Here is a 55212-nt window from a genome sequence, read left to right as displayed (position 1 = left end):
GCCGCCGAGCGGCTGCGCCGGGACGGCGGACTGAACCGGGCGGTGGGCAACGGTGCCATCGTCTTTTCGGTCTGCGCGGGCTACCAGATCCTGGGCACCGAGTTCATCAACGACCTCGGCCACCCCGAGCCTGGCCTGGGCATCCTCGACGTGCGCAGTGTCCGCAACGAGGGCGCCCGGCACGTCGGCGACATCATGGGCGACATCGACGAGCGGCTCGGCCTGCCGCCGCTGACCGGCTTCGAGAACCACCAGGGCAACACGGTCATCGGCCCCGGCGCCCGCCCGTTCGCCCGGCTCCGCTTCGGCAGCGGCAACGGCACCGGCGACGGCACCGAGGGCGCCTGGTGCGACACGGTCTTCGGCACCTACGCGCACGGCCCGGTGATGGCCCGCAACCCGCAGATCGCCGACATGCTGCTGAAGTTGGCGCTCGACGTGCACGCGCTGCCGCCGGTCGACGAGCAGTGGTACGAGGCGCTGCGCGCCGAGCGGATCGCCGCCGCCACCGAGGCGTCGGCCTGAACCGCCCCGCGGAGCCTGGGATTCCGTCATCCGGACGAAACCGGCACGACGGACCGATGTTCTCCCCGTACGGATAGGCTGTCGGGGTCCTTCCGGACGACGGGGTCCGGTCGCCGGTTGACTTGCAGGTGCAGGAGTAGCGAGAGCAATGCGTATTGGTGTGCTGACCAGCGGCGGCGACTGCCCCGGACTGAACGCCGTCATCCGGTCCGTGGTGCACCGCGCCGTGGCCGACCACGGTGACGAGGTCATCGGCTTCCACGACGGGTGGAAGGGTCTTCTGGAGTGCGACTACCGCAAGCTGGACCTGGACGCGGTCGGTGGCATCCTCGCCCGCGGCGGCACCATCCTCGGCTCGTCACGGGTGCAGCCCGCGCATCTGCGCGACGGTGTCGAGCGGGCCAAGGGCCATGTCAAGGACCTCGGCCTGGACGCGATCATCCCGATCGGCGGCGAGGGCACGCTCAAGGCGGCCCGACTGCTGTCGGACGCGGGACTGCCGATCGTGGGCGTGCCGAAGACCATCGACAACGACATCTCCTCGACCGATGTCACGTTCGGCTTCGACACCGCGGTGATGGTGGCGACCGAGGCGCTGGACCGGCTGAAGACCACCGCCGAGTCCCACCAGCGGGTGCTGATCGTCGAGGTGATGGGCCGCCACACCGGCTGGATCGCGCTGCACTCGGGCATGGCGGCCGGTGCGCACGCGATCGTGGTGCCGGAGCGGCCGTTCGACATCGAGGAGCTGACCGAGGTGGTCGGCAAGCGGTTCGCGGCGGGCAAGAAGTTCGCGATCGTGGTGGTCTCCGAGGGCGCCAAGCCGCGTGAGGGCTCGATGCCGTTCGAGACCGGTGGCACCGACATCTACGGGCACGAGCGGTTCGCCGGTGTGGCCCGGCAGTTGTCGGTCGAGCTGGAGCAGCGGCTCGGCAAGGAGGCCCGCCCCGTGATCCTCGGCCATGTGCAGCGCGGCGGTACGCCGACCGCCTACGACCGGGTGCTGGCCACCCGGTTCGGCTGGCACGCGGTGGAGGCGGCGCACAACGGCGACTTCGGGATGATGACGGCGCTGCGCGGCACCGACATCACGCTGGTGCCGCTGGCCGAGGCCGTCGACCACCTCAAGACCGTTCCGGCCGAGCGGTACGTGGAAGCCGAGTGCGTTCTGTGAGACCGCGACACGGATGAGCGTTCAACGAGCCGCCCCGGCCCGAAGCCTCGGGCGGGGGCGGCTCTAGTCTGGTGCGGGCGCACCGGTCGAAACGGTTGCAAAGGGGCGCCCTGGGCGAGGCGCGACAGGAGAGTTGCGGATGGATCACAGCGGGCACGGCATGTCGGGCATGCACGGCATGCACATGAACATGGATATGCCGCCGTTCACCTGGCAGCGGGGCCTGCAGTTCAGCGGGGACCCGTTCTTCCTGATCGGCTGCCTGCTGGCGCTCGGCCTGTACGTGTGGGGCGTGGTCCGGCTGCGCAGACGCGGCGACGAGTGGCCGGTGGTGCGCACGGTGGCGTTCACGGCGGGAGTGCTGACCGTGGGCGTGACGATGTGCACCAAGCTGAACGACTACGGCATGGTCATGTTCAGCGTGCACATGGTGCAGCACATGATCATCAGCATGCTCTCCCCCATCCTGCTGCTGCTCGGCGCGCCGGTGACGCTTACGCTGCGCGCGCTGCCCACCGCGGGCCGCGGTCGCAGGGGGCCGCGCGAGCTGCTGGTGACCCTGCTGCACAGCCGCTACATGCGGGTCATCACACATCCGGCGTTCACCATCCCGCTGTTCATCGCCAGCCTGTACGCGCTGTACTTCACCCCGCTGTTTGACTTCCTGATGGGCAGCAAGGTCGGGCACATCGCGATGATGGTGCACTTCCTGGCGGTGGGCCTGGTCTTCTTCTGGCCGATCATGGGCGTCGACCCGGGACCGCACCGGCCGGGATACGTGATGCGCATCCTGGAGCTGTTCATGGGGATGCCGTTCCACGCGTTCTTCGGTATCGCGCTGATGATGGCCAGCCAGCCGATGATCAAGACCTTCGAGCATCCCCCCGCCTCGCTCGGTGTGGACCCGCTCTCCGACATGCACTCGGGCGGTGCGATCGCCTGGGCGTTCAGTGAGATCCCGTCGGTCATCGTGCTGATCGCGCTGGTCATGCAGTGGTACCTCGCCGAGCAGCGGCAGTCCCGGCGCAAGGACCGGGCGGCGGACCGGGACGGGGACCAGGAGCTGGTGGCGTACAACGCCTATCTGGCCTCGCTCCAGGGACGTGGTCGCTGAGAGCGCGTCCGCTTTACGTCGTCGTCGCCCCGTAGCGGTGGGGACCGCCGCGGGGCGACGATGGTCTTGTGGAGGTGGCTGGGGCGATGCCGGGATCCGCGAAGGCGATGACGGTGTGCACGTTGGTGGTCCTGGTGCTGGTCACCGCGTACACCGTGGCGCTGGGCAGCAACGGGTGGTTGTGGTTCGGCTGGGTGGTGCTGGGGCTGCTGACCGCGGGCACCGCACTGACCCGGCGGACCTGAGGAGGCGTCCGCAGTGTTCTATTACGTGCTGAAGTACGTGGTGCTCGGGCCGCTGCTGAAGCTGCTGTTCCGGCCGCGTATCGAAGGGTTGGAGAACATTCCGCAGGAGGGTCCGGCGATCATCGCGGGCAACCACCTCTCCTTCTCCGACCACTTCCTGATGCCCGCGGTGCTGCCGCGCCGGATCACCTTCCTCGCCAAACAGGAGTACTTCACCGGCCCCGGTCTGAAGGGCGCGCTGATCGCCTCGTTCTTCCGCAGCGCGGGCCAGATCCCGGTGGACCGCACCGGCGGCAAGGCGGCGCGCCCGGCGGTGGAGGAGGCGCTCGCGGTGCTGGAGCGCGGTGAGCTCATGGGCGTCTACCCCGAGGGCACCCGCTCGCACGACGGACGGCTCTACAAGGGGCGCACCGGCGTTGCGGTGATGGCGCTCAAGGCGCATGCACCGGTGGTGCCGTGCGCGATGATCGGCACCTTCGAGATCCAGCCGCCGGGACGGCTGGTGCCGAGGATCCGCCGGGTGACGATACGGTTCGGCAGGCCGCTGGACTTCTCCCGGTTCGAGGGGATGGAGCACGACCGGTACGTGCTGCGCTCGATCGTCGACGAGATCATGTACGCGATCATGGAACTGTCCGGCCAGGAGTACGTGGACCGCTACGCCCCTGATGTGAAGGCCGAGTTGGCGCACAGCGGTTCCCACCATCTGCGCAAGCCCGCGTAATCCGCGTTCGGCGAACAGCGGTTGATGCGGCCGCCGATCCGCGTACCGTCCCTGCCATGACCGCAGACGTGTTCGTGATCGGGGCCATGGGGCAGATCGGCCGGACCGCCGTCCGGGTGCTCGCCGAGGACGGCTGGCGGGTGCGCGCCGCCTCGCTGCACGGCCAGCGCGACGAGACCTGGCCGGACGATGTGGAGCCGCTGGCGCTCGACCGGACGGACACCGAGGCGCTGACGGCGGCGCTGGGCGACGGGTGCGACGTGCTCGTCGACTGCGTGGCCTACGGAACACGCGACGCGGCACAGCTCATCGGGATCGCGGACCGGATCGGCTCGGCGGTCGTCATCTCCAGCGCGGCGGTGTACGAGGACGAGCGCGGCCGCGGCTTCGACACCCAGGAGGAACCGGACGGCTTCCCGCGCTATCCGGTGCCGGTGCCGGAGACGCAGCGCACGGTGGCGCCCGGCGAGCGAAGCTACGCGACGCGCAAGGCCGCGCTGGAGGGCCGACTACTGGCGGCGGGCGGCCAGTTGCCGACGACGCTGCTGCGCGCGGGCGCGGTCCACGGCCGGTACAACCGGCTCCCGCGCGAGCTGTACTTCATCCAACGGGCCCTGGACCACCGGCCGGTGCGTGTGCTGGCGTACCGCGGCGAGAGCCGTTTCCACACCGTCCACACCTCCAACATCGCCGAGTTGGTGCGACTGGCCGCCAGCAGACCCGGTTCGCGGGTGCTGAACGCGGGCGACCCGCACCCGCCGACCGTGGCCGAGATCGGCTCGGCGGTCGACGCGGTGCTGGGCACCGTCTGCGAGACGGTCCTCATGGACGGTCCGGCCACATCTCAGAACGTGGGCGGCACACCGTGGTCGACGCCGTATCCCATGGTGCTCGACATGTCCGCGGCCGAACGGGAGTTGGGCTACCGCCCGGTGACCACGTACCTGGACTCGCTCCCGTCCACGGTCGAGTGGACGGTGCGCGCGCTGGGCGACGGGGACTGGCGCACGGTCTTCCCGCGACTGGCCGGCAGCTACCCGCAGTTGTTCGACTACGCGGCGGAGGACCGCTGGCTGGCCGCCCTACGCCCCTGACTTCCAGGCGTCGCGGAAGTCGCGCCAGTACTGCTTGAAGCCGCCGCGCACGACCCGCAGATGCCCGAGGACCGATCGGCCGTTGATCCGGATGACCGGCCCCTCCTCGTCCTGCGCCCCCTTGCCGCCGGGCAGCGAGCGCTTGCCGAACAGGGCGGTACCGGTGTCGTAGACCCGGGCGTTGTCCGGTACCAGGACCTCGATCTTGCCGCAGAACGAACGGGCGTCGATGACCACCTCGCGCCGGGTGAAGACGGCGTGCCGCAGGTCGATCACCGCGGCGCCGAAGGTGGAGCGGACCTCGGTGCGCGGCGGTACCGGCCACTGGCCGCCACGGCGGATCTTGCTGAACACCGCCTTGACCGGCGCGGCGTCCAGGTGTGCCGCGGGCGCCGGTTCGGTGGCGGGCTCGGGCAGGTCCCGGGTGATCGGCGCGAGTTCGCCGACGGTACGGGAGGCGTACACCGCCTCAAGGCGCTCGGCGTGCTCCTCGGGCGCCAGGCGTCCGGTGGCCAGCGCGTCCGCGAGGATGGCGGCCACCCGGTCGCGCTCCTCATCGGAGGCGCGCAGGTCGGGCGCGGCACCGGAGGACTTGGCCAGCCTGGCGGGTTGCGGTGCGGGTACGGGGGCTGACGCGGACATCAGGACATCCTTTTCCACGGCGTGCGCGGACCATGACGACACTCACGTTATATCGCGATAGCCGAGCCTGGCAATACGGCTGTCACGTCCCCCGCCGCACCGTGCCCCGGGCCGCGGTCCGACCGATCGCGGTCAACAGCACGGTGCCGCGCTCCTGCTCCAGGAACGCGGCACCGTGACTGACCGGCGTCACTTGCCGTTCGGCACCGGCGCGGCGTGCGGGCCGCAGACCACGTCGTGACCGTCGAGCCGACCGTCCACGAAGTAGGCGGTCACCCGGTCGTTGACGCACGGGTTCACCAGGCCCGTCACACCGTGCGAGCCCGCGGCCCGCTCGGTGATCAGCTCCGAGCCGCGCAGCCTGCGGTGCAGTTCCACCGCACCCGCGTACGGGGTCGCCGCGTCACGTGTGCTCTGCACGATCAGCACGTTGGGCAGCCCCTGGTGCGAGCGGACGTCGACCGGGGTGTGCTGCGGCTGCGTCCAGGTGGCGCACGGCAGGTTCATCCACGCGTTGTCCCACGTCATGAACGGGTACCTGGCGTTCAGCGCGGTGTTGTCCCGGTCCCAGCGCTCCCAACTGGTGGGCCAGTGGGCGTCGTTGCACTCCACGGCGGTGTAGACGGCGTTGGAGTTCTCCGCCGTCGCCGCGTTCGAGTAGTCCGGACCCGCCGCCTTGATCAGCGGCTTGGCGTCACCAGCGGCATACTTGCTCCACGCGTCGGCGATGATCGGCCAGGACTGGTCGAAGTACGGGGCGTTCTGGAAGAAGGCGATCAGTTCGGCGGGGCCGACCACACCGCCGATCGGCCGGCGCTTGGCGGTGGCGCGCAGCCCCAGCCACTGCTGCTGGACCTTGGCCCGGGTGCCGCCCAGGTGGTACACGCTGTCGTACCGGGCGACCCAGCTCTCGAAGTCCTTCCACCGCCCCTCGAAGGCCACATCCTGGTTCAGGTTGTTCTGGTACCAGATGTCCTTCTGGTCGGGGTTGACGACGCTGTCCACCAGGAGCCGGCGCACATGGGTCGGGAACAGCGTGGCGTAGACCGCGCCCAGGTACGTGCCGTAGGAAACGCCAAGGTAGTTGAGCTTCTTCTCACCGAGCGCGGCACGGATGACATCCATGTCGCGGGCGGTGTCGGGCGTCGTCATATAACGCAGCAGCGCCCCGCTGCGCTGCGCGCACCCGTCCGCGTACTCCTTGGCGAGCTTGCGCTGCGCCCGCTTGTCCGCAGCGTCACCGGGGACCGGGTCGGCCTTGGGGGCCTTGACGAACGCGCGCGGGTCCTCGCAGCTGATCGGCGCGGAGTGGCCGACTCCGCGCGGGTCGAAGCCCACGAAGTCATACGCCTGGGCCATCTTGGTCCACAGCGGGTTCTTGCTGGTCACCCGGGTGGGGAACTTCATGCCGGAGCCACCCGGTCCGCCCGGGTTGTACAGCAGCGAGCCCTGCCGCCGCGCCGGGGTCCCGGTGCTGCGGACCCGGTCCACCGCGAGCCTGATGGACGGTCCGTCGGGCCTGGCGTAGTCGATCGGAACCGTCACGTACCCGCACTGGATGGGCGACTTCAAACCCCAGGCTGTCGGGCAGTCGGTCCAGTGGACACCAGCCTTCGCGGCCCGCGCGGCCGCGACGCCCACCCCGCGCGCCTCGGCACTCACACCCTGGGCGGCACCGCCCGCCGTCCGGTCTCCGGCGGTGGCCACGGGGGCCGCCGCGATGGTGCCCGCGAGCAGGGCGCCGGTGGCGCCGAGCACGGCAATGCGTTTCAAGGAATTTCCCCTCTCTGCTTCGGTGCCACGGTCAGCGGCAACGATCAAGCAGCTCCACGGGGATCTTCGCGTCCGTTCAGAGCATCCGCACAGATATTCCCGAGATTTCTTTACCATTTTGTAACGGCTGACCTGCGGGTTGGGCCACCGCCACCACCATGCACCGCCGCCTGGCGTAGCGGAAGCGTGCCCGGCATCGCGGAGGCCGCTTAGCCCGCCGGGGGCGCCGCCGCTCGCTGCCCCGCGTTCAGCAGCCGCCGCACCGTCAGGGCGTCCCGGCCCAACGCGGTCACCAGAACGGCCGGTCCGGCAAGCGGGGTGAGCACCGCCTCTCCCTCGGCCGGGTCCGACGCCAGCGCCACCACCCCCGGGGCGTGCTCCTCGAACCACGGGTCAGCGATGAGGAGTTGACCCATCGCCCGGTACCGGTCGAGCACCGCGGGCCCCGACCAACCGGGCACCCCGGGTCCAAGGGCCACCTCCTGGTCGAGCAGCGCCCGGCCGCCCCGCCGGACGGTCAGCCTGCTCACCAGCCGCCCCGGCCGCTCCCCCGCCCGGCCCAGCACCAACTCCTCTCGCAGTACCAGCCGGGCGCCCTCGGCAAGCTCCACCCTGGTGGTCATCGCCAGATCGCTCCCGGCCGCCGCGATCAACGGCTCCGGCAACCAGCGCAGCTCCGCGCCCTCGTCCACCGCCAGCCGCACGTCGTACCGGGCGCGCGCCCCGTCCCGCCCCGGCAGCGACACCGTGGCCGCCGCCGAGCCCACCGCCAGCCGCGCGCCGGGCAGCACCCGCGCGTCCAGCCGGAGATGGTCGCCGCCCAGCGGCGCGCTCATCGCCCCGACCACCGTGACCTGGGCGGTATCCGCCCGGGCGGCCCGGGTGCGGCGCGGCACCAGCGGCCCCTCGCCGTGCAGCACCGGCAGCGCCGTGCCGCCGCGGCCGTCCGGTGCGGCCACGATCCGCGCGGCGGCACGTACCCCGCAGGACGCCGCCGGGGCTGGTGCGACGGCGGTCATGCCGCCGCGGTCCAGCAGGCGAGCCGCTCGCGGACCCAGGCGACGACCGGGGCGATTCCGTCCGGTTCGGTCAACGCGGTGAAGGTGACCGGCAGTTCGCCGCGCTGCGCCCTGGCGTCCCGTGCCATCACCTCCAGATCGGCGCCGACCAGTGGGGCCAGGTCGGTCTTGTTGACCACGAGCAGATCGGCGGTGGAGACCCCCGGGCCGCCCTTGCGCGGGATCTTGTCACCGCCCGCCACGTCGATCACGAAGATCTGCGCGTCCACCAGCCCCTTGGAGAAGGTGGCGGTGAGGTTGTCGCCGCCGGACTCGACCAGCACCAGGTCCAACGGGCCGACGCTCTCCTCCAAGTCCTCCACGGCTTCGAGGTTGGCGGAGATGTCGTCCCTGATGGCGGTGTGCGGGCAGGCCCCGGTCTCCACCGCGCTGATCCGCTCAGCCGGCAGAACCGCGTTGCGCAGCAGGAACTCGGCGTCCTCCCGGGTGTAGATGTCGTTGGTGACCACCGCGATGGACAACTCCTCCCGCAATTGGCGGCAGATCGCGGCCACGGTCGCCGTCTTCCCGGAACCGACCGGTCCGCCCAGCCCGATCCGCAGCGCCCGGCGGGTGCCGTCGGGGCGGGTGGTGGGCGCGCTCGACGGCGTGGGCGCGCGGCGCTGCCTTGACGGGGCGGCGGCATACCGCTGGGGGTAGGTCTCGGGGTGGTCCAGGTGCATGGTCGGCTCCGGGCGGTCGGGGACGGGGGTCGGCTAGGAGGCGAAGAGGCGCACGGGCCAGGCGGCGTGCGCTTCCGCCGCGATCTCCAGCAGCGGCGCGGAGGCGGCCGGTAGCGCGTCGAGGTCGTCGAGCGCCGACTCGGCTGCCGCCACGGCCAGTTCGGCTACCCGGTCCAGTTCGGGGGCGAGCCGGGCGAGTACCGCGGTGGCGTCGAATGGATCGAGGCTGAGCAGCCGGACCGCCGCCGTCGCCGGTCCGCTGACCGCCTCGTAGGCCGCCGCATGCGCCGCGTCCAGCGGCCCGAGCCCGGCCGCGGCGGCGGCGAGGCCGAGGACCACCGGCTGGTGGGCGCCGCGCGGCCGGGCCGCCGCCAACGCGTCCAGCGCGGGCGAGGGCCAGCAGGCGCGCGCCGCCCGCATCATCTGGCGGCCGAGCTTGCGGGCGGTCATCCGCAGCGCGGGCGAGGGGGTGCGGGCATCGGCCGCCTCGTCCAGCAGCAGCGGATTCGCCCCGGCCGCCGCGGCGGCGGCCAGTGCCGCGGCCACCAGTCCGGCGGTGCCCAACCGCCCCCGGCAGAACGCCTCCAGGGACGCCGGGTCCGACACCCGTCCGGCCGCGATCGCCGCCTCGGCGCCTCCGGAGTGGGCGTGTCCGCCCGCCGGGAAGCGACCGTCGGCGAGGACCAGCAGCGCCGCGCGGGTGGCCGTGGTGGTCGTCATGCCGTGACCTCGCGCCTCAGAACAGGAAGTAGCGCTGGGTCATGGGCAGTTGGGCGGCCGGAGCGGGATCGATGACCTCGCCGTCGATGCGCACCGTGAAGGAGTCGGGGTCGACCTCCACCCGGGGCAGCGCGTCGTTCTCCCGCATGTCCGCCTTGGTGACGGGACGCGTGCTGCGGATGGCGGTGAACCTCTTGCCGAGCTCCAGCCGGTCGGCGAGTCCCGCGTCCAGCGCCGAGGAGGTCGCGAAGTTGACCGAGTTGCCGCCGGGCGCTCGGCCGGTGGCGCCGAACATCGGCCGCGGCAGCAGCGGTTGCGGGGTCGGGATGGAGGCGTTGGCGTCGCCCATCTGCGCGTACGCGATCTGGCCGCCCTTGATCACCAGTTGCGGTCGCACGCCGAAGAACGCGGGCTCCCACAGCACCAGATCGGCGAGCTTGCCCTCCTCGACCGAGCCGATCTCACCGTCGAGCCCCTGGGCGACGGCCGGGTTGATGGTGTACTTGGCGACATAGCGGCGAGCCCGGTGGTTGTCCGCCCGGCCGTCGCCCGGCAGCGCGCCCCGGCGCTCCTTCATCACATGAGCGGTCTGCCATGTGCGCAGCACGACCTCGCCGATCCGGCCCATCGCCTGGGAGTCCGAGGAGATGATGGATATCGCACCGAGGTCGTGCAGTACATCCTCGGCGGCGATGGTGGACGGCCGGATACGGGACTCGGCGAAGGCGAGGTCCTCGGGCACCGCCGGGTTGAGGTGGTGGCAGACCATCAGCATGTCGAGGTGTTCCTCAACGGTGTTGACGGTGTGCGGGCGGGTCGGATTGGTCGAGGAGGGCAGCACGTTCGGCCGGGAGACCACCGTGATGATGTCCGGTGCGTGTCCACCGCCCGCACCCTCGGTGTGGTAGGCGTGGATACCGCGCCCGGCGATGGCGGCCAGGGTGTCCTCCACGAACCCGGCCTCGTTCAGGGTGTCGGTGTGGATGGCGAGTTGGGCGCCGCTCGCCTCGCAGACCGTCAGGCACGCGTCGATGACCGCGGGGGTGGCGCCCCAGTCCTCGTGCACCTTGAAGCCCACCACTCCGGCGCGCAGTTGGTCGTGCATCGACTCGGTGCTGACCGTGTTGCCCTTGCCCAGCAGGCCGATGTTGACCGGCGAGCCGTCCAGCGCCTGGAACATCCGCTCAAGGTGCCAGGCGCCGGGGGTGATGGTGGTGGCCTTGCTGCCCTCGGCGGGGCCGGTGCCGCCGCCGACCAGGGTGGTCACTCCGGAGGACAGCGCCTCGTCGACCAACTGCGGGCAGATGAAGTGCACATGGGCGTCGATGGCGCCCGCGGTGATGATCCTGCCGTTGCCCGCGATGATCTCGGTCTCTGGTCCGATGACCAGTCCCGGATGAACACCGTCCATGGTGTCCGGATTACCGGCCTTACCGATGGCCGATATCCGTCCGTCGCGGATACCGATATCGGCCTTGATGATCCCCCAGTGGTCGAGGATCACCGCACCGGTGATCACGGTGTCCGGCGCGCCCTGCGCCCTGGTGACCCTGGACTGCCCCATCGACTCGCGGATCACCTTGCCGCCGCCGAAGACCGCCTCGTCCCCGCAGTTGCCGGGTCCGCCGGACAGGTCGCGTTCGATCTCGATCAGCAGGCTGGTGTCGGCGAGCCGGATGCGGTCGCCGGTGGTGGGGCCGAACAGATCGGCGTATGCGGCACGGGCCAGCCGGACCGGCTGGTGCACGGACTCAGTCATCCAGCGCCCCCGCCGTCTGCCCGCGCAGCCCGGCGACGATCCGGGCGCCCGCGATGGGCACCAGATCGACCTCGACCGGAATGCCAGGCTCGAAGCGCACGGCGGTGCCCGCGGCGACTCCCAGGCGCAGTCCGTGTGCGGCGGCCCGGTCAAAGCGCAGTGCGGGATTGGCCTCGGCGAAGTGGTAATGCGAGCCGACTTGTACCGGTCGGTCGCCGGTGTTGAGCACGGTGAGCCGGGTGACCGGCCTGCCCTCGTTGAGGGTCACCGGTTCGTCGGCGAGGAGCAGCTCTCCGGGGATCATCAAGTGACGTGTCCTGTCAGCCTGTTCAGACGATCGGGTCGTGCACGGTGACCAGCTTGGTGCCGTCCGGGAAGGTGGCCTCGACCTGTACCGAGTGCAGCATCTCGGGGATGCCGTCCATCACCTCGTCCCGGGTGAGCACCTTGCGGCCGGAGGCCATCAGTTCGGCCACCGTGTTGCCGTCCCTGGCGCCTTCCAGGACGTGCGAGGTGATCAGCGCGACGGCCTCGGGGTGGTTCAGCTTCAGCCCTCGTGCCCGTCGCCGCTCCGCCACATCGGCGGCGACATGGATCAGCAAGCGCTCCTGCTCATGCGGAGTCAGTTGCATGCACACCTCACAGTTGACCTGGTGACCGGCCCGGGCACATGGCGCGAGCACCTCTGGCAGAGCGGCGCCGCCGGCACTGCAACTCCCGGAAAGCCGCGCTTGACCTGCCGGTTCCCAGGATTTTGCAGGGCGGTTACGACCCGGGTTCGGCGCTGTTTCCGCCGCGTTAAGGACGCCGCGCTACCGGCTCCGGGGCGGTCAGGTGGTGTGAGGGCGGTGCGTCGTGGGGTCGGTGTGCTGGGCGGCGATGCCGAAGCGGCGGCGTTCGCCGGTGGCGGACGCACCGGGGACCGGGGTGGAGACGGTGCTGATCACCCGCTCCTGGTTCGGCTCCTCGCCCTCTTCGAGTCGTCGCAGGTCAGCGGCGGACACCAGGGCGACCAGCGGCTTTCCGTGCCGGGTCACCACGACCCGTTCACCGCCGTAGACCACGCGGTTGATCAGTTCCGCGAGTTCGGCTCGGGCTTGTGTCACCGGGACTTCGTGCGCCATGCTCCCATCATAACGGGATGTACGTCCTGTACATTTTTTACAGATGGACCGCCCCTGCCCCTCGAAGGGAAGCGGTTCTCAGCGGCGCCCTTATGGAGGTATGCCCTTATGGAGGCATGGAGCATGGTCCGGCCGACCGCCCGATATGTTCTTCCGGAGTTCACCGAACGCACCGCACAGGGCCTGCGCACGATGGACCCGTACTCCAAGCTGCTCTCCGAGCGGGTGGTCTTCCTCGGCGCGCCCATCGACGACACCTCGGCCAACGACGTGATGGCGCAGCTGCTGCAGCTGGAACACGCCGCGCCGGAACAGGACATCCAGCTCTACATCAACTCGCCCGGCGGATCGTTCACCGCCATGTCCGCCCTCTACGACACCATGCGGTACATCTCCTGCGACATCCAGACGGTCTGCCTGGGCCAGGCGGGCTCCGCCGCGGCCGTACTGCTGGCCGCGGGCACCCCGGGCAAGCGGCTCGCCCTGCCCGGGGCACGGGTACTGCTGGAGCAGCCGGGCATTCCGGAGCCGGTGCGCGGCCAGCCGTCGGATCTGGAGATCCAGGCCAACGAGGTAGGCCGACAACGGGAGTTGACCGAGAAGCTGCTCTGCGAGCACACCGGCCAGCCGCTGGGCCGGGTACGGGACGACCTGGAGCGCGCCACGGTGCTGGACGGCCCGAGCGCCGTGGCGTACGGCCTGGTGGACCACCTCACCCAGGACCGCAAGTCGGCCCTGCCGCTGCGGGAGCGGTGAGCGCCGGTGCTCCCCGAACTACCGCGACTGCCCGCACTCACCCGGGCGGAGGGCGCACTGGTGGACCGCTATCTGGAGACGGTCGACCTGCTGGGCCGCATCAACCCTGCCCGCTGCACCGACACATACTCCGCGCTGCGCGCCGCTCAGGCGCTGGTCAACACGGCGAAAGCACTGCGCGAGGCGCTGGAGCTGATGTACGAGCGCGGTGAGCTGGAGGTGCACGGCGCCGCCCTGGTGCGAGCGCTACGGGTACTGGACGGCGAACGGCGCTGCCGGTTGCCCGCGATTCCCGTCCGACCACTCTGACGGGCTATCGCCGACCATCGTCCTGAAAAGGTCGACAGCGGCCTGGTTTCGGCCTCCTCAGATCTACAGAGAACCCGAACGGAGCATTTCCTGGTCGGATTTGATCTAGTTCATGGGTAATGATCCCTGCGACGACAAGCCCCCGCCACAGCGACGGGGCGGTCCGGGCGGACGCCGAGTCCTGCCGCCGCCTGGATGCCGAGTCGACACCACAACGGCAGGAGCGGAGGACCCAAGCAGTACGGGGTCGTTCCGACAAGGTGACGGCCCCTTGGGGTGAAGCCGCCGCGGCGGCCGGGCAACTTCGCCAGCCCGAACCCGACAGGCCACCCTTCGTAGGCGGACGACGAAGAAGGGGTGCCTCATGAGTGCGCCGACAATTCCGTCCGTTCTGCTCTCCCGCGTCGCGGCGACCGTGGCACTGGCCACCGCCGCGCTGACCGCAACCATCGTGGCCCCGGGGCTCACCCAACAGGCGAGCGCCAACCCGGTATCCATCAGAGCCCTGAAGATCGCCGCATCCAAGCAGGGCTCCCCGTACCGGTGGGGTGCCACGGGTCCGTACAGCTTCGACTGCTCGGGCCTGACCTCCTACGCCTTCCGCAAGGCGGGCCGGATACTGCCGAGAACCGCGGCGGCCCAGTACCACCGGACCCGCCACATCTCCGCCAGCGCCCGCCGCCCGGGCGACCTGGTCTTCTTCCACCACGGAGGCTACGTCTACCACGTCGGTGTCTACGCGGGGCACAACCGCATCTGGCACGCCCCAAGGACCGGCACCCGAGTGCGCCTGGAAAGGATCTGGACCCGCCACGTCTGGTACGGCCGGGTGCGCTGAGCCGCTGGCCCGGGGACCGCGGCGGTCACCACCCGCCGCGGTGCCCCGGGCCAGCGGTCTCCTCCCACGACGCCAACCGGCCATGGCGTCGTGGTCGTAGCGGGCGGCGAGTCTCCAAGGCGTACCGTCACCGGGTGGGTTCGCACTCCTGGTCCCGTAACTCGCCCCGGTCGCCGGACAGTACGCGCCAGGGCAGCGCGATCCAGACGGTCTTGCCGCCCTCCGGCCGTGGCGCGACGGTCATCCGGCCGCCGGACTCCGCGGTGAGATAGCGGATGATGGACATCCCCCGTCCGTTGTCCTGCTGCACCGCCGCCGGAAGCCGCTGCGGCCAGCGCGGATGGCTGTCACTGACGCCGATCCGCAGCCGCTCCTCACGGTCGAGCAGCAGATCGACGGTGAACGTCGGCGACTGGCCGAGGGTGTGCTGTACGGCGTTGGTCGCCAGCTCCGAGACGATCAGCCGCACCGTGTCGGAGGCGGGCGCGGTGTCCGGCAGCCCCCACTCGTCGAGGATCCCGGTGACGTATCTACGCGCCACCGTCACCGAGGCTGGATCGCTCGGCAGGGTGACGGATGCTTCCTGTTGGTCTGCCATGGCGACGCTGTCCCTCTTCCGCCGGCTCGGACTCCGATCGCGGACTGCCCGTGCCGCTACCGACCGTGGATATGTCAGTGGCACGACTACGGACAGTTGCTTTTCACAGAGTGCGATCCATGCTGCCGCCGACCCGGTTGCTCCGCCAAGCGCTGCTTTGCTCTGTCCCTCAAAACAGTGAACTCTGCTGGGTATGACCGCAGTCGAGGGTCACGGGCGCACTCAGCGCGAGCCCTCGGGAGCAGTGCGGATGATCACCTCGCAGGCTTCCGTGATCTCACTCTCCGTCATATCCGCACGGGCGGAGAGCCGTAGCCGCGAGATCCCGTCCGGCACCGACGGCGGACGGAAGCAGCCGACCGCGATCCCCGCCGCCCGGCAGTCCGCGGCCCACCGCACCGCGGCCTGCGGCTGCGGCGCCCGTACCGACAGCACACAGGCGTCCGGCGCGGCCGAGTCGAGCCCGGCGGCGGTCAACCGCCGGTGCAACTCCCGGGCGACGGCGCGGGCGCGCGCCGCCCGGCCCGGCTCCCCGCGCAGCAGGCGCAGCGCGGCCAGCGCTCCGGCCGCCGAGGCGGGGGCGAGCCCGGTGTCGAAGATGAACGTCCGTGCGGAGTTGACCAGATGCTCGATGACCCGCGCCGGGCCGAGCACCGCGCCCCCCTGGCTGCCCAACGACTTGGACAACGTCACCGTGCACACCACACCGGGCGCGCCGGACAGCCCCGCCGCGGCCAACGCGCCCCGGCCGCCGTCGCCCAGCACCCCGAGTCCGTGCGCGTCGTCGACCAGCAGCGCGGCGCCCGACTCGGCGCAGACGGCGGCCAGTTGGGACAGCGGTGCGGCGTCGCCGTCGACCGAGAAGACCGAGTCGGTGACGGCCAGCGCGAAACCCCCGTGCCCGTCGAGCGCCTTGTGGAACGCCCCCGGATCGCGGTGCGGTACGACGACGGTCTCGGCGCGGGCCAGACGGCAGCCGTCGATCAGCGAGGCGTGGTTGGCGGCGTCGGAGACGATCAGCGATCCCGGTGCGGACAGCGCGGTGACCGCGGCGAGGTTGGCGGCGTAGCCGGTGGCGAAGACCAGGGCCGCCTCGAAGCCGCAGAACGCGGCGAGCTCCGCCTCCAGTTCGGCGTGCAGCTCGGTGGTTCCGGTCACCAGCCGCGACCCGGTCGAGCCCGCGCCCCACCGCACCGCGGCCCGCGCGGCGGCATCCGTGACCTCGGGGTGCCGGGCCAGCCCCAGGTAGTCGTTGCTGGCCAGGTCGAGCAACCGCGACTCGGCGGGGCGGGGGCGCAGCGTTCGGACCAGCCCGGCGCGGCGGCGGTCCTCGGCGCGGGCGTCGATCCAGTCGAACGGATCACGGGGCATGTTCGTCCAGTCGTCCAGGTGCTCGGGCGGGCGTACCGGGCCGCACCCGGTTCGCCCTGCAACCTAGCGGGTGAACCGTGCGGACCGGGGTGTGGTGATACACACATGTCGATCGGTGGGTGTTGTGTGGTTTGCCATTGGCCGTTGGTGGCCCGCTGGGCGAGGATCATCGCCATGGACCTGCTGAACACGCTGGTGGACAAGGGGCTGCGGCGAGAACTGCCGACCCGCGAGGAGGCGCTGGCCGTACTGGCCACCTCCGACGATGAACTGCTCGACGTGGTGGCCGCGGCCGGAAAGGTCCGCCGCCACTGGTTCGGACGCCGGGTGAAGCTGAACTACCTGGTCAACCTGAAGTCCGGGCTGTGCCCCGAGGACTGCTCGTACTGCTCCCAGCGGCTCGGCTCCAAGGCCGAGATCCTCAAGTACACCTGGCTGAAGCCGGGCGAGGCCGCGGACGCCGCGGGCGCCGGGATCGCGGGCGGCGCCAAGCGGGTCTGCCTGGTGGCCAGCGGCCGCGGTCCGACCGACCGGGACGTGGAGCGGGTCTCCAAGACCATCGAGGCCATCAAGAACGAGCACGAGGGCGTGGAGGTGTGCGCCTGCCTCGGGCTGCTGTCCGACGGCCAGGCCGAGCGGCTGCGGGCGGCCGGAGCGGACGCCTACAACCACAACCTCAACACCTCAGAGGCGACCTACGGCGACATCTGCACCACGCACGACTTCTCCGACCGGGTGGACACCGTCCGGCAGGCACAGCAGGCGGGCCTGTCGGCGTGCTCCGGACTGATCGCCGGAATGGGTGAGTCGGACACCGATCTGGTGGACGTGGTTTTCGCGCTGCGCGAAATGGACCCGGACTCCGTACCGGTGAACTTCCTCATCCCGTTCGAGGGCACTCCGCTCGGGGAGAATTGGTCGCTGACCCCGCAGCGGTGCCTGCGCATCCTGGCGATGGTCCGGTTCGTCTGCCCGGACGTGGAGGTACGGCTGGCGGGCGGCCGGGAGATCCATCTGCGCACGCTCCAGCCGCTGGCGCTGCACCTGGTCAACTCCATCTTCCTGGGCGACTACCTGACCAGTGAGGGGCAGGCGGGCCAGGCCGACCTCGAGATGATCGCGGACGCGGGCTTCGAGGTGGAGGGTGCGCAGACCACCACGCTGCCCGAGCACCGGCGCGCCGGCGCGGCCTGCGGCTCGGCCTCCGGCGCGGGGTGCGGATCGGCTTCCGACGCGGGGTGCGGATCGGCTTCCGGCGCGCACGAGGGGTGCGGTGCGCACGAGAGCGCCTGCGGGCCGTGCGGCGTTGAGCCGGAGCCGGTGGCGGCGCCCGCCGCGGCCGCCCGTACCGATCTGGTCGCGGTGCGCCGCCGTGGCGCGGGCACGGACCTGCCGCCCAATGCCTGAGCCGCTCTCCGTGCGTGAACTGCTGGCCCTCGACCGGGAGCACGTCTGGCACCCGTACGGCCCGATGCCCGGCCGCGCGGAACCGCTCCTGGTCGAGTCGGCCAGCGGTGTACGGCTGCGGGTCAGCGATCCGGCGGGCGGTACCGCCGAGTTGGTGGACGGGATGTCCTCGTGGTGGTCGGCCATCCACGGCTACAACCACCCGGTGCTCAACGAGGCGGTGCGCGGCCAACTGGACCGGATGAGCCATGTGATGTTCGGCGGGCTCACCCATGAGCCCGCCGTCCGGCTGGCCGCCCGGCTGGTGGAGCTCACCCCTGAGCCGTTGCGCCATGTCTTTCTGGCCGACTCCGGTTCGGTGTCGGTCGAGGTCGCGGTCAAGATGTGCCTGCAGTACTGGCGGTCGCGCGGACGGCCGGGCAAGCGGCGGCTGTTGACCTGGCGGGGCGGCTATCACGGGGACACCTGGCAGCCGATGTCGGTGTGCGACCCGGACGGTGGCATGCACCACCTGTGGTCCGGAGTGCTCGCCCGGCAGGTCTTCGCCGACCCGCCACCCGGCGGCTTCGACGATCCGGCTGACCCGCGGTACGCCGCGCACCTGCGGGAGTTGATCGCGCGGCACGCCGACGAGTTGGCCGCGGTGATCGTGGAACCCGTGGTACAGGGGGCTGGTGGGATGCGCTTCCACTCTCCCGGCTATCTGCGGGTGCTGCGCGAGGCGTGCGACGAGCACGACGTGCTGCTGGTGCTGGACGAGATCGCCACCGGCTTCGGCCGCACGGGCACGCTGTTCGCGGCCGATCACGCGGGGATCGCGCCCGATGTGATGTGCCTGGGCAAGGCGCTGACCGGCGGCTATCTGACGATGGCCGCGACACTGTGCACCGCACGGGTCGCCGAGGGCATCTCACGCGGTGAGGTACCGGTGCTGGCCCACGGCCCCACGTTCATGGGCAACCCGTTGGCGGCGGCCGTCGCCAACGCCTCCATCGACCTGCTGCTCAGCCAGGACTGGGCGTTGGAGGTCAAGCGGATCGAGACGGGCCTGCGCGAGGGCCTGGCGGGCGCCGCGGCGGTCGCGGGGGTACGGGACGTCCGCGTGCTCGGCGCGATCGGTGTGGTCCAACTCGACCACGAGGTGGACATCGCGGCGGCGACCCGGGCCGCGGTCGGCGACGGCGTGTGGCTGCGGCCGTTCCGCGACCTGGTGTACACGATGCCGCCGTACGTCACCGGGGACGAGGACGTGGCACGGATCTGCGCGGCGGTAATAGCCGCGGCGCGGGAGGGTTGAGTAAGCGACATGGGTACGGTGATCGTCGTCACGGGGACTGGCACGGAGATCGGCAAGACGGTGGTGACCGCCGCCGTGGCCGCCACCGCCGTGGCGCTCGGCCGCACCGTCGCCGTGCTGAAGCCGGCGCAGACCGGTGTGACGGCGGACGAGACGGGTGACGCCGCGGAGGTGGCGCGGCTGGCCGGAGATGTGACGACCGCCGAACTCGCCCGCTACCCCGAGCCATTGGCGCCCGGCACCGCGGCCCGGCGCGCCGGACTGCCCACGGTGGACCCCCAGCAGGTCGCGGACGCCGCCCGGAAGTTGGCCCTCGACCATGACCTGGTCCTGGTGGAGGGCGCGGGCGGGCTGCTGGTGCGCTTCGACGAGCACGGCACGACGCTGGCGGACGCCGCCGGACTGCTGGGCGCCCAGGTGCTGTTGGTCGTCGCGGCCGGTCTCGGCACCCTGAACATGACCGAGCTGACCGCCAGGGAGCTGCGGCACCGCGGGCTGGACTGCCTCGGTGTGGTGGTGGGCAGCTGGCCGCGCGAGCCGGATCTGGCGGCCCGGTGCAACCTCGCCGATCTGCCCCAGGTGGCGGACGCCCCGTTGCTGGGGGCGGTGCCGCAGGGTGCGGGAGCGCTGCCGCCCGCCGACTTCCGCCGGGCGGCGGCCGGTTGGCTGGCGCCCGCCCTCGGTGGGCACTGGGACGCGCACGCGTTCAGCACTCGCGCGGGGGCCTGACCGGCGGCACACTGGTGGCGTCGGCCCCGCGCGAGGAGAGGCGAACGCCATGAGCGCACTGACGCGGGCTCCGCGGGACGCGGTTCACCACCCGGTGTTCGCCCGGTTCTACGAGTGGTGGGCGCCGATCGCCGAAGAACGGCTGGAGTTGGTCCGACACCGCCGGGAGTTGCTGGCCGGGCTCTCCGGGCGGGTCATCGAGATCGGCGCCGGGTCGGGGCTGAACTTCCGGCACTATCCGGCGGCGGTCTGCGAGGTGGTGGCGATCGAGCCGGAGCGACGGCTGCGCCGGGCGGCGGCCGACGTTGCCTCGCGGATGGAGGTGCCGGTGGACGTCGTTCCTGGTGCGGCCGAGGCACTGCCGGTCAAGAGCGAGGCGTTCGACGCGGCGGTGGCCTGTCTGGTGCTGTGCTCGGTGCGCGATCAGCGGCGCGCCCTGGCGGAGTTGAGACGGGTGGTGAAGCCGGGCGGCGAACTGCGGCTGTTGGAGCACGTACGGGCCACCGGCGGCGGCTTGGCGGCGGCGCAGTGGGCGGTGGACCACACGTTCTGGCCGCTGCTGTTCGGCGGCTGCCACACGAGCCGCGACACGCTGGCGGAGGTGGCCGCCGCGGGCTTCGAACTCGGCACGGTACGCACTCTGAAGGTGCCGGACGGCCCAATTCCGTTCCCCAGCACACCACATGTGCTGTGCGCCGCGCGCCGCGCCTGAGCGGGCGCCTGTCCAGTGGGTGCCGGTCGGGTTGCGGGGTGGTGGCAGGTTCGGCCCCGCTGGTCCGCCGCGGTTCGGTAGCGCCCCAAAGGGGCGCGGGAACTGCGCGACCAGCCGCAAAGGCGCCGCAGACGATCGGCGGCACATCGCCCGCACCCCCCGCGGAGCGCTCAGTGCTCCGCGCCCCCGGTCCAGCCCCGCAGTTCGTCGGTGATGCGCTCCAGGTCCGCCGTGCCGTCCTTCACCAGCCGCGCCAGATCTCGCACTTGCTCCGGCGAGGTGACCACCTTCATGCCGCAGGCGACCAGATACGCATAGGCCACAGCGCAGGCGAACATCACGTTGGAGCGCTCCAGCGCCGGTACGTGCACCAGCAACTGCAGGAGCGCGGCCGCGCGTTGCCGTGGATCGGGGTAGACGGGCGTGCCGAATATCTCCGCCTGGTGGCGGGCGACCGCGGCGAGCAGCGCTCCCCAGTCGGTGACCTGTGGATCACCTGGAGTGTTCCGCTCGGCGACCATCAACAACCAGGCCAGATCGATGCGCAGGGTCACGCCGGGGTACGCCCCGAGCCGGAACCGCCGTTCAGCGCTTCGTCGGCGGGCAGGGCGTTGGTCCGCCTGCCTTCGCGTTCCCGTCCGAACTCCTCGGCGAACACCGCTTCGTACTGCTTCATGAAGTCGGCGGCGGCCTCCACGAACGTCCGGCCGTTCTCCGCCTGGTCGGCACGGACCAGTTCCTCGATGTAGCGGTTCACGCTGATACCGCGCTGCGACGCACGGTTCCTGGCGGTTTCCGCGGTGCTCTCGTCGACCCGCACGTTCAGCTGCGTCTTGGCCATACCCCTAAAGCTAGCGCCCATCAGCTAGCAGCGGCAAGAGTCGCCATGCCGACCAGTAGCCGCGTGTACCGGTCGTCGGCGCCACGGGCGACCCGTGGCACCGCCATGATCACGGCGGTCACCTCACACCAGCGCGATACCCGGTCCGCGGCGAGCCCCGGCACCAGGTCGGCGAGCCGCTGTACGCGCTCCTGGACCGCGGCCGGTGTGGTGGCACCGGACAGCGCCCAGTCGATGGCGTCGAAGTCGGAATCGCCGACCGCCGGGCGGGGGTCGATCGCCACCAGGCCCCGCTTCGGTCCGGCGTCGAGGACGTTGCCCGGGTGCAGATCGCCGTGCACCACCGCGCTCCACTCGCCCTCCGCCAGCCGGAGAGCGGCGCGTCGGCAACGCTCGACCAGCTCCGGGCCTACGGCAGGCCGCGGTGTCGCGCCCAGCCGTCTGCGGGTGAGGTCGAAGAGGAAGTCGACCCGCTCCGCCAGTGTGGGCAGTGCGCTGCTGGGCCCGGGGCGGTGTCCGCGTATCTGCGTCAACAGCCCTGCCACGTCGGCCAGTCGGGCCTCCGCCTCGTCGCGTAGCGTGGGCGCGGGACTGCCGTCGGGCCGTTCGACCGCCGCGAGCAGCAGCGCCCCCTCGTGCGGTGCCGCGGCGAGCAGCGCTGGAGTGCGGCCGCCGCCCTGCCAGAGCCGCAGCGCCTCCGCCTCCTGTGCGGCGACCGCCGGATCCGGGGTGAGCTTGAGGTACGTCCGGCCACCGCCCGGCAAGCCGCAGACGATCACGCGTGAGGTGCCACCGCCCAACTGCCGCACCGGCCGCAGCTCCCAACGCTCCGCCAGCCGCGCCACCCTCCGGGGCAGCCCGTCACACCACGCCCCGGCACCCGGCCCGAACCGCACCACCAACGCCTCACGCGCCGCGCGCGGCACCACCATGTCCATGATCCCCCTCCTCATACCCGCCCCCTGCCCTATCTGTGTACCGCAGGGCACTGACAACGGCCGCCCGACAGGGAGTTGGGCCGACCACGAGGTGAAATCCGCTGGCCCAACCAGTACGGCGCTGCTTGGCTGCGAGCATGACCGATCTTCAACGCCCCGGTGTGCGGGGCGGCGTACGCATACGCACCGCGACACCCGCGGATGTCCACGGGCTGCTCGCCTTCTGGCGGCTCGCGGCGGAGGGCGCGAGCATCAGCGACGACGCGGCCGGAGTCGCCCGGCTCATCGAGCGCGACGCGGACGCGGTGCTGCTCGCTGAGCGCGATGGCGCGCTCGTCGGCACGGTGATCGCCGGATTCGACGGCTGGCGGTGCCATCTGTACCGACTCGCCGTACACCCGCGGGCCCGGCGGCACGGCATCGCCAGCGCCCTGCTCGAAGCGGCGGAGCGCCGCTTCACCGCGCTCGGCGGGCGGCGTGCGGACGCCATGGTGCTGGACCGCAACGAGCGCGCGCACCAGGCCTGGCGGGCCGCGGGCTACCGGCCGGAACCCCAGTGGAGCCGCTGGACCAAGCCACTCACCCCATAACTCCACTTTGCCGTTCCTTTACCCTTGAGGCCCGCCTGCCGCTGGGACGTTCGACCGCGCCAGCGGCCTGACCGAAAGGTGTGAGCGCCCCCATGGGCGAGCCTGGCAGCCGTCGCATTGACCCTCCCCCGCAGGAGCGACACCGTGCGCGTCGCGCGGCACGGGCCGATCATGGAACAGAGGTGTGGCGATGACCGAGGTACTCCTGCTGTTCGTGGCCCTGGCGCTGGTGCTGGCCTGCGGCGTCTTCGTGGCCGCGGAGTTCTCGCTGACCACCGTCGAGCGCCGGGAGTTGGACCTGGCCGCGGAACGGGGCGAGCGGGGCGCCGACAGCGCGCGCAAGGCCGCCCGCGCGTTGACGTTCCAGCTCTCCGGGGCGCAGCTGGGCATCACGGTCACCGGCCTGGTCATCGGCATGATCGCGGAGCCGTCCATCGCCAGGCTGCTGGCCAGGCCGCTGAGGGCGGTGGGTCTCGGCTCCGCGGCGGACTCCGTGGCACTCGTGCTGGGTACCGCGCTGTCCAGCGTCGTGCTGATGGTGGTCGGCGAGCTGATCCCCAAGAACTGGGCGATCTCCCGTCCGCTCCGGGTGGCCAAGGCCGTCGCCACCCCGCAGCGCGCCTTCAGCGCCATGTTCCGGCCACTGATCAGCCATCTGAACAGCACGGCGAACCGTGTTCTGCGACGCCTCGGCATCGAGCCGGCGCAGGAACTGGTCTCCACCCGCAGCCGCCAGGAACTGGAGGCGCTCGCCAAGCACTCGGCCAAACAGGGCGCCCTGGAGGCGGACACCGCCGAACTGTTCGTCCGCACGCTCGGTCTGCCCGACCTGACCGCGGAGAACGTGATGACGCCCCGGGTACAGGTCACCGCGCTCGACGCCCGCGCCAACGCGGCGGACGTCGCCAACGCCACCCGCGCCACCGGTCTGTCCCGCTTCCCGGTCTACCGGGACAGCCTGGACTCAGTGGTGGGCGTGGTGCACATCAAGGACGCGCTGGCGATCCCGGCCGGACAGCGCGACCGGCACCCGGTGACCGCGCTGATGAAGGAGCCGCTGCTGGTCCCCGAGTCGCTCCCGGTGGACCGACTGCTGGACCGGCTCTCCGGCGAGCGCAGCATGGCCGTGGTCATCGACGAGTACGGCGGCACCGCCGGTGTGGCGACCCTGGAGGACATCGTCGAAGAGGTGGTGGGCGAGGTCCGCGACGAACACGATCCGCACGAGCCACCCGATCTGGTCGTGGTCGGTGAGGACGCCTCAGGGCATCCGCTGTACGACGCCGACGGCGCCACCCGCACCGACCAGGTCCAGCAGATCGGACTCGACGTGCAGGAAGGCCCGTACGAGACCCTCGCGGGCCTGGTCGCGCAACGGCTGGGACGGATCCCGCGCACGGGCGACACCATCGAGGAGTCCGGTTGGCTGCTTGAGGTCACCGCGGCGGCCGGGCACCGCGCCGCCCGGCTGCGGTTGACCGCGCCCGCGGCCGACACCGACGAGGGCACCGGCGGGAGCGCGGAGGCCGCGCGATGATCGTGCTCCAACTGCTGCTCGGTGCGCTGACGTTGGTGGCGAACGCGTTCTTCGTCGGCGCCGAGTTCGCGCTCGTGTCGGTGCGCCGCAGCCAGATCGACCCGCTCGCCGAGAGCGGCGACCGCCGGGCGCGCGGCGTGCTGTGGGGTCTTGAGCATCTCGCCGCGCTGATGGCCACGGCCCAACTCGGCATCACCGTCTGCACCCTGGTGCTGGGCGCGGTCGCCGAACCGGCCTTCGCCCACCTGTTGGAGCCCGCCTTCCACGCGGCGCGGGTGTCGACGAGCCTGGTGCACCCGGCCTCGTTCGTGATCGCACTGGCCGCCGCGACGTATCTGCACATGCTGCTCGGGGAGATGGTCCCGAAGAACGTCGCGCTCGCGGACCCGGCCCGCGCGGCACTGGCCCTCGGTCCCCCACTGGTCGCCCTCACCCACGCGCTGCGCCCGGTGATCCTCGGCGTCAACGCCCTGGCCAACGCCGGTCTGCGGCTGCTGCGGGTGGAGCCCAGGAACGAGGTGGCGGCGGCGTTCTCCGACGCGGAGCTGGCGCGCATGGTCACCGACGCCGGTCAGGCCGGGTTGCTGGACCAACGCGCGGCCGAGCGTCTCCAGGACGCTCTGGAACTGGGCCGTCGACCGGTGGGTGAGGTGGTGCTCCCGGCCGAGCGGGTGGTCCACGCGCCGCTGGGCACCACCCCGGAGGACCTGGAGCGGCTCGCCGCCGCCACCGGCTTCTCCCGCTTCCCGGTCGTGGACGCCTCCGGCCGGGTGCTCGGCTATCTGCACGTCAAGGACGCGCTGGACGCCGAGCCCCGGGATGCCGCGTTCCCGGTGTCCGCGCTGCGGCCGATCACCCGGGTGCGGGCCAACACGCCGTTGGACGACGCGCTCACCGCGATGCGCGGCCGCCGGGCGCATCTGGCGGCGGTGGTGGACGACGCCGGACGCACCGTCGGCCTGGTGACGATGGAGGACGTGCTGCGGGAACTGGTCGGGCAGGCGCCACAGGACCTGCGGACCGCGCCGGAGGCGTAGCCGCCGGGCGCGTCGCGGCCGCATACCGGACGTGGCGTGGCCTTCGGGCTGCCACCAGCCCGGCGGGGCCGCGAATCTCCACCCATGCGTCCACCCTCGGGTGGAGCCGCTCCACCCGCCCCGGGTGCGATCGTGAATACGAAGGTCCCGTCGCGGGGGCGGGGTCCTGGAGTGGTCGGGAGGTGCCGTCATGCATCACGCCGTGAACGCAGCGCTCACCATCACCATCTGGGTGTGGGTGGCGGCCGAGGCGGTGCTCCAGATACGGCAGCGGCAGCGCAGCGAGGCCACCGAGCGGACGGAGTGGCTCAGCCTGCTGCTCTTTCCGGTGCTGATCACGGGTGGCGTCGCGTTGGCGGGGCCGATCCGGCACGCGGTGCCCGCGCTGTCGTACAGTCCGCACGCCCTGACGGTGCGGACCGCGATCCTGGCGGTGGCCTGGATCGGGATAGCGATCAGGTTGTGGGCGATCGTCGCCCTCGGCCGCTTCTTCCGCGGCACGGTGCACATCCAGCACGACCACCGCGTCGTCACCACCGGCCCTTACCGCTTCGTGCGGCACCCGGCGTACAGCGGCATGCTGCTGGCGGCGCTGGACCTGGCCCTGCTGATGGGCAACGCGGCGTCCTGGCTGGTGTTCACCGCCTGCTGTCTGATCGCCCTGGGCTATCGGATACGGGTGGAGGAGCGGATGCTGCTCGAGGCGCTCGGCGATGAGTACCGGTCGTACGCCGCCCGGACCCGCAGGCTCATACCCGGCGCCTGGTGACACCCCGATGGCTCCCGGCGGCGACCGGATAGGATCGCCCGCGCCATGGAGATCGATGTCCGGTTCACCAGTTTCGCCGCCGTGGGTGACTCGTTCACCGAGGGCATGTCCGACGGCCTTCCGGATGGCAGCAATCGCGGCTGGGCCGATCTGCTGGCGGCCAGGCTCGCCGCCCGCTCGCCCGGCTTCCGCTACGCCAACCTGGCGGTGCGCGGAAAGCTCATCGGGCAGATCGTGACGGAGCAGACCCGGATCGCCGCGGCAATGGGCGCTGATCTGGTGACGCTGGTCGGCGGGCTCAACGATGTGCTGCGGCCCAAGTGCGATGTCGAAGCGGTGTGCGCGCGGCTTGAGGAAGCGGTGGTCACCCTCGCCCCGACCTGCCGGCAACTGGTGCTGATGCGCAGCCCGGCCAGGCGTGGACCGGTGATGGAGCGGATGCGGCCGCGCATGGAACAGCTCTTCGACTTCATCGACGAGCTGGCGGTTCGGCATGATGCCTTGGTGGTGGACTTGTTCTCCTCGGAGGCGCTGGGCGACTCCCGGATGTGGGCGGATGACCGGCTGCACCTGAACGCCGAGGGCCATCGGCGGGTGGCCGAGGCGGTGTGGCAGGCGCTCGGCCATGAGCCGGAGTCCGACTGGAACGCCCCGCTGCCCGCGCATCTGCCGCCGGGCTGGCTGGCGCGCCGCACAGCGGATATCCGGTTCGCCCGTGAGCATCTGGTCCCGTGGATCGGCAGGCGGTTGGCCAACCGTTCCTCGGGCGACGGCCGCCCCGCCAAGCGCCCCGAACTACTGCCGTACGAGGGCTGACGGCGGCGCGAGCGCACCGGGGCCGCGCCAACGGAGCGGGGACTGTAGCAATCTACGAACCGGACCACGGCGCTGGCCTGCGTAAACCGCCAGTAGACTCTGGTCACGTGACCGTTAAGCCGCGCATCCCGAACGTCCTGGCCAACCGCTATGCCTCCGCGGAGCTGGCCACCTTGTGGTCCCCGCAGCAGAAGGTGATCCTTGAGCGCCGACTGTGGCTCGCCGTGCTCCGGGCTCAGCGTGACCTCGGGATCGAGGTGCCGGAGCAGGCGCTGGCGGACTACGAACGCGTGCTGGAGCAGGTCGACCTGGACTCCATCGCCGAGCGGGAGAAGGTCACCCGGCACGATGTGAAGGCACGCATCGAGGAGTTCAACGCCCTCGCCGGCCATGAGCATGTGCACAAGGGGATGACCTCGCGCGATCTGACGGAGAACGTCGAGCAGTTGCAGATCCGGCTGTCGCTGGAGCTGGTGCGCGACCGTACCGTCGCCGTGCTCGCCCGGCTGGGCAGGTTGGCCGCCGAGCACGCCGAGTTGGTGATGGCTGGCCGCTCGCACAATGTCGCGGCGCAGACCACCACGCTCGGCAAGCGCTTCGCGACCGCCGCCGATGAGCTGCTGGTCGCCTTCGGCCGGGTCGAGGAGTTGCTGGGCCGCTACCCGCTGCGCGGTATCAAGGGTCCGGTCGGCACAGCCCAGGACATGCTCGACCTGCTCGGCGGCGACGCGGCAAAGCTCGCCGAGCTGGAGTCCCGCATCGCCGAGCACCTGGGCTTCGCGCGGGCCTTCACCTCGGTGGGCCAGGTCTACCCGCGCTCGCTGGACTACGAGGTGGTCTCCACACTGGTGCAGCTGGCCGCGGCGCCGTCCTCGCTCGCCAAGACGATCCGGCTGATGGCCGGGCACGAGCTGGTGACCGAGGGCTTCAAGCCGGGCCAGGTCGGCTCCTCGGCGATGCCCCACAAGATGAACACGCGTTCCTGCGAGCGGGTCAACGGGCTCGCGGTGATCCTTCGCGGCCATGCGTCGATGACCGCGGAGCTGGCGGGCGACCAGTGGAACGAGGGCGATGTGTCCTGCTCCGTGGTGCGGCGGGTCGCGCTGCCGGACGCGTTCTTCGCCTTCGACGGCCTGCTGGAGACGTTCCTCACGGTGCTGGACGAGTTCGGTGCCTTCCCGGCGGTCATCGCCCGCGAGCTGGACCGCTATCTGCCGTTCCTGGCCACCACCAAGGTGCTGATGGCCGCGGTACGCGCCGGGGTGGGCCGGGAGGTCGCCCATGAGGCGATCAAGGAGCATGCGGTGGCGACCGCCCTCGCGATGCGCGAGAAGGGCGCCGAGCGCAACGAACTGCTGGACCGGCTGGCCGCCGACGAGCGAATTCCGCTGGATCGGGCGGGACTTGAGGCGCTGATGGCCGACCGGCTGTCGTTCACCGGTGCCGCCGCCGATCAGGTCGCCGCGGTGGTACGGCGCGTCGAGGAGGTCACCGAGCGGTACCCGCGGGCCGCCTCGTACACCCCCGGAGCGATCCTCTGACCCCCGAGGAGCTGGCGGCTGCCCGCGACCGCACCGTGCCGGATGTGGTCGCGGACGGCCTGCGCGTACTGTTCTGCGGCATTAATCCCGGTTTGCTGACGGCGCACACCGGCCATCACTTCGCCCGCCCCGGCAACCGGTTCTGGCCCGCGCTGCACGCCTCCGGATTCACCCCGCGCCAACTCGCCCCCGCCGAGCAGCACAAGCTGCTCGACTACGGCCTCGGCATCACCAATGTGGCGCCCCGCGCTACGGCGAAGGCCGATGAGCTGAGCGAGGAGGAACTGCGCGAGGGCGGCCGGGCGCTCGTCGCCAAGGTGCGGCGCTACCAGCCGCGCTGGCTGGCCGTGGCGGGCATCACCGCGTACCGCACCGCCTTCGGCGAGCGTACGGCGAGGATCGGCCCGCAGGAGCGCGTCATCGGCGGCACCCGGATATGGGCGCTGCCCAACCCGAGCGGTCTGAACGCCCATTGGACGCCGCACACGATGGCCGAGGAGTTCGCACGGCTGCGGGCCGCGGCGGCCGAAGGCTGAAGATCGCGCGAGCCTCCGGCGCACACGTTCCGGTCAAGGCCGGATCAGTGCTGGTACGGACCAAGTTGGTGTTGTTCGCCGCATTGAGTCAAGCCGGGTACGATCCCGCAAACGCGTACTACCACCAGGATTCCGGCCCGGCGGACATCCAGCCGGGCGGACCGGGGCGCGAGCGCGCTCGTGGTGGGGCCATGCGTACAGTCAGGGAGGCGGACGTTGGGGCGGCTGACCGGCGGGGACCCCTCCCTGCTGCGCAGAATCAATTCAGCGGTGGTGCTCCACACACTGCGCGGTGAACGATCCCGCACCCTGACCGAACTCGTTCACGCCACCGGTCTGTCCAGGCCGACGGTCGAGGGAGTGATCGAGGGTCTGACGCAGTCCGGCCTGGTCGTGGAGGCGCCCGCCGATCCCGCCGACGCCCGTAAGCAGGGGCGCCCGGCGCGCCGGTTCCGGTTCCATGCCGAGGCGGGGCATCTGCTGGGCATCGAGATCGGGGTGCACCAGGTGCGGGTGGTGCTCGCGGACCTCAGCGGCCGGATGCTGGACTGGCTCGGGCATGATCTCGATGAGCTGGTCCCCGCCGAGGAGCGGCTGGAGCGGGTGCGCGGCGCGGTCGCCGAACTGCTGCGGGCCACCGGGGTGGCGCGCAGCACGCTGTGGGCGGTGGGCGTGGGCAGTCCGGGCATCGTGGAATCCGACGGCACCGTCCGGCTGGGCACGGCCATGCCCGGTTGGACCGGGCTGCCGTTGGGCGACCGGTTGCGCCGCTCGTTCCGCTGCCCGGTACTGGTGGAGAACGACGCCAACGCGGCCGCCGTCGCCGAGCACTGGACGGGCGCGGCGCGGGGCAGCGACGACATCGTCTTCGTGATGGCCGGGCTCAGCCCGGGCGCCGGTTCGCTCATCGGCGGACGGCTGCACCGCGGTTTCGGCGGCGCGGCCGGTGAGATCGGCGCCCTGCACCTGCTGGGCCGGGAGGCGAGCCCGGAGCGGCTGCTGTCCACCACGGGCACGCCGCTGGACCCGCTGGACGAGCCCGCGGTGACCCGGGTGTTCGCACTGGCCCGGGAGGGCGACCCCCTGGCGCGTGAGGCGGTGGACCGCTTCTTGCGGCGGCTGGTGCACGATGTGGCGGCGCTGGTCCTCGCGCTCGACCCCGAACTCGTCGTCCTGGGCGGTTGGGCGGCCGGCCTCGACGGCGTACTGGAGCCGCTGCGCGAGGAGTTGGCGCGTTACTGCCTGCGCCCGCCGAAGGTGGCGCTGTCCGCACTGGGCGAGGAGGCGGTGGCCACCGGTGCGCTGCGGCTCGCACTCGACCACGTCGAGGAGCAGTTGTTCGCCGTGGACCAGGCCGCCTCGGCGCGCCGGTGACGCGATACCGGTAAGAACGCGGGGCGGCCTGACAGGCGATCAGGAAGCGTGCCGCTGCTCCGAGTTGCCGTTGGGCCCGTGGTGGGTGATCTGCATGGCTCCGGCGTCACCGAAGGTCAGTCGGCAGGTGTCGGCCCGGTACGTCGCGACGGAGGCCGCGGCGACCCGACCGGAGGCGAAGTAGCGGGTGGTGACGAGCAGTACCGGGGCGCCGGGCAGCCGCTCCAACTGCTTGGCGTCCTCCGCGCGGGCCGAGCCGAGCTCCACGGCGCGGTCCTCGCCCTCCAGCTCCAGCCGGTGCAGCTCACGCAGGACGGCCTGGGCGTGCGCCCCGGGGCTGAGCAGTTCCGGCAGCCCCGGCACGGAAGCCGGGGGTATGTAGAGCAACTCGGTGGCGACCGGCTGAGCGTGCGTCATCCGCACCCGCCGAATGGTGTGCACCGCACGGTCATCCCGCGCCGACTCCCCGAACAGCCGCGCCACGTTGGCCGGAGCGGGGGCCTCCGCGCAACCGATGGCCCGCCAGGCGTCATTGCCCTCGCCGGGCCAACTGCCCTGTGCGGGGCCGACGGAGACACCGATGCGCGGCGGGGCGACGGTGGTGCCGACGCCACGGCGCCGCTGCAGCCGCCCCTCCAGCTCCAGTTGCTCCAGGGCCTGGCGGAGGGTGGCCCGGGCGACCCCGAAGCGCGCCGCCAACTCCCGCTCGTTCGGCAGCACTTCACCGACGGCGAACTCGGAGTCGAGCGCGTCGCCCAGAACGGTCTTCAGGTGCCAGTACTTCGGCTCTTGCGGCGCCTCTAGCTGCGTGGTCCCCACCCTGTCCTCCGCATCCGGCGTGTGTCGGCATGTGCGCTACGGGCTTGCGCGCCCCGGATGTTGGCCACCCTGGGGTTTTTCTCACCCTTATTTATTAAGGGTTCTTTCAGTACTCTCACCGCGACCATAGGACCGGCACTCCCCTTGGTCAAGACCAATCCTCGCTTCCCTACCCGCTGTACGCGTCGCACTACGCGCAGCGTTCACGTCAAGTTCGCACACCCCGATCCCCGCCCACCTATCAGGAAAATTCGGGCGGATTACTACCATCCACCGGTGCGCTAGCGTTCTGGATCAACGGCGGACACGTTCGCCGCACAAAGGCGCGACAGGAAGCGGGAGCGATGAGTCCAGTCACGGTGGTCACCGGCGGCAGCCGGGGGATCGGAGCGGCCGTCGTCCTGCGTCTGGCCAGCCAGGGCCACCATGTCGGCATCGGATACGAGCGCGCGGCCAACGCCGCACTGGACGTCGCCGAACGCGTTCGCGACATCGGCGGCGAATGCGTCGTGGTCCAGGTCGACACCAGCGTCGAGGAGCAGGTGGACGCGCTGTTCGACACGGTCAAGGAGCGCCTCGGGCCGATCACCGGACTGGTCAACAACGCTGGTATCACCGGCCCGTTGGGCCGGTTCACCGACACCCCGGTCGAGGTGATGCGCCGGGTGGTGGACGTCAATGTGCTGGGCGCGATGATATGCGCCCGGCGCGCCGCGGCGGAGATGTCCACCCGGCACGGCGGGGGCGGTGGAGCCATCGTCAACATCTCCTCCGGCGGCGCGACGCTGGGCAGCCCGGGTGAGTACGTGCACTACGCGGCGAGCAAGGCGGCGGTCGACACGCTCACCATCGGCCTCGCCAAGGAACTGGCCCTGGACGGGGTGCGGGTCAACTCCGTGCAACCCGGCATGACGGTGACCGACATCCACGCGGCGATGGGTGACCCCGACCGGCCCTGGCGCAACCCGGAGCGGGTGCCGATGGGCCGACCCGGCGAGCCCGACGAGATCGCGGCAGCCGTCCAGTGGCTGCTTTCACCGGACGCCTCGTACACCACCGGCGCCGTCCTACGCGTGGCGGGCGGCCTGTAATCGCCGCAACCCGAACGGGCGAAGGCGTTCCGGAACGATCCCCGCCCGCTCCGGACGGTGGAACAGCGCGTGCCGTTCCCCCCTTCGGCACGGCCGTCCGCGCGGAAGCGCCGCACGCGGCCCACAATGACCCTGCGCACCGCCGCCACCACGGCACTCCACGCGCGCCACGAGAGCTGGAGGGGTCGGGATCGCGGCGGCAGCCGGGCGCGGCCCAACGCCGGGGAGTGGAGGACTGGTTGGCCTCAACACTTTTGTGACTGGCAAGACTCTTGCCGTGACCACCTGTCGACCGGACAGTGTTACCCAAGGGTTACCACTGAGTAGGGACCGGAGCGACGCATGACCATCACCACGGCTACGACCTCCTTCGTCCATGTCGCCCCGGCCGGGCGGCCGACGGTGACAGCGGCGTACGAGCGGCACGGCACCGGTGAACCGCTCGTCCTGCTGCACGGCATCGGGCACCACCGCCAGGCCTGGGACCCGGTCGCCGACGCGCTGTCCGCCCATCGCGAGGTCATCGCCGTCGACCTGCCCGGGTTCGGCGAGTCACCCGCCCAGCCGCCGTCCATCCCGTACTCGCTGGAGAGCGCGGTCGAGGTGTTCGCCGCCATGTTCAGCGAACTGGGCGTCGACCGGCCGCATGTCGTCGGCAACTCCCTGGGGGGCCTGATCGCCCTGCACCTCGCACGCGCCGGCCAGGTGCGCAGCGTGACCGCGCTGTCCCCCGCCGGGTTCTGGACCGAACCCGAACGCCTCTACGCGTTCACGGTGCTCAGCACCATGCGGCGCGGCGCGCGCCTGCTGCCGCCCACCACGGTCGAGTTGCTCTCACGCAGCGCCGCCGGACGGGCGGCGCTGACCGGCAGCATCTACCACCGCCCCGGACGGCGGTCACCCGAGGCGGTGGTCGCGGAGACCAGGGCCATGCGCGAGGCGCCCGGTTTCGAGGCCACCTTGTCGGCGGGCCGCAAGGGCGTGCTGTTCGAGGGCGGGATCCCCGAGGACATCCCGGTGACGATCGGCTGGGGCACCCGCGACCATGTGCTGGTGCGGCGCCAGGGCCCACGGGTCAAGCGGGTGGTTCCGCACGCCCGGCTGGTGCGGCTGCCGGGATGCGGCCATGTGCCGATGAACGACGACCCGCAGCTGGTCGCCCGGGTGATCCTGGACGGCAGCCGCTGATCCACCGCTTTCCCGGCCCACCATCCACCCCCAGCCCGATTGTCGGTACCCCGGTCTAGTGTGGGAACCACGAAGGCAAAGGGGGTGGAGCGGTGGGCGGGTTCACATACGACGAGGTGGGGGCGACACGGCGGATCCGTGAACTGCCGCCGCCCGGGTACCACTTCTTCCGCGTCCGCACCCGGATCGGTGACGGTCCGTCGGCGCTGGCCGCCGCCGGTGCGGCGGTGCTCGACTGGCGCATGCACCGGGCGATGGGGGTGCGGATCGACGCCACCGCCACGCGGGCCGCGCCAGGGGTGCGGGTCGTGGTGGGTCTCGGCATCGGGCGTTGGCGAATACACGCGCCCTGCGAGGTGGTGTGGACGGTGCGCGAGCCGCACCGGATCGGCTTCGCCTACGGCACGCTCGCGGGCCACCCGGAGTGCGGCGAGGAGTCGTTCACAGTCGAACGGGCGGCCGACGGGGCGGCCTGGCTGAGCGTCACCGCGTTCAGCCGTGCGGCGAGCTGGTACCTGCGCGCCGCAGGACCGCTGGGGCGTGCGCTGCAACGCGTCTACGCGCGGTGGTGCGGAGTGACGCTGCGTCGTTTGACCCGCGCCGCCATGACCGGAGCCGGGGCAGGCGAGGCCGACCCCGCCAACGCCTCCTCAGTAAACCGGATGGATGGCAGCAAAGAGGGCAACTAACCCCACATCAGCCCTCCTTTACCCATCCGACACGAAGCGTTCGTGATCACGCAACAAGCGTTCGACAGGGTGGGTGCCATGCATCAGTCGTCACATTCACAAGCTGTATCCCATCGCGGCCGCCGCCACTGGCGACGCGAGGCGGTGGAACTCGCCGCGGTCTTCGTCGCCGTGGCCGCCGCCGACCTCGCCGCGAACCTGGTGGCGCACGGTCCCGGCGGTCCCGCACTGCTCACGGGCTCGGCCGTACTGCTGCTGGCCGTCACCGGGTTCCACACATGGTGGTCACGCCGCCACGGCCACTCACCCCCAGGACCGCCGGGGCCGGACACCGCGACGGCCGGTGCGGCCCCGGTGACCGGTGAGCGCGTCCTGTGGCGGCTGCGCACCACGGTGCGCGACACACCGGGCAGCCTCGCCGCACTGTGCGGTGCGCTCGCCGCCGAAGGCGTGGACATCCTCACACTGCAGACCCATCCGCTCTCCGACGGCACCGTCGACGAGTTCCTGGTCCGCGCGCCGATCACCGTGCAGTCGCAGGAGCTGGCCCGTACGGTGTCCACGGCGGGCGGCCGGGACACCTGGCTGGAGCGGGCCGACACCCACGACCTGGTGGACACCCCCACCCGGGTCCTGACCCTGGCCACTCGCACCGCACTGGACAGCGCCGAACTCCCGCTGGCGCTACGCCAGTTGCTGGGCCGCTGCCGGATAAGGTCGCTGCCCGCCGGGGACGTCGCACAGCCGCCCGCGGACGGTGCGTTGGAGGAGTTCACGCTGCGGCTACGGGACCCCTCAGGCGGCACGATCGTCATCGAGCGGCCGTATCTGCCGTTCACCCCGACGGAGTTCGCCCGAGCCCGGGCGCTGGTCGAACTGGACGCCCAGTTGGGCACCCGGGTCCCGCACCGGCGCGATGTGCTGACCCTGCCCGAGGGCAACGAGATCACCGTACGACGCGCGAGTCCCGCCGACCTCCCGGCCGCCCGGGCGATGCACGACCGCTGCTCGCCCACCACACTCAGCCGCCGCTACCACGGCCCGACCGGCGACGCCACCCGCTATCTGGGCCATCTGCTCAGCCCGCGCCACGGCCGCACCCTCGCCGTCGAGACGGCGTCCGGCAGGCTGGTCGCCCTCGGCCATCTGCTCTGGGACGGTGACGAGACCGAGGTCGCGCTGCTGGTGGAGGACGAGTGGCAGGGGCGTGGCATCGGCGCCGAACTCCTGCGGCGGCTGGTCGCACTCGCCCGGGAGACGGGGTGCGGTGGGGTGTACGCGGTCACCAAGTCGGCGAACACCCCCATGGTGGCGGCGATGCGCGGGCTCGGCCTGCCACTGGACTACCTCGTGGAGGACGCCACCCTGGTCATCACCGCCACCTTCAACCGCGACGCCGAGGACGCACCCCTCATACACCAGCAGCCCCGACCACGGTAGGGCGCAACGGAGTTGTGACCCGCGGCAGCCGGGAGGCCGCCGCGCGACCGGCCTGGCCCACCGCGGCCGGAGGACGGCGCGCGGCGGCGTCGGAGCCACCGTTCCGCTGAGCGCGAGCGCAAAGTGATCGACGCGGGACCGGCTCCCGTACCAGGATGGCCGCATGTCCGATACATCTGACGCTGCCAAGAGCCGACCCGACCGGCGGCTCCCGCGGGCGATCGCCGACGCCTACGTAGACGCCCTGGCCGAACTCGACCCGCTCACCGGCCTCTACCTCGGCCTGAACCCAGGCGACGACCGGCTGCCCGACTTCTCACCGGCAGGCTTCGACGCCCTTGCCGACCTGTCCCGGCGCACCCTCGCCGAACTGGACGCCGCCGAGGCGGCGGGCGGCTGCCAGGACGAGGCCGAGCGCCGCTGCGCCCGGCTGCTGCGCGAACGGCTCACCGCCGGGCTCGCCGTGCACGACGCGGGGGAACGGCTGCGGTGGATCAGCAACCTCAGCTCACCCGTGCACGCGGTGCGGGAGGGGTTCACGCTCATGCCCACCGAGACCGAGGCGGACTGGACCTCGGTCGCCGGGCGGCTGCGCAACGTCCCCGAGGCGCTCAGCGGTTACCGCGCCTCTCTGGAAGAGGGCCTGCGGCAGGGCCTGCCCGGTGGGCCGCGCCAAGTGGAGACCGTTGTCGAGCAGTTGACCGAGTGGGCCGGTGACGAGCGCAGCTGGTTCGCCGACCTCGTCGCCACCGGCCCGCAGGCGCTGCGCACCGAACTCGACGCGTCCGCCGCCAAGGCCACCGCCGCCGTCGCCGAGCTGCGCGACTGGCTGCGTGACACCTACGCGCCCGCCATACGGGACACTCCGGACCCCGTGGGCCGCGACCGCTACGCGCTGTGGGTGCGCGAGTGGACCGGCGCCGACCTCGACCTGGACGAGGCGTACGCCTGGGGCTGGCAGGAGTTCCACCGCATCCACGACGAGATGCGCGCCGAGGCGGAGAAGGTGCTGCCCGGCTCCACACCCCGCGAGGCGCTGGCGCATCTGGAGACGGCGGGCGAGGCCGTCGAGGGCGTCGAAGCGGTGCGCGAGTGGCTGCAGGGGCTGATGGACGAAGCGATCGCCGCGCTCGACGGCACGCACTTCGACCTCGCCGAGCCGGTCCGCAAGGTGGAGGCGATGATCGCCCCGCCGGGCAGCGCCGCGGCACCGTACTACACCAGCCCCGCGCTGGACTTCTCGCGTCCGGGCCGGACCTGGCTGCCGACCCTGGGCCGGGAGCGCTTCCCGGTCTACGACCTGGTCAGCACCTGGTACCACGAGGGTGTCCCCGGCCACCATCTGCAACTGGCCCAGTGGGTGCACGTGGCTCCCCAACTGTCCCGCTACCAGGCATCGGTGGGCCTGGTGAGCGCCAACGTCGAGGGCTGGGCACTGTATGCCGAGCGCCTGATGGACGAGTTGGGCTTCCTCACCGACCCGGGCCGCCGACTGGGCTATCTGGACGCGCAGATGATGCGCGCGGTGCGGGTGATCATCGACATCGGCATGCACCTGGAGCTGCCGATCCCGGCGGACTCGGCCCGGCGGATCGGCTGGTCGAACGGTGACGGCCAGCGCTGGACGCCCGCGCTGGCCCGGGAGTTCTTCGGTCTGCACAGCGGCCGGCCGGCGAAGTTCCTGGACAGCGAGCTCGTACGGTACCTGGGCATGCCGGGGCAGGCGATCGGCTACAAGCTCGGCGAACGCGCCTGGTTGACCGGTCGCGAGGCGGCCCGCCGGGCGCACGGGGCGGACTTCGACGCCAAGTCCTGGCACATGGCGGCCCTCTCCCAGGGTTCGCTGGGTCTGGACGACCTGGTGGACGAGCTCTCCCAGCTCTGATCGCGTCCATGGTCAGCGGCGGCCGGGTCGTCAGGCCCGGCCGCCACCACCTTTCCCCGTAGGAGTCGCCCGATGGTGGTGGACGTGTCCCATGAAGGCCCGCGGCTGGTGCTGCGCCAGGGACGGGTCGCGTTGCACGAGGTCACGCCCGAAGAGGCGGCGCTGGTGGCCGACGGCGCGCCCGACGGTCTGCGCTGGATCGACGGTGCTCCCGGCGAGGGCACCGTGGTGGCGGCCAGGATGGTGGCGAAGGCCAGCGCCGCCGGGCAACACCGGCCGCACTGGGGGCTGTTCGCGATCCTGCGCGCCGAGGACGCGGTGGCCGTCGGCGGGATGGGGTTCCACGGACCGCCGGTGGACGGCGTGGTGGAGGTCGGCTACGACCTGTCGGTGTCCGGCCGAGGGTCGGGCTGGGCGACCGACGCGCTACGGCTGCTCACCGACTGGACGCTGCGTCAGCCCGGCGTGCACACCGTGCTGGCCATGACCGAGCCGGACAACCGGCCGTCCCAACGGGTCCTGGAGCGCGCCGGATTCCACCGGGTCGAGGACCGCGAGGGCCTGTGGGCGTACGAGTTGGGCGAGCCGGGCACGCCCGGCCTCACCCGCTGACCGCCGCCGCGCCCGAGCGCTGCCGCACCACCGAGCCGTACCGGCCCTTGACGACCTCCAGTTGGGCCGGGATGCGCTGCCGCAGATCGGCGACATGGCTGACGATGCCCACCGCGCGGTCGCGCTCCCGCAGGCCGTCCAGCACATCGAGGACCTCGTCCAGCGTCTGCTCGTCCAGGCTGCCGAAGCCCTCGTCGATGAACAGCGTGTCCAGCCGTACGCCCCCGGCCTCCTCGGTCACCACATCGGCGAGCCCGAGCGCGAGGGCGAGCGAGGCGAAGAAGGTCTCGCCGCCGGACAGCGTCGTGGTGTCGCGCTCGGTTCCGGTCCAGGCGTCCACCACCCGTAGCCCCAGGCCCCAGCGGCCCCGCCCGGAGATCCTGGCGTCGGTGTGCACCAGGGTGTAACGGCCGGAGGACATCCGCCGCAGCCTTAGGCTCGCCGCGACCGCGACCTGCTCCAGCCGGGCCGCGAGGACATATGACTCCAGGCGCATCCGGTACTGGTTCTCCGCCGAGCTGCCCGACACCAGTTCCGCGAGCCGCCTGAGCCGGTTGTACTCCTCGCGCAGCGGGGCGAGTTCGGCCGTCTGCCGTTGCGCCGCTGCCGACAGGCGGTCGAGTTCCGCGCACCGGGAGCGTGCCGCCTGCCGTACGGCGAACGCCTCGCGCAGTCTTTCACCGGCGGCGTCGAGGGTCGCGCGGGCCCGCTGCGGATCGGCGGGCGGCGACGCCGCCGCGGCCCGTACCTCGGGGTCGGCCAGTTCGCGGGTGACGGCGGCCTGTCGCGCCTGGTACTCCTCGACCCGCTTGCCCAGTGCGCGCAGTTCCTCCGCGTCCAGGCGGGCCTCGCAGACCTGCGCCACGGTGTCGAATCCGGCGCGGCGCGCGGCGTCCGCCAGCCGTTCCTCCGCCTGCGCCAGGCGCTCGGCCGTACCGGCCGCGGCCTTCGCGGCGTCCGCCGCCGCGGTGTACGCCGCCGCGAGCCGCTCCAGGCGCGAGGCGTGCTCGGCGACGCCGCCCTGGCCGTCCAGCAGCCCGGCCAACTGGTCGCGCAGCGCGCTGAGTTCGGCGTCCAGGGTCTCACGGCGGGCGAGCAGGTCGGCGGCGCGGGCGCGGGCCCGTTGCCGGGCGTCGATACGTCGCTGATGCTCCCGCTCAGCCAGTTCCCATGCCTCCCGGGCGGGACGCGCGTCAGCCGCCGCACGAGCCGCCTCGTCGTGCGCCGACTCCAACTCGGCCAGCCGGGCGGCGAGTTCGGCCACCGGCTGGTCCCGCACGGCCTCGCGGACGGCGGACAGCCGCTCCCGTACGGTGTGCAGCTCGAGCTGGGCGGCGGCACGGGACTCGTCGGCCCGCAGGTAGTCGGCCTGGGCCCGCTCCTCCATGGCCCGGTCGACATGACCGGTGCCGGGCTCCGCCGGTGCGGGATGGTCGGCCGAGCCGCAGACCGGGCACGGTTCGCCGTCGGTCAACTCCCCGGCCAGCTCCGCGGCTATGCCACGCAGCCGCCGGTCCTTCAACTCCAGCCACCGCTCCCGCGCGGCGACCGCGGCCTCACGGGCGCCCAACAACCGCTCGTCGACGGCCCGTTCCCGCTCGACCAGCTCGTCACGGCGGCGCGCGGCGTCAACGCCCGTACGCGCGGCGTCCAGTTGACCGGCGAGTCGTACCGCAAGCTGCGCGGCCTCGTGCGCGGTGTCGATACGGCGCTGGTGGGCGGCGCGCACCTGGTCCCAGTCGGCCAGCCATATCTCGGTGTCGCGTTCGGCCTGCTCGTCGGCGGCGGCCTCGCGGTCGAGCTTGTCGCGGGCCACGATCAGCTCGTTGATCCGTTCCTCGGCGCGGCGGGCCACGTCGAGCCGACCGAGGTCCTCACGCAGTCGGCCCGCACGCTCGGCGAGTTCGTCGGCGCTGCCGGGGGCGTCGGGGAGCGTGGCGCAGGTGCGGTGCCGGGCCGCCTCGGCCGCGTGGTGATCGCGCCGCGCGGTGTCGCGTGCGTCGAGTGCGGGGGCGACCTGCCCGGCGGCACTGGCGCGCGTCCAGCGCTCGCGTGCCGCCTCGTACTGCCCGCGCTCGGCGGCGAGTTCAGCGGAGCGGGCCTGCGCGTCGGCGTACCGCTGCTGCAGGTCGGCGGTCTCGCGGACCGCCTCCAGGCTTCCCTCGGCCTGCTTCAGCGCCGACTCCGCCGCGGTCAGGGCCAGCTCCGCGACGTCGGCGTGCTCCCGGGCGGCGGTACGCGCGAAGGCGGCCCAGGCCAGTACCCGTTCGGCCAACTCCGGCTCGCCCGGTGCAGTATCCGGCGGCGGCTGTTCCGCGACGGCTGGGCCCGCGGCCTGCCGCATCCGGTGCGCCAGTGCGATCAGCCGCTGGTCCTGGGCTCGTACCCGGTCCTCGACGGCGCCGCGCCGCTCGAACAGCCAGCGCTCCGCGCTGACGAAGCGGTCGGTGCCGAACAGCCTGCCGAGCAGTTCGCCGCGCTTGGTGGCGTCGGCCCGCAGGAACGTGGCGAACTGGCCCTGTGGCAGCAGCACCACCTGGCAGAACTGCTCCCTGCTCATGCCGAGCAGCTGCTTGATCTCCTCGCCGATCTCCTGGTGCGAGCGGCTGAGCGCGGTCCACTCGCCGGTGCTGGACGACAGTTCGCGCAGCGCGCTGAACTGCTTGTCCACCGTGGTGCCGGTGCCGCGCCGCTTGGGGCGCTCCTGTTCAGGGCGGCGGGTCAACTCCAAACGGCGCCCGCCGACGGTGAGTTCGAGGACCACCTCGGTCAACTGGTCGGGATCCGCGTGGTCGCTGCGCAGCCGGTTGCGCGGCCGGACGCCCGGTACCTCGCCGTACAGCGCGAAGCACACCGCGTCGAGCACCGAGGTCTTGCCCGCACCCGTGGCGCCGTGCAGCAGGAATATCCCGCCGGAGGACAGTTCGTCGAAGTCTATTTCCTCGGTGCGGCGGTACGGTCCGAAGGCGGTCACCTTCAGCCGGTGCAGCCTCATCAGACCGCCTCTCCCACCGCGGCGCGCACCCGCGCCGCCTCCAGCGCGTCCCGCAGCACCGCGCGCTCCGCCGGATCCGGCCCACGGCCGCGCACATGGGCCACGAAGTCCTCGGCGATCTGCTGGTCGGTACGGTCACGCAACCGCTTGGCGTAGGAGGCCAGCGGATCCACGGCGGCGCCCTGCGGGTCGAAGTCGAGCGCCAGCACATGCGGGAAGCGCCGGGCCAGCCGGGCCATCGGATCGTACGGGCGCTGCGCGTCGGTCAGTGTGGCCTCCACCCAGGCGTCCTCGGCGGCCTCCAGCGCCGGGTCGGACAGCAGTTCCTCCAGCGTGCCCCTGATCCTGGCCAGTCGGCGCGGCACCGGGCAGTCCACCCGTTCCGCGGCGATCCCGCCGTCCGGGCCGAGGTCGACCAGCCACATGGTCTTGCGGTGCTGGTGCTCGGAGAACGAGTAGGCCAGTGGGGAGCCGGAGTAGCGGATCCGGTCGGTGATGGTCTGCGCGCCGTGCAGATGGCCGAGGGCCACATAGTCGACGCCGTCGAACACCTCGGCGGGTACCGCGGCGACACCACCCGCGGTGATGTCGCGTTCGCTGCGGCAGCCGACCCCGCCCGCGACGAAGGCATGGGCGAGGACGACCGAGCGGGTACCGGCCGGGCGGGCGGCCAGGTCGGCGCGGACCCGGTCCATGGCGGCGCTGAGCACGGTGGTGTGGTCGGCGCGTGTCGCGCCGAACTCGGCGCGTACCAGGGTCGGTTCGAGGTACGGCAGCCCGTACAGCGCCACCTCGCCGTGCTCGTCGTTCAGCAGCACGGGGGTGCCGCAGTCCTTCGGCGCGGTGCGCAGATGGATGCCCGCGCGGGACATCAGCCGTGCCCCGACGCCCAGGCGGCGTGCCGAGTCATGGTTGCCGGAGATCATCACGGTCGGCACACCTAGCTCGCCGAGCCGGTGCAGAGCGGAGTCGAAGAGTTCCACGGCGGGCAGCGGCGGCACCGCGCGGTCGTACACGTCCCCCGCGACCAGAACCGCGTCAACCCGCTCGGCACGCACCGTCTCCACCAGGTGGTCGACGAAGGCCTCCTGGGCGGACAGAAGGTTGACCCGGTGGAACGACCGCCCCAGATGCCAGTCGGATGTGTGCAGAATCCTCAAAACGCCGCTCCGACCCGCATGTCTCCCCTTACTCCCCTTCACTCCACCCCTGGACCCGGTACCGAACCGGCACGGTCCTCGCTGTCAGCACCGACCACGCTAGCGCCTGTCCGTACCTGGTCCCTCACGGACCTCAGTCTTGCGTGGAGCTCGGCCACAGGTGCGAGATCTCGGCAGACACGATGGGGTGGGACGCGGCGGGGCATCCGGGAGAAGCGCGAGGTACCGCTGGGCGAACGGTCCAGTGATCGTCCGACCAACCGGATGCACCGAGTGGCGGTCTGCGCCGGGCTGATCGACCGCGGGGTCGAAGCCGCGACGTCCAGCGGCTGCCGTGGCGCCGTGTCAGCGGCTGCGTCAGGCCCGTGGGCTCAGTGGAGGCAGAGGCAGAACGGATGGCCAGCCGGGTCCGCGTAGACCCGCCAGTTGGCCTCCGCGCGGAGCTGGTCCGTCCGCTCCAGCACGGTCGCACCGAGGGCGAGCGCCCGCTTCTCCTCCCCGTCGAGGTCGTCCACGTCGAAGTCCAAGTGGAGCTGCTGCGGGCGCTGTTGGCCGGGCCACTCGGGCGGTTGGTAACCGTCCACCCGCTGGCAGGCCAGCGGCGCCCCCTCGAACCCGTGCACCTCAACCCAGTCGGGTTCTTCCGGGTCCGCGACCACCCGGCCGCCGAGCAGATCCGCGTAGAACTCCGCGAGACGTATCGGATCGGCGCAGTCCAACGCGACCGCCTGCAGCTTTCGAATCACTTCCGACGCCCCTCACTCTTCGGCCGCTTCCACAACGCCCATGTACGGGAAGGGTCGTACCCACCGCCACGTCGGGCATGCGCGCCGGTAAGCCGAACCGCCGCCGGGCTTTCTGCCCGCCCTGGCCCGGTGCAACGCATAGCCCGATCCTCCCGCACAGTGATCAACAGAGGGCCAGCACGCTCGCGGAGACACCGCGTGGGCCGCGGTGGGCGGCGACCGGCGGCTAAGGGCGCTGTTCGGCCCCGTCCGGCGCGCAGCCGCAGGAGCGGCGGTGCACCAGGGTGGGCGCCAGACGGATGGCACGCGGGGGCGCCGTGTCGCCGGTCATCCGGTCGAGCAGCGTAAGGGTGGCCTGGCGGCCCATCTCCTGCCACGGCTGGGCGATCGCGGTCAGCGGTGAGGGCAGCAGGTCGCCCCATTCGACGTCGTCGAACGCGACGACGGCGATGTCATCGGGCACCCGGACCCCGCGATCGCGCAGCCCTCGCAGCACGCCCACGGTCATGTGGTTGTTGGCGCTGACCACTGCGGTGGGCGGCTCCTCCAGCTCCAGTAGCCGGATGACGGCGTCACGCGCCGAGACGACGTCCGATGCGCCGTCGGCCTCCAGCCGCGGATCATGGTCGATGCCCTGCTCAGCCAGCCCGCGACGGTAGCCCGCGAGCCGTTCGGTGGTCGTGGTGAGGCCTTGTCGCCCGTGGACCATGCCGATGCGGCGGTGTCCGCGCTCGGCGAGGTGGGCGATCAAGGCGGCGGTCGCCTCCTCGTTCTCGACGCCGACCTGGTCGAAACCGTCCGGGAGGAAGCGGTCGATCAGCACCACGGGGCAGGTCGGCCCCGGCAACTCCCCCAGGCAGCGCCGCAGTTCGGCCTGGGGCATCGAGGTGGCGAGCAGGATGCCGTCGACCCGCCGGTGGTGGAGGGCGCGCAGTACCCGGGCCTCCTGGTCGGGGTCGTCATGGGTGTCCGCGAGCAGCACGGTGTATCCCGCGGCCACCGCGGTCGACTCGATGGCATGGGCGAGCTCGCCGAGGTAGGGATTGGTGAGTGCGGAGACGGCCAGCCCGATGGTGCGGGTCGTGGCGGTCGCCAGCGACCGGGCGACCACATTGGGCACGTAACCGGTCTCTTCAATGGCGGCCTCCACCGCACGGCGTGCCGCGTCGCTCACTGGACGTGTGCGGTTGATGACGTGCGAGACCGTGGTGACGGATACCCCGGCGCGGCGCGCCACCTCATACATGGTCGGCACCGATCACCCCTCCCCGCCGGATATGGATCATCCGGCTGCGTGCACTGGCGGCTGTAGTGCGAAATTCTATCCCGCAACCGGTTGCGCAACCGGTTGCGCACTCCTATGGTCTTCCCCAATCAACGCGCAACCGGTTGCGCCCCCTGCTGGATCACCCCCGGATCACCCCCGAATCCCCCGGCACCCGAATCCCCCGAAGCACCCCCGGACCGACCACATCCGTCCCGACGCGGTCCCGTGTCAGCGGCAGCGAGGAGAGACGAACGATGCGAATCCGCCAGGCTCGGCGACGCGGCCGACACACCAGAGGTTCCCGGCAGCCCCGGACGTCCCGACGCAGGCTGGCGGCCACCGCGTCGGTCGCCGGACTACTGCTGACCGCGGGGTGCGCCGGTGCCGGCGCTGTCGGCGGTTCCGCACCGGGCACCACCCTGACCGTGGCGATCGTCGCCAATCCGCAGATGGCGGACGTCGAGCAACTCACCCCGTACTTCGAGCACCAGCATCCCGGCGTCCACATCAAGTACGTGACGCTGCCGGAGAACGAGGCCAGGCAGAAGATCACCGAGTCCGTCGCCACCGGCAGCCATGAGTTCGACGTGGTCATGATCAGCAACTACGAGACGCCGATGTGGGCGAAGGACAGCTGGCTGGTCGACCTGCAGCCGTACGCCGACCGCACACCGGGGTACGACCCGGGTGACTTCATCGGCCCCATCCGCCAGTCGCTCTCCTACCGCGGCGACATGTACTCGGTGCCGTTCTACGGCGAGTCGTCGTTCCTGATGTACCGCAAGGACCTGTTCGCCGCCCACCATCTGACGATGCCCGCCCACCCCACCTGGGACCAAGTCGCGCCGCTGGCGGACAAGTTGAACGATCCGGCCCACCACATCGCCGGGATCTGCCTGCGCGGCGACCCCGGCTGGGGTGAGAACCTCGCGCCGCTGGACACCGTGGTCAACACCTTCGGTGGCCGCTGGTTCGATCAGCGGTGGAACGCCCAACTCACGTCACCGGCGGTGGAGAAGGCCGTCTCTTTCTACACCGGCCTGCTGCACCGCGCCGGCGAACCGGCCGCGTCCAGCGCGGGGTTCACCGAATGCGGCACGGACATGGCGCAGGGCAACGCCGCTATGTGGTACGACGCGACCGTTGCCGCCGGATCGCTGGAGGACCCCGCCAGCAGCAAGGTGGTCGGCAAGATCGGCTATGCACCCGCGCCGGTGGAGAAGACCAACTCCTCCGGCTGGCTGTACTCCTGGTCGCTGGGCATCCCCAAGACCAGCGGACACAAGGACGCCGCATGGCAGTTCGTGTCCTGGGCCACCTCGAAGTCCTACATCAAGCTGGTCGGCGAGAAGTTGGGCTGGTCGCGCGTGCCGCCGGGCAGCCGCGCCTCGACGTACCAGATCCCGCAGTACCAGAAGGCCGCTGCCGCCTTCGCCGGACCCACCGTGCAGGCGATCAGCAGCGCCGACCCCGTCCATCCCACGGTTGACCCGGTGCCCGACACCGGCGTCCAGTTCCTGGGCATCCCCGAGTTCGAGGACCTCGGCACCCGGGTGAGCCAGCAGATCACCGCCGCCATCGCCAGACAGAAGTCGGTGCACGACGCGCTGGCGCAGTCCCAGCAGTACGCGCGGACCGTCGGGCGCTCCTACCAGCACCCCTGACCCGCCCCACCCCGACAACCACCAGATGGGAGGCGTCATGGCGACCCTCGCCCCGCCCGTCAGCGGCCCGGCGATGCCCGCGGCGCGGCAAGCGGCCTCACCGCGCCGCGAGGCCTGGCAGCGGCGGCTGCCGCTGACACCGGCGCTGATCTTCATGATCATCGTCACCCAGATCCCGTTCGTCTTCACGGTGATCTTCTCGTTCCAGTCCTGGAACCTGGTCCGGCCACACTCCCAGCACTGGGTGGGCCTGGAGAACTACGCCAATGTCTTCACCGACAGCGCCTTCCGTGACGCGCTGCTCACCGAGATCGGGATGACCGCGCTCGCCGTGGCGATCTCGATGGTGCTGGGGATCGGCCTCGCGGTGCTGCTGGACCGCAGGTTCCCCGGCCGGGGTGTGGTCCGTACGTTGCTGATCGCCCCGTTCCTCATCATGCCGACCGTCGCCGGACTGCTGTGGAAGACCACGATGCTCGACCCGGTCTACGGCATCGTCAACTACCTGTTGCGGCTGTGCGGCGCCGCGCCGGTCGACTTCGTCAACCAGCACCCGATGGCCTCGATCGTCACCGTACTGGTGTGGCAGTGGACGCCGTTCATGATGCTGATCGTCCTGGCCGGGCTGCAGAGCCAGTCGAACGAGGTCCTTGAGGCCGCCAAGGTCGACGGCGCCGGGGCATGGACCACCTTCCGGGCCATCACGGTGCCGCATCTGCGGCCGTACATCGAACTCGGTGTGCTGCTCGGCGCGATCTACCTGGTCAACACCTTCGACGTGATCTACATGATGACCCAGGGCGGTCCCGGCACCGCCACCACCAACCTGCCGTACTACCTCTACCAGCGCGCCTTCCTCGGCTTCGACGTCGGGCAGGCCTCCGCCCTCGGCGTGGTCACCGTCGCGGGCACGATCCTCGTCGCCTCGGTCGCGCTGCGCATGCTCTTCACCGTCTTCGCCACCACCGAACGGAGGGCATGATGGCCACCGCTACCCCCGCCACCCCGGTCACTCCCGCGGCGCCCGCCGCGCCCGGCCCCGCCTCCCGTCCGCTGCGCCGGATCCTCGGCCGGGCGTCATGGACTGCGGGCGCCTGGCTCGCGGCGCTGGTCTTCTTCTTCCCGGTGCTGTGGATGGTGCTCACCGCGTTCAAGCAGGAGGCCGACGCCTACACCACCACCCCGCACCTGGTCTTCTCGCCCACCCTGGCCCAGTTCCGCGCGGTGTTCCACAGCGGAATCGGCCCCTATCTGGCCAACTCGGCGCTGGCGACGGTGCTGTCCACCCTGCTGGTGCTGGTGCTCGGCATCCCGGCCGGCTACGCGCTGTCGATCCGCTCGGTCCGCAAATGGCGCGACGCCCTCTTCTTCTTCATCTCCACCAAGATGCTGCCGGTGGTCGCCGCCATCGTGCCGATCTACCTCGCCGTACGGGACATCGGCGCCCTGGACAACATCGGCACCCTGATCGTGCTCTACACGGCGATGAACCTGCCGATCGCGGTGTGGATGCTCCGCTCGTTCTTCCTGGAGGTCCCCGTCGAGGTACTGGAGGCGGCCCGCGTCGACGGGGTGACGCTCCGTCAGGAGATCACCAGGGTCATGCTCCCCATGGTCGCCCCGGGCATCGCGGCGACCGCCCTGATCTGCGTGATCTTCTCCTGGAACGAGTTCTTCTTCGCCCTCAACCTCACCTCGGTACGGGCCGCGACGATGCCCGTCTTCCTCGTCGGCTTCATGACGAGCGAGGGCCTGTACTGGGCGAAGCTCGCCGCGGCCGCCACGCTCGCCTGCCTGCCGGTGCTGCTGGCCGGCTGGATCGCCCAGAAGCAGTTGGTCCGCGGCCTGTCGATGGGAGCGGTCAAGTGAGCAACCCGGCACGCCACCCACACCACGGGCTGACGCGACCACAACGCAAGGAGACGAGGAAAGATGGCTGAGGTCCGCTATGCCGAAGCGTCCCGCGCCTACCCCGGTACCCCGCCGGTGGTGGCGGTGGACAGCCTGGAACTGACCGTCGCCGACGGCGAGTTCCTGGTGCTGGTCGGCCCCTCGGGGTCGGGCAAGACCACCGCCCTGCGTATGCTGGCCGGTCTGGAGGAGGTCACCTCCGGCCACATCACCATCGGCGGCCGCGATGTGACGCATGTGCCGCCCAGGGATCGGGACATCGCCATGGTCTTCCAGTCCTACGCGCTGTACCCGCACATGACCGTGGCGCAGAACATGGGCTTCGCGCTGAAGCTGCGCGGCATGCCCAAGGAGACCATCGCCGAGCGGGTCACCGAGGCGGCCCGCCTGCTGGATCTGGAGAAGTACCTGGACCGCAAGCCCAAGGCGCTCTCCGGAGGACAGCGGCAGCGGGTCGCCATGGGGCGGGCCATCGTCCGCGAGCCGTCGGTGTTCCTGATGGACGAGCCGCTGTCCAACCTCGACGCCAAGCTGCGGGTGGAGACCCGCGCCAACATCGCCGCCCTGCAGTCGCGGCTGGGCACCACCACCGTCTACGTCACCCATGACCAGGTCGAGGCGATGACCATGGGCCACCGGGTCGCGGTGCTCAAGGACGCGGTGCTGCAGCAGTGCGACACGCCGCGCACGCTCTACGAGCGGCCGACCAATGTGTTCGTCGCCGGATTCATCGGCTCGCCCGCGATGAACCTGTACACCGTGCCGGTCGACGAACACGGCGCGCGCCTCGGCGATCTCGTCGTGCCCGTACGGCGCGATGCCGCCGCTGGGCTCGCCACCGTGACCGTCGGGGTACGGCCGGAGGCGCTGTGCCTGGTCGGGGCCGACGAGGACGGCTTCAAGCTCGCCGTCGAACTCGTCGAGGAGCTGGGCGCCGACGCCTATGTGCACGGCAGGGCCCGACTCGCCGACGAGGAGCAGCGCGTCGTGGTACGTGTCGACCCGCGCGATCCGCCCGCGATCGGGCAGACCGTGCGCATCGGAGTGCGCGACCACGGCGAAGTACACCTCTTCCACCCCGACAGTGGCGAACGGCTGCACTCCTGAAGGCCCCGACACCTCCGAGAAAGGACGGCAGGACACATGGACAACCGCGCGGCGGTGCTGCACGGTCCGCACGACCTTCGGGTGGAGGACCGCCCCCTGCCCGTTCCCGGGCCCAACGAGGTACTGGTCGAAGTACGGGCGGTCGGAGTGTGCGGCTCGGACATCCACTACTACGAGCACGGCCGCATCGGCGACTTCGTGGTCAGCGAACCGCTCGTCCTCGGCCATGAGGCGATGGGTGTGGTCGTCGGCAGCGGCGAGCGGGCCGGACGCCATCTGCCGGGAACGCGGGTCGCGTTGGAGCCCGGAGTACCCTGCGGGCGGTGTGCCGAATGCCGCGGCGGGCGCTACAACCTCTGCGCCGACGTGGCGTTCTTCGCCACCCCACCCGTCGACGGCGCCTTCGCCCGCTACGTCACCATCGACGAGGACTTCGCCCACCCGCTGCCCGACCAGGTCTCCGACGAGGCCGGAGCGTTGCTCGAACCGCTGTCGGTCGGGCTGTGGGCCACGCGCAAGGCCGATGTCCGGCCGGGCGACCGGGTGCTGGTGACCGGTGCCGGGCCGGTCGGGCTGCTCGCCGCGCAGGCGGCCCGGATCGCCGGTGCCGCCGAGGTGGTGATCACCGACATCAACCCGGACCGGCTGCGGGCGGCCGAGGAACTCGGCGCGGGAACCGCGCTCGACACCGGGGAGCGCCCACTCGACCCCGGGCTCGGCGCCGATGTGCTGCTGGAGTGCTCCGGCGCACCCGCCGCGGTGGCCGCCGGAATCGCGGCACTGCGCCCGGCCGGGACCGCCGTCCTGGTCGGCATGGGACCGCACAGCGACGCCCGGCTGCCGGTCCAGCTGATCCAGAACCGGGAGATCACCTTGACCGGCACCTTCCGCTACGCCAACACCTATCCCCAGGCGGTGGCACTGGCCGCCGCCGGGCGGGTGGAACTCGACGCGCTGGCGAACCGCCGCTTCCCACTGGACCGAACGGAACAGGCGCTGCTCGCCTCCCGTACCGACGCCTCGGTGGTCAAGGCCGTGGTGATGCCCGGTGAATGAGCGCGACAGGCACGGTGCGATCGCGGTCTGCGGCGAGGCGCTCGTCGACCTCGTCGCACAACCGGCTCACATCGCGCAGCCAGGCGGCGCGGGAGCGCTCTTCCGCGCCCATCCCGGCGGCAGCCCGGCCAATGTGGCGGTGGGGCTAGCCCGGCTCGGTGTGCCGACCCAGCTGCTGGCCCGGCTGTCGGGCGACACCTTCGGCAGACTGCTGCGCGACCATCTGACGGACAACGGCGTGGGCCTCGATCACGCCGTCGCGGCAGCGGAACCCACCACGCTCGCCGCCGTCTCCACCGACGCGGACGGGGTGGCCAGCTATGACTTCTGGCACCAGGACACCGCGGACTGGCAGTGGCACATCGAGGAGCTCCCGGACCCGGTCCCCTCGCAGGTGGTGGCCGTGCACACCGGATCGCTCGCCCTGGCCCTCGAACCGGCGGCGAGCGTACTGACCGAATGGCTGCGCCGGGTGCGCCGCGACCGGCGGGTCACCGTCAGCATCGACCCCAACATCCGCCCCGCCTTCGACACCGATCCCGCGGCGGCGCTGCGCAGGGTGGAACGCCAACTGCGGCTGGCCGACATCGTCAAGGTCTCGGCGGAGGATCTGGAACTGCTGGCACCGGGCACCCCACCGGCCGCGGTCGCCCGCGGCTGGCGGCAGTTGGGACCCGCGGTGGTGGTCGTCACCCTCGGTGCAGACGGGTGCCTTGCCATCGGGCCGGACGGTACCGAGATCCACCGCCCCGCGGTGCCCGCCGAACTGGTCGACACCGTCGGCGCTGGCGACGCCTTCACCGCCGGGCTGTTGGCCGGACTGCACCGCATCGGCGCGCTCGGGGGCGAGGCGCCACGGCTGCTCGCCGCACTCGGCGCCACCGAGCTCACCGCCCTGCTCGACGAGGCCGCCCTGGTCGCCTCACTCACCTGCGGCCGCACCGGAGCAGACCCGCCCACCCGCGACGCGGTGCGGAAAGCGCAACGAGCGAACGGCCGCCCCCAGACGCTCCCCCGGCCGGACGGAGCGCCAACTCGGCGATGAGAAGGCGCCGTTCACCGCGGGCGATCGGGCCTTCCCGTCAGCCGTACCGCGCGGCGTGCGGCTCCCGCCGCGCCCGGGTCGCATCGGCCGCCGTCCCCGTTCAGAGCGTGCCGTACGTCTCCGCGCCCAGTTCCAGCGCCGCGCTGCCCGCGCTGGCGTCGGCCAGCCAGCCGCGGAAGGCGTCCAGGTCGGCCTCCGGTAGTCCGACCTCGATGGTCACCGCCGCCCCGTACCGCACCTCGCGCACCGCGCGGCCGGTGGCCCGCAGGTCGTTCTCCAGCTTTCCGGCCCGCTGGTGGTCGACGGTGATGGTGGCGAGCCGGTACCGGTGGCGGGTCACCGTGCCCAGGGCGTCCAGCGCCTCGCCGACCACTCCGCCGTACGCCCGGATCAGTCCGCCCGCGCCCAGCTTGACCCCGCCGAAGTAGCGGGTGACCACGGCCACGGCATAACGCACGTCGCGCCGCAGGAGCATCTGCAGCATCGGCACGCCCGCGGTGCCGCCGGGCTCGCCGTCGTCGCTCGCCTTCTGCAGCGCGGCGTCGGCGCCGATGACGTACGCGAAGCAGTTGTGGGTGGCGGACGGGTGCTCGGCGCGGATCCGACGGATGAAGTCCTGGGCCTCCTGCTCGGTCGCGGTGGGCGCGAGCGAGCAGATGAAGCGGGACTTGTTGACCTCGGTCTCGTGCACGCCCGCGCGGGCGACCGTCCGGTACTGCTCCTGCATCCGTCCAGCCTATGCGCTGGCCGGACGGCTCACGGCAGCCGGTCAGACGGTTCCGCTGACGGCGAGGCTGAGGAGCAGCAGGCCGAACGCGAGCGGTACGCAGGCCAGTGCCAGCAGCGGTGTCCGCAAGGCCGCCCGCACCTCGTTGGCGCCGGGCCCGGCGTGCCGCGAGCAACCCAAGGCGGGTGTGGAACGCACTCGGGGCGGCGGCGCGGGCGGCAGGAGGCGGGGCGTCCGCTATGCGGCGGCGGGGTGCTTGAAGACCTGCTGGTCGTGCCACGCTACGAAGGCCGGGTCGACGGACGGGTTCCCCGGCCGTGGCGCGGCCAGCCGCCGTCCCGCCAGCGCGTCCACCGCGCGGCCCGCCTCGTTGCGTGCCACGTACAGCCCGGAGACCCGTATCCGCATGTCCACGGTCAGCCCGAGCACTCCGAGGTCGAGCAGCGCATGGTGCAAGGCGCACAGCGCGAGCGCGTTGCGCAGCTCGTCGGGGCCGTGCTGGCTGTGCCACCGCACGTGCGCCGCCTCGAGGCCGACGGGGTTGCGGCCGAGCGCGCCGTCGTAACCGCACATCGCGCAGGCGAACGCATAGGCGCGCAGGGCCTCTTCGGCGAACCCGGAGCGCCGGGTCCGCGCCCGCGGTACGCGCGGCGGCAGCGAACGGGCGGCGTCCTCAAGGCTGGTGAGGTCCAGCCCGGCGCCGCCGCAGATCAGCGGTTCGAGCGCGGGCGTGAAGTGCCGGTCGAGCAGCACCCGCACGGCGGCCGCCAGTGTCCCCGGATCCGCGAGCAACAACTCCACTTCCGGCCGGAGTCGGCCGATGGCGCCACGCGAGCGCAGCAGGTTGCCGCTCTCGCGCACCTCGGGGCCGATCGGGCGCTCGCTGTCGTCGAGCAGTTGCCACAGTGTGCGTTCGAGGTGCACGAACGGCATCGCGGCGCGCTGCCGTTGGGCCGAGGCGCTGACGACGGACGGCCCGAAGTCGTTGATCAGCCGACTGACCGGCTCCTCCGCGTCGGCGTACGCGACCGCCGAACTACCGGTCGCCACATACCGCCCGAACAGCCACAGCAGCAACAGCGGCTTGTGCGGTGCCCGCCGCCCACCCACCGGCGCGGTCTTCAACCGCGTCAGCGCGTCCAGCAGTTCGTCATGCCTCACGCGTCAAACCTTACGAGGCCGTCGACTTGACACCCCACCACACCGAGCCGAGCAGCAGCGCCCCGGGACGACCCCCGCGGTCGCGGCGATGGCCGCTGCCGGGCAGCCGCATCCGGCCAGCGCCAGACCGGCGGCGCCGCAGGCGGTCAACCCTGCGGCGAGCCAGTGCAGTCGGGGCCGCCGCCAGACGACGGCGAGCCCGAGGAAGTGCAGACCGACGACGAAGGAGATCCAGGCGACGGTGGCCTGCGGTGCGTGCAGCGCCGCCTTGATGACCACGATCCCGGCCACCCCGGCCACCACCTCCAGGGCGACCACGAGCCAGTACTCCCGCCCGAAGCGCCCCGCACCGCTCGACCCGGCGGGCCGGGCGCGCCGCAGCGCCACCGCCAGGCCGAGGAACGCGGCGACGGCGAGGACCCGCAGGGCGACGCTCGCGGGCGACGGCAGCGCACCGGCGTCCACCTCGACGAAGACCAGCCCGAACGCGCCGCCGATCAGCCGCGTTATCTGTTCTCTTGTCACAGCGCACAGTCTGGCCAACGTGGACCAGGGAACGCGTCCGGGTCCCCGGGAATCCCCAGGCCACCGTGCTCGTTACGACAGCCATATGCAATCGCGACCCGCAGGAGGCAGGCGTGTACGGCGACCCGGCATCGATCCGCAAGATCCTCACCGGACTTGGTGACACCTGGGCCGTGGTGGGCCTGTCCAGCAACGAGCGGCGGGCCGCGTACGGCGTCGCGGAGGCGTTGCAGCGGTACGGCAAGCGGATCGTGCCCGTGCATCCGAGGGCCGAGACGGTGCACGGGGAGAAGGGGTACGCCTCGCTGTCCGAGATCCCGTTCCCCGTTGACGTCGTCGACGTCTTCGTCAACTCCACGCTCGCCGGGCCGGTGGCGGACGAGGCGGTGGCGATCGGGGCCAAGGCGGTGTGGTTCCAGCTCGGCGTGGTGGACGAGGAGGCGTACCACCGGGTACGCGAGGCGGGCCTGGAGATGGTCATGGACCGCTGCCCGGCGATCGAGTTGCCCCGGCTGCGCTGAGGTGGGCGCGGAACTTCCCCGACCGCAAGCGGACGATCGAATTCCATCGACGGCTCAACGAAGCCGGGCCGGTTGCGCTAGCGTCCTGGCGTGATCACCGTACGAGCCGCCGGTCCCGAGGACGCCGCCGAACTGGTGCGGCTGCGCCGTGAGATGTTCCGGTCGATGAACGGGCACGACGAACCAGGCGGTTGGGAGGAGACGGCGCGCGCGCTCATACGACGGCGACTGGCCGATCCCGACAGCACGCTGGGTGCGTTCGTGGTGGACGCGCCGCACGGCGGGCTGGCGGCCTGTGCGGTGGGCACGATCGAGCAGCGGCTGCCCGCTCCCGGGCATCCGACCGGCCGGTTCGGGTTCGTCTTCAATGTGTGCACGGACCCGGCCCACCGCCGCCGGGGCTACGCCCGGGCGACCACCGAGGCACTGCTCGGCTGGTTCGCGGAGCGCGGGGTGACCCGGGTCGACCTGCACGCCACCCCGGACGCCGAGGGCATGTACCGGGACTTCGGTTTCGCCGAGCACTCCACCGCGCTCTCCTTCGACCTCTCGCGCCCCAACGGCTGAGCCGCCTGCTCAGCTCACGGACCGACCGAGCCCTTCGAGCGCCACCGCGTCCGGCAGTACGGCCAGCACCTTGCCGGGCACCAGCGGCTTGCCGCGCCGCCGTACTGCACGCCGCTAGGCATCCCCGAGGCCGCTCAGCCCCCGCCGCCGCGTCCATCGACGCGAACGACGCCTTGCGGACGCCGAGATGACGGCGCACCGGCTGAGCGCGCCAACTGGCCTCAGCGCGGCGGTGGTACGGAGATCGCCAGTGTCATCTCCACCGGTACCGAGCCGCTGTTGTGGTAGCCGTGCGACGCCCCCGCCTCGAAGCTGGCGGTCGTCCCGGCGGGTACGTGGAACTCCGCACCGTCCACCATGAGCGTCAGCTCACCCGTCTCCACCCGGATCAACTCGGCGGTGCCG

59 protein-coding genes, 1 pseudogene and 1 riboswitch (2 of these 61 running past the window's edge) are annotated in these 55212 nt (G+C 71.7%); of the genes and pseudogenes, 35 read left to right on the top strand and 25 right to left on the bottom strand.

Annotation, left to right across the window (positions count from 1 at the left end; all coding sequences use genetic code 11):
• The 6 genes from NON19_RS00845 to NON19_RS00820 all read left to right on the top strand — a co-directional run.
• Positions 1-525, top strand: the 3' portion of a protein-coding gene (locus NON19_RS00845) for a type 1 glutamine amidotransferase (protein WP_255924552.1). It extends 207 nt beyond the left edge of the window; only the last 525 of its 732 coding nucleotides appear in the window; the start codon falls outside the window, past its left edge; its stop codon occupies positions 523-525.
• A 148-nt stretch (positions 526-673) separates the two neighbouring features.
• Complete coding sequence (locus NON19_RS00840; RefSeq protein WP_255924551.1) at positions 674-1699, top strand: 6-phosphofructokinase; 1026 nt, start codon at positions 674-676, stop codon at positions 1697-1699.
• 139 nt (positions 1700-1838) lie between these two features.
• Positions 1839-2813 carry a cytochrome c oxidase assembly protein gene (locus NON19_RS00835; RefSeq protein ID WP_255924550.1) on the top strand — a complete coding sequence of 325 codons (975 nt, stop codon included), beginning with the start codon at positions 1839-1841 and terminating at the stop codon, positions 2811-2813.
• A gap of 86 nt (positions 2814-2899) precedes the next feature.
• Entirely contained in the window at positions 2900-3058 is a 159-nt protein-coding gene (locus NON19_RS00830; protein WP_255924548.1) for a hypothetical protein, read from the top strand.
• 13 nt (positions 3059-3071) lie between these two features.
• Complete coding sequence (locus NON19_RS00825) at positions 3072-3782, top strand: lysophospholipid acyltransferase family protein (RefSeq protein ID WP_255924547.1); 711 nt, start codon at positions 3072-3074, stop codon at positions 3780-3782.
• A 56-nt stretch (positions 3783-3838) separates the two neighbouring features.
• Positions 3839-4876: an NAD-dependent epimerase/dehydratase family protein gene (locus NON19_RS00820; protein ID WP_255924546.1), complete on the top strand. Its 1038-nt coding sequence runs from the start codon at positions 3839-3841 to the stop codon at positions 4874-4876.
• Here NON19_RS00820 and NON19_RS00815 read toward each other — a convergent pair.
• From NON19_RS00815 to NON19_RS00775, 9 genes are all read right to left on the bottom strand, one after another.
• Positions 4865-5518 (bottom strand): DUF1707 SHOCT-like domain-containing protein, encoded by a 654-nt coding sequence (locus NON19_RS00815; RefSeq protein WP_255924545.1) that lies wholly within the window; start codon positions 5516-5518, stop codon positions 4865-4867. The genes NON19_RS00820 and NON19_RS00815 overlap by 12 nt on opposite strands.
• A 189-nt stretch (positions 5519-5707) precedes the next feature.
• Positions 5708-7291 (bottom strand): alpha/beta hydrolase, encoded by a 1584-nt coding sequence (locus tag NON19_RS00810; RefSeq protein ID WP_255924544.1) that lies wholly within the window; start codon positions 7289-7291, stop codon positions 5708-5710.
• Between the two features lie 209 nt (positions 7292-7500).
• Positions 7501-8310 carry an urease accessory protein UreD gene (locus NON19_RS00805; protein WP_255924543.1) on the bottom strand — a complete coding sequence of 270 codons (810 nt, stop codon included), beginning with the start codon at positions 8308-8310 and terminating at the stop codon, positions 7501-7503.
• Entirely contained in the window at positions 8307-9032 is a 726-nt protein-coding gene (gene ureG / locus NON19_RS00800) for an urease accessory protein UreG (protein ID WP_255924542.1), read from the bottom strand. Before ureG ends, NON19_RS00805 begins: the two co-directional genes overlap by 4 nt.
• A 33-nt stretch (positions 9033-9065) precedes the next feature.
• A complete protein-coding gene (locus tag NON19_RS00795) occupies positions 9066-9752 on the bottom strand; it encodes an urease accessory protein UreF (RefSeq protein WP_255924541.1) in 687 nt (228 codons plus the stop codon).
• 16 nt (positions 9753-9768) lie between these two features.
• Complete coding sequence (locus tag NON19_RS00790; protein ID WP_255924540.1) at positions 9769-11511, bottom strand: urease subunit alpha; 1743 nt, start codon at positions 11509-11511, stop codon at positions 9769-9771.
• Positions 11504-11815, bottom strand: coding sequence for an urease subunit beta (locus NON19_RS00785; RefSeq protein WP_255924539.1), 312 nt, complete (start codon positions 11813-11815; stop codon positions 11504-11506). Before NON19_RS00785 ends, NON19_RS00790 begins: the two co-directional genes overlap by 8 nt.
• A gap of 25 nt (positions 11816-11840) precedes the next feature.
• Positions 11841-12143 carry an urease subunit gamma gene (locus NON19_RS00780; protein ID WP_255924538.1) on the bottom strand — a complete coding sequence of 101 codons (303 nt, stop codon included), beginning with the start codon at positions 12141-12143 and terminating at the stop codon, positions 11841-11843.
• Between the two features lie 198 nt (positions 12144-12341).
• Complete coding sequence (locus NON19_RS00775) at positions 12342-12635, bottom strand: type II toxin-antitoxin system Phd/YefM family antitoxin (protein WP_255924537.1); 294 nt, start codon at positions 12633-12635, stop codon at positions 12342-12344.
• A gap of 123 nt (positions 12636-12758) precedes the next feature.
• On the opposite strand from NON19_RS00775, the gene NON19_RS00770 reads away from it, so the two are divergent.
• The 3 genes from NON19_RS00770 to NON19_RS00760 all read left to right on the top strand — a co-directional run bounded on the left by NON19_RS00770 (position 12759) and on the right by NON19_RS00760 (position 14538).
• Entirely contained in the window at positions 12759-13391 is a 633-nt protein-coding gene (locus tag NON19_RS00770; RefSeq protein WP_255924536.1) for an ATP-dependent Clp protease proteolytic subunit, read from the top strand.
• A 6-nt stretch (positions 13392-13397) separates the two neighbouring features.
• Positions 13398-13700: a hypothetical protein gene (locus NON19_RS00765; RefSeq protein ID WP_255924535.1), complete on the top strand. Its 303-nt coding sequence runs from the start codon at positions 13398-13400 to the stop codon at positions 13698-13700.
• A 186-nt stretch (positions 13701-13886) separates the two neighbouring features.
• A riboswitch (cyclic di-AMP (ydaO/yuaA leader) is annotated at positions 13887-14057 on the top strand.
• A 7-nt stretch (positions 14058-14064) separates the two neighbouring features.
• Complete coding sequence (locus NON19_RS00760; protein WP_255924534.1) at positions 14065-14538, top strand: C40 family peptidase; 474 nt, start codon at positions 14065-14067, stop codon at positions 14536-14538.
• A gap of 127 nt (positions 14539-14665) precedes the next feature.
• On the opposite strand, the gene NON19_RS00755 is transcribed toward NON19_RS00760, so the two are convergent.
• Entirely contained in the window at positions 14666-15136 is a 471-nt protein-coding gene (locus NON19_RS00755) for an ATP-binding protein (protein WP_255924533.1), read from the bottom strand.
• A gap of 222 nt (positions 15137-15358) precedes the next feature.
• Positions 15359-16507: an 8-amino-7-oxononanoate synthase gene (locus tag NON19_RS00750; RefSeq protein WP_255924532.1), complete on the bottom strand. Its 1149-nt coding sequence runs from the start codon at positions 16505-16507 to the stop codon at positions 15359-15361.
• Between the two features lie 174 nt (positions 16508-16681).
• On the opposite strand from NON19_RS00750, the gene bioB reads away from it, so the two are divergent.
• From bioB to NON19_RS00730, 4 genes are read left to right on the top strand one after another with little or no spacing between them, the layout of a single operon-like run.
• The gene (bioB, locus tag NON19_RS00745; RefSeq protein ID WP_255924531.1) at positions 16682-17914 is read left to right on the top strand and encodes a biotin synthase BioB; all 1233 of its coding nucleotides are present in this window, start codon (positions 16682-16684) and stop codon (positions 17912-17914) included.
• Entirely contained in the window at positions 17907-19211 is a 1305-nt protein-coding gene (locus tag NON19_RS00740; RefSeq protein ID WP_255924530.1) for an adenosylmethionine--8-amino-7-oxononanoate transaminase, read from the top strand. Before bioB ends, NON19_RS00740 begins: the two co-directional genes overlap by 8 nt.
• Before the next feature lie 9 nt (positions 19212-19220).
• Entirely contained in the window at positions 19221-19940 is a 720-nt protein-coding gene (bioD, locus tag NON19_RS00735) for a dethiobiotin synthase (RefSeq protein ID WP_255924529.1), read from the top strand.
• 49 nt (positions 19941-19989) lie between these two features.
• Positions 19990-20652, top strand: coding sequence for a class I SAM-dependent methyltransferase (locus tag NON19_RS00730; RefSeq protein ID WP_255924528.1), 663 nt, complete (start codon positions 19990-19992; stop codon positions 20650-20652).
• 170 nt (positions 20653-20822) lie between these two features.
• Here the strand turns inward: NON19_RS00730 and NON19_RS00725 are convergent, their stop codons facing one another.
• Genes NON19_RS00725 through NON19_RS00715 form a run of 3 tightly spaced genes read right to left on the bottom strand, consistent with a single transcriptional unit; the run spans position 20823 to position 22431 of the window.
• A complete protein-coding gene (locus tag NON19_RS00725) occupies positions 20823-21206 on the bottom strand; it encodes a fic family toxin-antitoxin system, toxin component (RefSeq protein ID WP_255924527.1) in 384 nt (127 codons plus the stop codon).
• Positions 21203-21493 carry a hypothetical protein gene (locus tag NON19_RS00720; protein ID WP_255924526.1) on the bottom strand — a complete coding sequence of 97 codons (291 nt, stop codon included), beginning with the start codon at positions 21491-21493 and terminating at the stop codon, positions 21203-21205. Before NON19_RS00720 ends, NON19_RS00725 begins: the two co-directional genes overlap by 4 nt.
• A 20-nt stretch (positions 21494-21513) precedes the next feature.
• Positions 21514-22431, bottom strand: a complete 918-nt coding sequence (locus NON19_RS00715; RefSeq protein ID WP_255924525.1) for an aminoglycoside phosphotransferase family protein — start codon at positions 22429-22431, stop codon at positions 21514-21516.
• Between the two features lie 137 nt (positions 22432-22568).
• Between NON19_RS00715 and NON19_RS00710 the strand changes: the two genes are divergently transcribed.
• From NON19_RS00710 to NON19_RS00675, 8 genes are all read left to right on the top strand, one after another.
• Entirely contained in the window at positions 22569-23021 is a 453-nt protein-coding gene (locus tag NON19_RS00710) for a GNAT family N-acetyltransferase (RefSeq protein ID WP_255924524.1), read from the top strand.
• 190 nt (positions 23022-23211) lie between these two features.
• Positions 23212-24558, top strand: coding sequence for a hemolysin family protein (locus tag NON19_RS00705; protein ID WP_255924523.1), 1347 nt, complete (start codon positions 23212-23214; stop codon positions 24556-24558).
• Entirely contained in the window at positions 24555-25595 is a 1041-nt protein-coding gene (locus tag NON19_RS00700; RefSeq protein WP_255924522.1) for a hemolysin family protein, read from the top strand. Before NON19_RS00705 ends, NON19_RS00700 begins: the two co-directional genes overlap by 4 nt.
• Before the next feature lie 190 nt (positions 25596-25785).
• The gene (locus NON19_RS00695; protein WP_255924521.1) at positions 25786-26364 is read left to right on the top strand and encodes a methyltransferase family protein; all 579 of its coding nucleotides are present in this window, start codon (positions 25786-25788) and stop codon (positions 26362-26364) included.
• Positions 26365-26409: 45 nt separating this feature from the next.
• Positions 26410-27180 carry an SGNH/GDSL hydrolase family protein gene (locus tag NON19_RS00690; protein WP_255924520.1) on the top strand — a complete coding sequence of 257 codons (771 nt, stop codon included), beginning with the start codon at positions 26410-26412 and terminating at the stop codon, positions 27178-27180.
• A 107-nt stretch (positions 27181-27287) separates the two neighbouring features.
• Entirely contained in the window at positions 27288-28721 is a 1434-nt protein-coding gene (gene purB, locus NON19_RS00685) for an adenylosuccinate lyase (RefSeq protein ID WP_255924519.1), read from the top strand.
• Positions 28718-29257: a G/U mismatch-specific DNA glycosylase gene (mug, locus tag NON19_RS00680; protein ID WP_255924999.1), complete on the top strand. Its 540-nt coding sequence runs from the start codon at positions 28718-28720 to the stop codon at positions 29255-29257. Before purB ends, mug begins: the two co-directional genes overlap by 4 nt.
• A gap of 216 nt (positions 29258-29473) precedes the next feature.
• Complete coding sequence (locus tag NON19_RS00675) at positions 29474-30631, top strand: ROK family transcriptional regulator (RefSeq protein ID WP_255924518.1); 1158 nt, start codon at positions 29474-29476, stop codon at positions 30629-30631.
• Positions 30632-30670: 39 nt separating this feature from the next.
• Here the strand turns inward: NON19_RS00675 and NON19_RS00670 are convergent, their stop codons facing one another.
• Positions 30671-31450 carry a GntR family transcriptional regulator gene (locus NON19_RS00670; RefSeq protein ID WP_255924517.1) on the bottom strand — a complete coding sequence of 260 codons (780 nt, stop codon included), beginning with the start codon at positions 31448-31450 and terminating at the stop codon, positions 30671-30673.
• Positions 31451-31794: 344 nt separating this feature from the next.
• On the opposite strand from NON19_RS00670, the gene NON19_RS00665 reads away from it, so the two are divergent.
• The 6 genes from NON19_RS00665 (at position 31795) to NON19_RS00640 (ending at position 38355) form a co-directional block, all read left to right on the top strand.
• The gene (locus tag NON19_RS00665) at positions 31795-32541 is read left to right on the top strand and encodes an SDR family oxidoreductase (protein ID WP_255924516.1); all 747 of its coding nucleotides are present in this window, start codon (positions 31795-31797) and stop codon (positions 32539-32541) included.
• A gap of 342 nt (positions 32542-32883) precedes the next feature.
• Positions 32884-33729, top strand: coding sequence for an alpha/beta fold hydrolase (locus NON19_RS00660; RefSeq protein WP_255924515.1), 846 nt, complete (start codon positions 32884-32886; stop codon positions 33727-33729).
• Between the two features lie 92 nt (positions 33730-33821).
• Positions 33822-34418, top strand: a complete 597-nt coding sequence (locus tag NON19_RS00655; protein WP_255924514.1) for a DUF1990 domain-containing protein — start codon at positions 33822-33824, stop codon at positions 34416-34418.
• Between the two features lie 78 nt (positions 34419-34496).
• Positions 34497-35858: a GNAT family N-acetyltransferase gene (locus NON19_RS00650; RefSeq protein WP_255924513.1), complete on the top strand. Its 1362-nt coding sequence runs from the start codon at positions 34497-34499 to the stop codon at positions 35856-35858.
• A gap of 163 nt (positions 35859-36021) precedes the next feature.
• The gene (locus NON19_RS00645; RefSeq protein ID WP_255924512.1) at positions 36022-37743 is read left to right on the top strand and encodes a DUF885 domain-containing protein; all 1722 of its coding nucleotides are present in this window, start codon (positions 36022-36024) and stop codon (positions 37741-37743) included.
• Positions 37744-37815: 72 nt separating this feature from the next.
• On the top strand, positions 37816-38355 hold the full coding sequence (locus NON19_RS00640) for a GNAT family N-acetyltransferase (protein ID WP_255924511.1): 540 nt from the start codon (positions 37816-37818) through the stop codon (positions 38353-38355).
• Here NON19_RS00640 and NON19_RS00635 read toward each other — a convergent pair.
• From NON19_RS00635 to NON19_RS00620, 4 genes are all read right to left on the bottom strand, one after another.
• The gene (locus NON19_RS00635; protein WP_255924510.1) at positions 38345-41350 is read right to left on the bottom strand and encodes an AAA family ATPase; all 3006 of its coding nucleotides are present in this window, start codon (positions 41348-41350) and stop codon (positions 38345-38347) included. The genes NON19_RS00640 and NON19_RS00635 overlap by 11 nt on opposite strands.
• The gene (locus NON19_RS00630) at positions 41350-42510 is read right to left on the bottom strand and encodes an exonuclease SbcCD subunit D (protein WP_255924509.1); all 1161 of its coding nucleotides are present in this window, start codon (positions 42508-42510) and stop codon (positions 41350-41352) included. Before NON19_RS00630 ends, NON19_RS00635 begins: the two co-directional genes overlap by 1 nt.
• Positions 42511-42881: 371 nt before the next feature.
• Entirely contained in the window at positions 42882-43256 is a 375-nt protein-coding gene (locus tag NON19_RS00625; RefSeq protein ID WP_255924508.1) for a VOC family protein, read from the bottom strand.
• 226 nt (positions 43257-43482) lie between these two features.
• Positions 43483-44502, bottom strand: coding sequence for a LacI family DNA-binding transcriptional regulator (locus tag NON19_RS00620; protein ID WP_255924998.1), 1020 nt, complete (start codon positions 44500-44502; stop codon positions 43483-43485).
• 275 nt (positions 44503-44777) lie between these two features.
• Between NON19_RS00620 and NON19_RS00615 the strand changes: the two genes are divergently transcribed.
• From NON19_RS00615 to NON19_RS00590, 6 genes are all read left to right on the top strand, one after another.
• On the top strand, positions 44778-46187 hold the full coding sequence (locus NON19_RS00615) for an ABC transporter substrate-binding protein (protein ID WP_255924507.1): 1410 nt from the start codon (positions 44778-44780) through the stop codon (positions 46185-46187).
• 37 nt (positions 46188-46224) lie between these two features.
• The gene (locus NON19_RS00610; RefSeq protein ID WP_255924506.1) at positions 46225-47169 is read left to right on the top strand and encodes a carbohydrate ABC transporter permease; all 945 of its coding nucleotides are present in this window, start codon (positions 46225-46227) and stop codon (positions 47167-47169) included.
• Positions 47169-48056, top strand: a complete 888-nt coding sequence (locus tag NON19_RS00605) for a carbohydrate ABC transporter permease (protein ID WP_255924505.1) — start codon at positions 47169-47171, stop codon at positions 48054-48056. Before NON19_RS00610 ends, NON19_RS00605 begins: the two co-directional genes overlap by 1 nt.
• Positions 48057-48119: 63 nt before the next feature.
• Positions 48120-49205 (top strand): ABC transporter ATP-binding protein, encoded by a 1086-nt coding sequence (locus NON19_RS00600; protein ID WP_255924504.1) that lies wholly within the window; start codon positions 48120-48122, stop codon positions 49203-49205.
• Positions 49206-49241: 36 nt separating this feature from the next.
• Entirely contained in the window at positions 49242-50261 is a 1020-nt protein-coding gene (locus tag NON19_RS00595) for an NAD(P)-dependent alcohol dehydrogenase (protein ID WP_255924503.1), read from the top strand.
• Positions 50254-51306 (top strand): carbohydrate kinase family protein, encoded by a 1053-nt coding sequence (locus tag NON19_RS00590; RefSeq protein ID WP_255924502.1) that lies wholly within the window; start codon positions 50254-50256, stop codon positions 51304-51306. The genes NON19_RS00595 and NON19_RS00590 overlap by 8 nt, the downstream gene beginning before the upstream one ends.
• Before the next feature lie 100 nt (positions 51307-51406).
• On the opposite strand, the gene NON19_RS00585 is transcribed toward NON19_RS00590, so the two are convergent.
• Genes NON19_RS00585 through NON19_RS00570 form a run of 4 tightly spaced genes read right to left on the bottom strand, consistent with a single transcriptional unit; the run spans position 51407 to position 53719 of the window.
• Positions 51407-52033 (bottom strand): YigZ family protein, encoded by a 627-nt coding sequence (locus NON19_RS00585; protein WP_255924501.1) that lies wholly within the window; start codon positions 52031-52033, stop codon positions 51407-51409.
• A 42-nt stretch (positions 52034-52075) separates the two neighbouring features.
• Positions 52076-52231 carry a hypothetical protein gene (locus NON19_RS00580; protein WP_255924500.1) on the bottom strand — a complete coding sequence of 52 codons (156 nt, stop codon included), beginning with the start codon at positions 52229-52231 and terminating at the stop codon, positions 52076-52078.
• Between the two features lie 39 nt (positions 52232-52270).
• A complete protein-coding gene (locus tag NON19_RS00575) occupies positions 52271-53194 on the bottom strand; it encodes a phosphorothioated DNA-binding restriction endonuclease (protein WP_255924499.1) in 924 nt (307 codons plus the stop codon).
• Positions 53195-53197: 3 nt separating this feature from the next.
• Positions 53198-53719: a hypothetical protein gene (locus NON19_RS00570; RefSeq protein ID WP_255924498.1), complete on the bottom strand. Its 522-nt coding sequence runs from the start codon at positions 53717-53719 to the stop codon at positions 53198-53200.
• Positions 53720-53832: 113 nt separating this feature from the next.
• On the opposite strand from NON19_RS00570, the gene NON19_RS00565 reads away from it, so the two are divergent.
• Complete coding sequence (locus NON19_RS00565) at positions 53833-54240, top strand: CoA-binding protein (protein WP_255924497.1); 408 nt, start codon at positions 53833-53835, stop codon at positions 54238-54240.
• Between the two features lie 90 nt (positions 54241-54330).
• Positions 54331-54807 (top strand): GNAT family N-acetyltransferase, encoded by a 477-nt coding sequence (locus NON19_RS00560; RefSeq protein WP_255924496.1) that lies wholly within the window; start codon positions 54331-54333, stop codon positions 54805-54807.
• A gap of 9 nt (positions 54808-54816) precedes the next feature.
• On the opposite strand, the pseudogene NON19_RS33870 reads toward NON19_RS00560, so the two are convergent.
• Together NON19_RS33870 and NON19_RS00550 are read right to left on the bottom strand one after the other, a co-directional pair.
• Positions 54817-54909: pseudogene (locus NON19_RS33870) on the bottom strand (YbaK/EbsC family protein); the annotation flags it as partial.
• Between the two features lie 119 nt (positions 54910-55028).
• A protein-coding gene (locus tag NON19_RS00550) for a helix-turn-helix domain-containing protein (RefSeq protein ID WP_255924495.1) crosses the window boundary here: on the bottom strand, positions 55029-55212 show its final stretch. It continues 389 nt past the right edge of the window; only the last 184 of its 573 coding nucleotides appear in the window; the start codon falls outside the window, past its right edge; it ends in the stop codon at positions 55029-55031.

Origin of the sequence: Streptantibioticus rubrisoli (genome assembly GCF_024436055.1) — a bacterium.
GTDB lineage: Bacteria > Actinomycetota > Actinomycetes > Streptomycetales > Streptomycetaceae > Streptantibioticus_A > Streptantibioticus_A rubrisoli.
Note: the sequence above shows the minus strand (reverse complement) of the source record. Positions and strands in the feature narration are given on the sequence as shown.

What these genes read in the sequence shown, in the direction of transcription:
- NON19_RS00840 (WP_255924551.1), top strand. Translation starts at nt 674, where the DNA reads ATGCGTATTGGTGTGCTGACCAGCGGCGGCGACTGCCCCGGACTGAAC.
- NON19_RS00835 (WP_255924550.1), top strand. Translation starts at nt 1,839, where the DNA reads ATGGATCACAGCGGGCACGGCATGTCGGGCATGCACGGCATGCACATG.
- NON19_RS00830 (WP_255924548.1), top strand. Translation starts at nt 2,900, where the DNA reads ATGCCGGGATCCGCGAAGGCGATGACGGTGTGCACGTTGGTGGTCCTG.
- NON19_RS00820 (WP_255924546.1), top strand. Translation starts at nt 3,839, where the DNA reads ATGACCGCAGACGTGTTCGTGATCGGGGCCATGGGGCAGATCGGCCGG.
- NON19_RS00815 (WP_255924545.1), bottom strand. Translation starts at nt 5,518, where the DNA reads ATGTCCGCGTCAGCCCCCGTACCCGCACCGCAACCCGCCAGGCTGGCC.
- NON19_RS00805 (WP_255924543.1), bottom strand. Translation starts at nt 8,310, where the DNA reads ATGACCGCCGTCGCACCAGCCCCGGCGGCGTCCTGCGGGGTACGTGCC.
- ureG (WP_255924542.1), bottom strand. Translation starts at nt 9,032, where the DNA reads ATGCACCTGGACCACCCCGAGACCTACCCCCAGCGGTATGCCGCCGCC.
- NON19_RS00795 (WP_255924541.1), bottom strand. Translation starts at nt 9,752, where the DNA reads ATGACGACCACCACGGCCACCCGCGCGGCGCTGCTGGTCCTCGCCGAC.
- NON19_RS00790 (WP_255924540.1), bottom strand. Translation starts at nt 11,511, where the DNA reads ATGACTGAGTCCGTGCACCAGCCGGTCCGGCTGGCCCGTGCCGCATAC.
- NON19_RS00785 (WP_255924539.1), bottom strand. Translation starts at nt 11,815, where the DNA reads ATGATCCCCGGAGAGCTGCTCCTCGCCGACGAACCGGTGACCCTCAAC.
- NON19_RS00780 (WP_255924538.1), bottom strand. Translation starts at nt 12,143, where the DNA reads ATGCAACTGACTCCGCATGAGCAGGAGCGCTTGCTGATCCATGTCGCC.
- NON19_RS00775 (WP_255924537.1), bottom strand. Translation starts at nt 12,635, where the DNA reads ATGGCGCACGAAGTCCCGGTGACACAAGCCCGAGCCGAACTCGCGGAA.
- NON19_RS00770 (WP_255924536.1), top strand. Translation starts at nt 12,759, where the DNA reads ATGGTCCGGCCGACCGCCCGATATGTTCTTCCGGAGTTCACCGAACGC.
- NON19_RS00760 (WP_255924534.1), top strand. Translation starts at nt 14,065, where the DNA reads ATGAGTGCGCCGACAATTCCGTCCGTTCTGCTCTCCCGCGTCGCGGCG.
- NON19_RS00755 (WP_255924533.1), bottom strand. Translation starts at nt 15,136, where the DNA reads ATGGCAGACCAACAGGAAGCATCCGTCACCCTGCCGAGCGATCCAGCC.
- NON19_RS00750 (WP_255924532.1), bottom strand. Translation starts at nt 16,507, where the DNA reads ATGCCCCGTGATCCGTTCGACTGGATCGACGCCCGCGCCGAGGACCGC.
- bioB (WP_255924531.1), top strand. Translation starts at nt 16,682, where the DNA reads ATGGACCTGCTGAACACGCTGGTGGACAAGGGGCTGCGGCGAGAACTG.
- NON19_RS00740 (WP_255924530.1), top strand. Translation starts at nt 17,907, where the DNA reads ATGCCTGAGCCGCTCTCCGTGCGTGAACTGCTGGCCCTCGACCGGGAG.
- bioD (WP_255924529.1), top strand. Translation starts at nt 19,221, where the DNA reads ATGGGTACGGTGATCGTCGTCACGGGGACTGGCACGGAGATCGGCAAG.
- NON19_RS00730 (WP_255924528.1), top strand. Translation starts at nt 19,990, where the DNA reads ATGAGCGCACTGACGCGGGCTCCGCGGGACGCGGTTCACCACCCGGTG.
- NON19_RS00720 (WP_255924526.1), bottom strand. Translation starts at nt 21,493, where the DNA reads ATGGCCAAGACGCAGCTGAACGTGCGGGTCGACGAGAGCACCGCGGAA.
- NON19_RS00715 (WP_255924525.1), bottom strand. Translation starts at nt 22,431, where the DNA reads ATGGACATGGTGGTGCCGCGCGCGGCGCGTGAGGCGTTGGTGGTGCGG.
- NON19_RS00710 (WP_255924524.1), top strand. Translation starts at nt 22,569, where the DNA reads ATGACCGATCTTCAACGCCCCGGTGTGCGGGGCGGCGTACGCATACGC.
- NON19_RS00705 (WP_255924523.1), top strand. Translation starts at nt 23,212, where the DNA reads ATGACCGAGGTACTCCTGCTGTTCGTGGCCCTGGCGCTGGTGCTGGCC.
- NON19_RS00700 (WP_255924522.1), top strand. Translation starts at nt 24,555, where the DNA reads ATGATCGTGCTCCAACTGCTGCTCGGTGCGCTGACGTTGGTGGCGAAC.
- NON19_RS00695 (WP_255924521.1), top strand. Translation starts at nt 25,786, where the DNA reads ATGCATCACGCCGTGAACGCAGCGCTCACCATCACCATCTGGGTGTGG.
- NON19_RS00690 (WP_255924520.1), top strand. Translation starts at nt 26,410, where the DNA reads ATGGAGATCGATGTCCGGTTCACCAGTTTCGCCGCCGTGGGTGACTCG.
- NON19_RS00665 (WP_255924516.1), top strand. Translation starts at nt 31,795, where the DNA reads ATGAGTCCAGTCACGGTGGTCACCGGCGGCAGCCGGGGGATCGGAGCG.
- NON19_RS00660 (WP_255924515.1), top strand. Translation starts at nt 32,884, where the DNA reads ATGACCATCACCACGGCTACGACCTCCTTCGTCCATGTCGCCCCGGCC.
- NON19_RS00650 (WP_255924513.1), top strand. Translation starts at nt 34,497, where the DNA reads ATGCATCAGTCGTCACATTCACAAGCTGTATCCCATCGCGGCCGCCGC.
- NON19_RS00645 (WP_255924512.1), top strand. Translation starts at nt 36,022, where the DNA reads ATGTCCGATACATCTGACGCTGCCAAGAGCCGACCCGACCGGCGGCTC.
- NON19_RS00640 (WP_255924511.1), top strand. Translation starts at nt 37,816, where the DNA reads ATGGTGGTGGACGTGTCCCATGAAGGCCCGCGGCTGGTGCTGCGCCAG.
- NON19_RS00635 (WP_255924510.1), bottom strand. Translation starts at nt 41,350, where the DNA reads ATGAGGCTGCACCGGCTGAAGGTGACCGCCTTCGGACCGTACCGCCGC.
- NON19_RS00620 (WP_255924998.1), bottom strand. Translation starts at nt 44,502, where the DNA reads ATGTATGAGGTGGCGCGCCGCGCCGGGGTATCCGTCACCACGGTCTCG.
- NON19_RS00615 (WP_255924507.1), top strand. Translation starts at nt 44,778, where the DNA reads ATGCGAATCCGCCAGGCTCGGCGACGCGGCCGACACACCAGAGGTTCC.
- NON19_RS00610 (WP_255924506.1), top strand. Translation starts at nt 46,225, where the DNA reads ATGGCGACCCTCGCCCCGCCCGTCAGCGGCCCGGCGATGCCCGCGGCG.
- NON19_RS00605 (WP_255924505.1), top strand. Translation starts at nt 47,169, where the DNA reads ATGGCCACCGCTACCCCCGCCACCCCGGTCACTCCCGCGGCGCCCGCC.
- NON19_RS00600 (WP_255924504.1), top strand. Translation starts at nt 48,120, where the DNA reads ATGGCTGAGGTCCGCTATGCCGAAGCGTCCCGCGCCTACCCCGGTACC.
- NON19_RS00595 (WP_255924503.1), top strand. Translation starts at nt 49,242, where the DNA reads ATGGACAACCGCGCGGCGGTGCTGCACGGTCCGCACGACCTTCGGGTG.
- NON19_RS00585 (WP_255924501.1), bottom strand. Translation starts at nt 52,033, where the DNA reads ATGCAGGAGCAGTACCGGACGGTCGCCCGCGCGGGCGTGCACGAGACC.